44 protein-coding genes are annotated in these 47,144 nt (G+C 64.8%); 18 read left to right on the top strand and 26 right to left on the bottom strand.

Annotation, left to right across the window (positions count from 1 at the left end):
• The 8 genes from HG262_RS23935 to HG262_RS23900 form a co-directional block, all read right to left on the bottom strand.
• The coding region (locus HG262_RS23935) for an FmdB family zinc ribbon protein (protein WP_169273393.1) at positions 1–277 on the bottom strand (277 nt) is incomplete at its 3' end.
• Between the two features lie 207 nt (positions 278–484).
• Positions 485–1,768, bottom strand: coding sequence for a putative Na+/H+ antiporter (locus tag HG262_RS23930; protein WP_169273392.1), 1,284 nt, complete (start codon positions 1,766–1,768; stop codon positions 485–487).
• Between the two features lie 182 nt (positions 1,769–1,950).
• Complete coding sequence (locus HG262_RS23925) at positions 1,951–2,847, bottom strand: hypothetical protein (protein WP_169273391.1); 897 nt, start codon at positions 2,845–2,847, stop codon at positions 1,951–1,953.
• A complete protein-coding gene (locus tag HG262_RS23920) occupies positions 2,844–4,778 on the bottom strand; it encodes an iron-containing redox enzyme family protein (protein WP_169273390.1) in 1,935 nt (644 codons plus the stop codon). Before HG262_RS23920 ends, HG262_RS23925 begins: the two co-directional genes overlap by 4 nt.
• A gap of 34 nt (positions 4,779–4,812) precedes the next feature.
• Complete coding sequence (locus HG262_RS23915) at positions 4,813–5,721, bottom strand: fatty acid desaturase (RefSeq protein ID WP_169273389.1); 909 nt, start codon at positions 5,719–5,721, stop codon at positions 4,813–4,815.
• The gene (locus tag HG262_RS23910; RefSeq protein WP_169273388.1) at positions 5,705–6,481 is read right to left on the bottom strand and encodes a sterol desaturase family protein; all 777 of its coding nucleotides are present in this window, start codon (positions 6,479–6,481) and stop codon (positions 5,705–5,707) included. Before HG262_RS23910 ends, HG262_RS23915 begins: the two co-directional genes overlap by 17 nt.
• 134 nt (positions 6,482–6,615) lie before the next feature.
• A complete protein-coding gene (gene dapA / locus HG262_RS23905; RefSeq protein ID WP_169273387.1) occupies positions 6,616–7,509 on the bottom strand; it encodes a 4-hydroxy-tetrahydrodipicolinate synthase in 894 nt (297 codons plus the stop codon).
• 344 nt (positions 7,510–7,853) lie between these two features.
• Complete coding sequence (locus tag HG262_RS23900) at positions 7,854–8,339, bottom strand: GAF domain-containing protein (RefSeq protein WP_169273386.1); 486 nt, start codon at positions 8,337–8,339, stop codon at positions 7,854–7,856.
• A gap of 158 nt (positions 8,340–8,497) precedes the next feature.
• Here HG262_RS23900 and HG262_RS23895 point away from each other — a divergent pair, with 158 nt between their 5' ends.
• The 5 genes from HG262_RS23895 (at position 8,498) to HG262_RS23875 (ending at position 13,357) form a co-directional block, all read left to right on the top strand.
• Entirely contained in the window at positions 8,498–9,694 is a 1,197-nt protein-coding gene (locus HG262_RS23895) for a PLP-dependent aminotransferase family protein (RefSeq protein ID WP_169273385.1), read from the top strand.
• A 200-nt stretch (positions 9,695–9,894) separates the two neighbouring features.
• A complete protein-coding gene (gene ubiA, locus HG262_RS23890) occupies positions 9,895–10,821 on the top strand; it encodes a 4-hydroxybenzoate octaprenyltransferase (RefSeq protein WP_169273384.1) in 927 nt (308 codons plus the stop codon).
• A gap of 98 nt (positions 10,822–10,919) precedes the next feature.
• Positions 10,920–11,321: a DUF1090 domain-containing protein gene (locus HG262_RS23885; protein ID WP_169273383.1), complete on the top strand. Its 402-nt coding sequence runs from the start codon at positions 10,920–10,922 to the stop codon at positions 11,319–11,321.
• A 321-nt stretch (positions 11,322–11,642) separates the two neighbouring features.
• A complete protein-coding gene (locus HG262_RS23880; protein WP_169273382.1) occupies positions 11,643–12,035 on the top strand; it encodes a DUF4148 domain-containing protein in 393 nt (130 codons plus the stop codon).
• Positions 12,036–12,238: 203 nt separating this feature from the next.
• Positions 12,239–13,357 (top strand): saccharopine dehydrogenase C-terminal domain-containing protein, encoded by a 1,119-nt coding sequence (locus HG262_RS23875; RefSeq protein WP_169273381.1) that lies wholly within the window; start codon positions 12,239–12,241, stop codon positions 13,355–13,357.
• A gap of 31 nt (positions 13,358–13,388) precedes the next feature.
• On the opposite strand, the gene glcC is transcribed toward HG262_RS23875, so the two are convergent.
• Positions 13,389–14,153, bottom strand: a complete 765-nt coding sequence (gene glcC, locus HG262_RS23870; protein WP_169273380.1) for a transcriptional regulator GlcC — start codon at positions 14,151–14,153, stop codon at positions 13,389–13,391.
• A gap of 240 nt (positions 14,154–14,393) precedes the next feature.
• Here glcC and HG262_RS23865 point away from each other — a divergent pair, with 240 nt between their 5' ends.
• The 3 genes from HG262_RS23865 to HG262_RS23855 all read left to right on the top strand — a co-directional run bounded on the left by HG262_RS23865 (position 14,394) and on the right by HG262_RS23855 (position 18,431).
• The gene (locus HG262_RS23865; protein WP_169273379.1) at positions 14,394–16,565 is read left to right on the top strand and encodes a malate synthase G; all 2,172 of its coding nucleotides are present in this window, start codon (positions 14,394–14,396) and stop codon (positions 16,563–16,565) included.
• A gap of 142 nt (positions 16,566–16,707) precedes the next feature.
• A complete protein-coding gene (locus HG262_RS23860; RefSeq protein ID WP_169273378.1) occupies positions 16,708–17,325 on the top strand; it encodes a TetR/AcrR family transcriptional regulator in 618 nt (205 codons plus the stop codon).
• A gap of 248 nt (positions 17,326–17,573) precedes the next feature.
• The gene (locus tag HG262_RS23855) at positions 17,574–18,431 is read left to right on the top strand and encodes a cysteine hydrolase (protein ID WP_169273377.1); all 858 of its coding nucleotides are present in this window, start codon (positions 17,574–17,576) and stop codon (positions 18,429–18,431) included.
• An 87-nt stretch (positions 18,432–18,518) separates the two neighbouring features.
• Here HG262_RS23855 and HG262_RS23850 read toward each other — a convergent pair whose 3' ends face one another.
• From HG262_RS23850 to HG262_RS23835, 4 genes are all read right to left on the bottom strand, one after another.
• Complete coding sequence (locus tag HG262_RS23850; protein ID WP_169273376.1) at positions 18,519–19,115, bottom strand: TetR/AcrR family transcriptional regulator; 597 nt, start codon at positions 19,113–19,115, stop codon at positions 18,519–18,521.
• A gap of 129 nt (positions 19,116–19,244) precedes the next feature.
• Complete coding sequence (locus HG262_RS23845; RefSeq protein WP_169273375.1) at positions 19,245–19,553, bottom strand: DUF4148 domain-containing protein; 309 nt, start codon at positions 19,551–19,553, stop codon at positions 19,245–19,247.
• A gap of 97 nt (positions 19,554–19,650) precedes the next feature.
• Positions 19,651–19,959 (bottom strand): DUF4148 domain-containing protein, encoded by a 309-nt coding sequence (locus tag HG262_RS23840; RefSeq protein WP_105555759.1) that lies wholly within the window; start codon positions 19,957–19,959, stop codon positions 19,651–19,653.
• 311 nt (positions 19,960–20,270) lie between these two features.
• Positions 20,271–21,137: a LysR substrate-binding domain-containing protein gene (locus HG262_RS23835; protein WP_169273374.1), complete on the bottom strand. Its 867-nt coding sequence runs from the start codon at positions 21,135–21,137 to the stop codon at positions 20,271–20,273.
• 123 nt (positions 21,138–21,260) lie between these two features.
• Here HG262_RS23835 and trpB point away from each other — a divergent pair, with 123 nt between their 5' ends.
• Both trpB and trpA read left to right on the top strand, forming a co-directional pair.
• Positions 21,261–22,469, top strand: a complete 1,209-nt coding sequence (trpB, locus tag HG262_RS23830; RefSeq protein ID WP_169273373.1) for a tryptophan synthase subunit beta — start codon at positions 21,261–21,263, stop codon at positions 22,467–22,469.
• On the top strand, positions 22,466–23,257 hold the full coding sequence (gene trpA / locus HG262_RS23825) for a tryptophan synthase subunit alpha (RefSeq protein ID WP_169273372.1): 792 nt from the start codon (positions 22,466–22,468) through the stop codon (positions 23,255–23,257). Before trpB ends, trpA begins: the two co-directional genes overlap by 4 nt.
• Before the next feature lie 19 nt (positions 23,258–23,276).
• Here the strand turns inward: trpA and HG262_RS31225 are convergent, their stop codons facing one another.
• The 7 genes from HG262_RS31225 to HG262_RS23790 form a co-directional block, all read right to left on the bottom strand.
• Positions 23,277–24,329 (bottom strand): glycosyltransferase, encoded by a 1,053-nt coding sequence (locus tag HG262_RS31225; RefSeq protein WP_169273371.1) that lies wholly within the window; start codon positions 24,327–24,329, stop codon positions 23,277–23,279.
• A gap of 44 nt (positions 24,330–24,373) precedes the next feature.
• Positions 24,374–25,585 (bottom strand): glycosyltransferase family 2 protein, encoded by a 1,212-nt coding sequence (locus tag HG262_RS23815; protein ID WP_169273370.1) that lies wholly within the window; start codon positions 25,583–25,585, stop codon positions 24,374–24,376.
• A gap of 12 nt (positions 25,586–25,597) precedes the next feature.
• Positions 25,598–26,791 carry an O-antigen ligase family protein gene (locus tag HG262_RS31220; RefSeq protein ID WP_169273369.1) on the bottom strand — a complete coding sequence of 398 codons (1,194 nt, stop codon included), beginning with the start codon at positions 26,789–26,791 and terminating at the stop codon, positions 25,598–25,600.
• Positions 26,788–28,200, bottom strand: coding sequence for a flippase (locus HG262_RS23805; protein WP_169273368.1), 1,413 nt, complete (start codon positions 28,198–28,200; stop codon positions 26,788–26,790). The genes HG262_RS31220 and HG262_RS23805 overlap by 4 nt, the downstream gene beginning before the upstream one ends.
• A gap of 229 nt (positions 28,201–28,429) precedes the next feature.
• On the bottom strand, positions 28,430–29,341 hold the full coding sequence (locus HG262_RS23800; RefSeq protein WP_169273367.1) for a Wzz/FepE/Etk N-terminal domain-containing protein: 912 nt from the start codon (positions 29,339–29,341) through the stop codon (positions 28,430–28,432).
• A 516-nt stretch (positions 29,342–29,857) separates the two neighbouring features.
• Complete coding sequence (ssb, locus tag HG262_RS23795) at positions 29,858–30,379, bottom strand: single-stranded DNA-binding protein (protein ID WP_169273366.1); 522 nt, start codon at positions 30,377–30,379, stop codon at positions 29,858–29,860.
• 300 nt (positions 30,380–30,679) lie between these two features.
• The gene (locus tag HG262_RS23790) at positions 30,680–31,864 is read right to left on the bottom strand and encodes an MFS transporter (RefSeq protein ID WP_169273365.1); all 1,185 of its coding nucleotides are present in this window, start codon (positions 31,862–31,864) and stop codon (positions 30,680–30,682) included.
• 192 nt (positions 31,865–32,056) lie between these two features.
• Here HG262_RS23790 and uvrA point away from each other — a divergent pair, with 192 nt between their 5' ends.
• Both uvrA and HG262_RS23780 read left to right on the top strand, forming a co-directional pair.
• Positions 32,057–34,912, top strand: coding sequence for an excinuclease ABC subunit UvrA (gene uvrA, locus HG262_RS23785; protein ID WP_169273364.1), 2,856 nt, complete (start codon positions 32,057–32,059; stop codon positions 34,910–34,912).
• A 46-nt stretch (positions 34,913–34,958) separates the two neighbouring features.
• The gene (locus HG262_RS23780) at positions 34,959–35,621 is read left to right on the top strand and encodes a glutathione S-transferase family protein (protein ID WP_169273363.1); all 663 of its coding nucleotides are present in this window, start codon (positions 34,959–34,961) and stop codon (positions 35,619–35,621) included.
• A gap of 17 nt (positions 35,622–35,638) precedes the next feature.
• Here the strand turns inward: HG262_RS23780 and HG262_RS23775 are convergent, their stop codons facing one another.
• Entirely contained in the window at positions 35,639–36,541 is a 903-nt protein-coding gene (locus HG262_RS23775) for a LysR family transcriptional regulator (RefSeq protein ID WP_169273362.1), read from the bottom strand.
• Positions 36,542–36,654: 113 nt separating this feature from the next.
• Between HG262_RS23775 and HG262_RS23770 the strand changes: the two genes are divergently transcribed.
• The gene (locus HG262_RS23770) at positions 36,655–37,659 is read left to right on the top strand and encodes a tripartite tricarboxylate transporter substrate binding protein (protein WP_169273395.1); all 1,005 of its coding nucleotides are present in this window, start codon (positions 36,655–36,657) and stop codon (positions 37,657–37,659) included.
• 32 nt (positions 37,660–37,691) lie between these two features.
• Positions 37,692–38,885, top strand: a complete 1,194-nt coding sequence (locus HG262_RS23765; RefSeq protein WP_169273394.1) for a M20 aminoacylase family protein — start codon at positions 37,692–37,694, stop codon at positions 38,883–38,885.
• Positions 38,886–38,906: 21 nt separating this feature from the next.
• On the opposite strand, the gene HG262_RS23760 is transcribed toward HG262_RS23765, so the two are convergent.
• The 3 genes from HG262_RS23760 to HG262_RS23750 are packed head-to-tail and all read right to left on the bottom strand — an operon-like array spanning position 38,907 to position 41,773.
• On the bottom strand, positions 38,907–40,034 hold the full coding sequence (locus HG262_RS23760) for a deoxyguanosinetriphosphate triphosphohydrolase (protein ID WP_169273361.1): 1,128 nt from the start codon (positions 40,032–40,034) through the stop codon (positions 38,907–38,909).
• A 24-nt stretch (positions 40,035–40,058) separates the two neighbouring features.
• Positions 40,059–41,135 (bottom strand): 3-dehydroquinate synthase, encoded by a 1,077-nt coding sequence (gene aroB / locus HG262_RS23755; RefSeq protein ID WP_169273360.1) that lies wholly within the window; start codon positions 41,133–41,135, stop codon positions 40,059–40,061.
• Positions 41,132–41,773, bottom strand: coding sequence for a shikimate kinase (locus tag HG262_RS23750; RefSeq protein ID WP_169273359.1), 642 nt, complete (start codon positions 41,771–41,773; stop codon positions 41,132–41,134). Before HG262_RS23750 ends, aroB begins: the two co-directional genes overlap by 4 nt.
• A gap of 114 nt (positions 41,774–41,887) precedes the next feature.
• On the opposite strand from HG262_RS23750, the gene HG262_RS23745 reads away from it, so the two are divergent.
• Entirely contained in the window at positions 41,888–44,332 is a 2,445-nt protein-coding gene (locus HG262_RS23745) for a PBP1A family penicillin-binding protein (RefSeq protein ID WP_169273358.1), read from the top strand.
• A 132-nt stretch (positions 44,333–44,464) separates the two neighbouring features.
• Here HG262_RS23745 and cyaY read toward each other — a convergent pair whose 3' ends face one another.
• Positions 44,465–44,794: an iron donor protein CyaY gene (gene cyaY, locus HG262_RS23740; protein WP_006227433.1), complete on the bottom strand. Its 330-nt coding sequence runs from the start codon at positions 44,792–44,794 to the stop codon at positions 44,465–44,467.
• Between cyaY and HG262_RS31215 the strand changes: the two genes are divergently transcribed.
• Together HG262_RS31215 and lysA are read left to right on the top strand one after the other, a co-directional pair.
• Positions 44,745–45,008, top strand: a complete 264-nt coding sequence (locus HG262_RS31215; RefSeq protein ID WP_348984421.1) for a lipoprotein — start codon at positions 44,745–44,747, stop codon at positions 45,006–45,008. The genes cyaY and HG262_RS31215 overlap by 50 nt on opposite strands.
• The gene (gene lysA, locus HG262_RS23730; RefSeq protein ID WP_169273356.1) at positions 45,005–46,297 is read left to right on the top strand and encodes a diaminopimelate decarboxylase; all 1,293 of its coding nucleotides are present in this window, start codon (positions 45,005–45,007) and stop codon (positions 46,295–46,297) included. Before HG262_RS31215 ends, lysA begins: the two co-directional genes overlap by 4 nt.
• A gap of 60 nt (positions 46,298–46,357) precedes the next feature.
• Here the strand turns inward: lysA and HG262_RS23725 are convergent, their stop codons facing one another.
• Positions 46,358–46,561 (bottom strand): hypothetical protein, encoded by a 204-nt coding sequence (locus HG262_RS23725; protein WP_169273355.1) that lies wholly within the window; start codon positions 46,559–46,561, stop codon positions 46,358–46,360.
• Between the two features lie 349 nt (positions 46,562–46,910).
• Here HG262_RS23725 and HG262_RS23720 point away from each other — a divergent pair.
• Positions 46,911–47,144 (top strand): hypothetical protein (locus HG262_RS23720; RefSeq protein WP_169273354.1); only part of this gene is annotated, 234 nt, incomplete at its 3' end.

Here is a 47,144-nt window from a genome sequence, read left to right as displayed (position 1 = left end):
TCTTCCGATCTGCCGGCGCGGCGGGCGCGGCAGCGGACGACGCGCCGCTTTCCGACGACGCCGGCGTGCTGGACGGCGCGGCGCCGCCAGAACCGTTGCCGCGGAAATCGGTGACGTACCAGCCGGAGCCCTTGAGCTGGAATCCAGCCGCGGTCACCTGCTTGGAAAACGTGCTTTGGCCGCATTCGGGGCAAACCGAAAGCGGCGCATCGGAAATCTTCTGCAAAACGTCTTTGGCATGGCCGCAGGCGCTGCACTTATAGGCGTAGATGGGCATCAGGGGCTCCCAGGCGCGGGCCCGGCAAATCAAAAGCCGTCAGCCGCCGGACGCAGGGGTCCGGGGCGGCGGGTGGGCAAGGCCGGAAAAAAATACGGGAAAGTCTTGAATTTTAGCGGTTTTTCATGAACCGTCGGTGTCCGGCCCGCCGGGCGGGCGGGAAGCGTCGTCCCCGGGGCCAGGCCCCGGGACCGGCAGCCCCTTTCCCTAGACGGGAAGCAGGAACATGACGGCCGCCACGAGAGTCGGCCCCAGGGCCGACAGAAACAGCCGGCCGGACGAAATGCTGCCGTCCGGGAAGTGGTTTTTCAGGATGGCGAAACCGGCCGGATTAGGCGCATTGGCGATCACCGTCAGCCCGCCCCCCGTCACGGCGCCCGCCACCAGCATGTAACGCCAGGCCTCGTTGGTGCCTTCCACCAGCGACCCCAGATACGTCAGCGCGGCGTTGTCGGTAATGGCCGTCAGCGCGGTGGCGCCCCAGAACAGCACGAATGGCTCCAGGCCGCCCAGCAGGTCCTGTAACCACCATTTCTGCAGGCCGCCCAGCACCACCAGCCCGGCCAGGAAGAAGCCGACCATCAGGCCTTCCTTGATCAGCAGGCGGTTCTGGTGGCGTTTGTAGGCTTCGGAAAAGCCGATGAACATCATCAGCAGGCCCAGGAAGATCGCCGGGTGGTGCGCGGCCAGCACCACGGCCACCAGAAAGGCCAGGTGCACCAGGATGACGATGGCGGGCACCGGGGGACGCGAATCCGCCCCTTCCGGCGCATCCACGCCGCCGCCCGTGCCCACCGTCCGCTCCATCAGCGCCTTGCGGCAGATGAAGGTCAGGAGACCGGCATTCAGGCAGACCGCCACGGCGGCGCGCCAACCGAAATGCTGCACCATGAAGGTCGAATCCCAGCCGAACGTGGACGCCACCATCAGCACTGGCGGCGCGGCGTAGGACGTCAGCACGCCGCCGATCGACACGTTCACGAACAGGACGCCCAGCGTCAGGTACTTGAAGCCCGCGCGCCCGCTTGTACGGAAGTAGGCGTCGCGCAGCAGGATGGCGGCCAGCGTCATGGCGGCCGGCTCGGTAATGAACGAGCCGCCCAGGGGCACCAGCGCCATCACGACGAAAAACGTGGCCAGTTCACGCGGCAGCGGCAACACGCGCGCCACGACGCGCACCATCAGCCCCACTAATTCCAGGATCGGCCGGCTGGCCGCCACCACCATGATCACGAAGACGAACAGCGGCTCCGTGAAATTACGCGTGTCCATGTAGTTGATGGCGGAAGCTGGCCCGGACAGCGCCGCCATCGCCGCGATCAGCGCAAAGGCCCATACGCCGAAGACGGCTTCGACTTCCGAAAACAGGTGCCAGAAACCCGCATGCGGTCCGCCGCGATGCGCCAACCGGGCGAAAACGGGAACCGAAAAGGTATGAAGGACCGCCACGGCGAACAAGACGGTGGCGATGACTTCAATGGGCTGCGGCATAAGAGGGACTTCCGGAATAGAGACTCACGCAACGGAGAATCACGCGATGCGAACGCGGTCCGGCGCGGCTCGCCGAACAAGGGTCGCAATATAACGCAGACGTTTTTCCGTGTAACGCAGGGTCTACACCAAGCCGCCCGGGCGCGGCGCCGGGGCAGGCGGCCCGTCGCCGCGCCGCGCGCCTACGCGATCGGCGCCGGCGGTTCCGCCCCTTGCTGCGCGGCCTTCATCTCCATCAGCAGGCTGTGCAGCATCTCGGTCGACAGGCCATGCAGCACCAGACGGTAGCCCGCGCGCAAGGTCGACATGGGCACCAGCGGATGGCTGTTGTTGACCAGGATCAGGTGCTGCGGCGCGCCCAGCAGCTTGGCCGCGTAGATGCCGATAGTCTCGTCCAGCTGCAGGGAGTTGGCCGCGCGCCAGAAATCGTTGTCGGTCAGCATCAGTTGGTAGAGCGGCGTGAACAGTTCGATGGCGCTTTGCAGGTCCAGGAAGTTCAGCTTGCCCTGCGGCATGTCTTCGAGCTTGAGCGGCGGATCCTTGATCATCGAGAAATCGACGGTCTCGGGCGCATGCATTTCCACGCCCGCCTCGCGCAATGCCTGATTCAACCGGATGACGAAGTTGAACAGGTTCAGGTCGTGCTTGACGAAGAGTTCGTCCTTCAGGTCGTCGATCTCAAGCGGTTCGAGCGGGTGCGTCGTGATCGGCACCGGCGAATTCGCGGCGATGAAGGCCAGCGCCTGCGCGCCCAGGTGGAAGTGGCGCAGGATCAGCCAGTTGGCCTCGGGCGACACGAAGCGCTTGAGCCCCCACGCCAGGATGCGGTGCAGCAGCTTCGAATGCGACCAGCGGCGCGGCAGGAACGTCTTCACCACCTGGATCAGGATAATGAAGGCGCGCGCCAGCGGCCGCAGGAACGGCAGCAGGTACTGGCGCGACGCGCAGCTGGAATCCGCCAGCCAGGCTTTCTTCACCTTGTCCGGCAAGGGCGTGCTGCGGTCCAGGTACAGGGCCAGCCAGGGGCTGGGGTCAGCCGGATCGTGCGCGCGGGTCAGGAATTCGGGTTCCTTGCTCATGCGGCGTCGCCCTCCATCACGTGATGGAACTGCATCAGGTACAGCGCGGCCGTGCGGCGCGCGGTGTCCACGATGCGTTGTTCGGCGCGGCCGTCCTCATCGCAGTCCAGCGCCAGCTCCACCGCCGACAGCCAGCGCGCCAGGTGGTGCTCGTCGTTGTGGCCGTGGTATTCCAGGAAGCGGAAGGCGTCGGGCGGCAGCGTCAGGCTGGCCTTCAGCAGCGGCAACAGCGCGGGCACGATCCGCTGGCCCGTGCCTTCGATGATGTAGATCGCGCCCAAGAGGCCGATGGGGTCGCGCGTGGCGGCCAGGCTGTGCAGATAGGCGTTCAGCGCCTCGCCGCCCGGGTTGCGGCGCAGCGCATCGATGCTGTCCACCGGGCCGCCCGCGTTGCGGTAATCCTGGAACAGGATCTGGAAATCGTTCTGTTCTTCGCCGGCATGCATGTCGATCAGCGCGGCCAGCGGCGCGTACTGCTCGGACAGCGAGGCCGCGCCTTCGCGCATCCACTTGCTGCCTTCGCGCACTTGCGGAATCCAGTTCTCCATCCAGTTCAGGTAGTCGGCCGTCTGGAACTGGCGGTTGCGCAGACGGCGCACGACCGGCGTGCGCCAGACGCGCGAACGGTAATCGTGCCAGATGGCCGCCAGCTCGGTCAGCAACTGGCCCAGCCCTTGCGGGGCCATGTCCGGATCATGCGGCGGCGCAATCGCGTCGGCGTCGCCGCTTTGCGCGTCATCGCGCGCAGCCGCAGGCGCCCCCGCTGCCTTGGCGCCCGCAACGGCCAGCGGCGCATGCACGGCTTCGGCCTCCAGCAGCATGTAGGCGGCCATGAAGCGGCCGGACTCGGGGATGTAGCAGAAGATCTGCTCGCCCGGCTTCACTTCGCGCGTCTCCAGGAATTCCGCCAGCATGATGAGGATGGACGCCGCGCCGGTGTTGCCGCGCCACGCCAGGTTGCTGAACCAGCGTTCGCGCGGGATCACCAGGCCCGCCTTCTCCATCAGGTCCTCGACCACCGGGATGAATTTTTCGGACGAGTAGTGGCACAGGAAATGGTCCACCTGGTCGGGGTCCAGCCAACCGTCACGCACCAGTTTCGCGTATTCGTGGATGCCGATATCGAACAGGTGCGGCAGCAGGCGGATGTCCTGGCGCAAGGAGAGCGCGCCGTCGGCCTCGGCCTCGTTCCAGGACGGGTAGTCCAGGTGGCCCTTCTGCCGGTCAGCCGACAGCCCCAGCTGCATGCACACGGGATAGTCGCCCGAGAACGAACGCTGGTGCACCCACTTCAGCTTGAGCCTCACCCCGCTGGATGCGCCGGGCAGTGCGCGGCCCGTATTGCCCAGCAGCAGCGCACCCGCGCCGTCCGACAGCATCCAGCGCAGGAAGTGGGCGTCGAAGTCCGCGTCGTAGCCGCGCGCCGCAAAGCGCGAACGCTTGAACAGCCGCGACGGCAGTTCGCTGGCCACGGCCAGGGCGCTGGCGTGCCCGCCCATCTCGACGCCCTGCGCGGCCGCCTGGATCGCCGACACGCCGGCGGCGCAGATGCCGTGCACCGACAGCGTCTCCATCGGTTGCGCGGCCAGTTCGCCCTGGATCATGTTCGCGAAACCCGGCATCAGCGCGTCGCCGCCCGACGAGCCGCTGGTCAAGAGCGACACGGCGGACAGGTCGCTGTCGTTGCGCCGCAGGCAATCGCGGATGGCGTTGGCGGCCAGTTGCGCGTTGGTGAATACGGTGGCGCCTTCAGGGTCGATGGCGTAGTAGCGGTGCTTGATGCCGTTCTCGGCCAGGATGCGGCTCTTGATGCGGCTGGACATGCGGTTCAGCGGCGCGATGTAGCTGTCCATGGCGTCGTTGGACACGGGCTCGCCCGGCATGAAGTAGCCGGCGCTCTCCAGATAGACACGATTGAACGCGATAGGCATGTGGCGGGTCTCTAGTGGGAGTGGGGATGCGGCGCTAGCGGATGTGCTCGGGCGCCATGCAGGAACGGCTGCGGAACCGCGGCAAGAAGGTGCCCAGCACGAAGACGCGGAACATGTAGGGCGCAAGCCCCCCTTCGTTCAGCGCCGGATCGACGTGTTGGCGGTAGTGCTCGCGGTGCAGCCGGGTCAGGTCGGACCAGTGCGCGCGCGGATGCTCGTGATGCGCGGTATGCAGGCCGATGTTGAACAGCAGCGGGTTGACCAGCCCTTCGAAATTGCGCGCGTAGTTCAGCCCGGCGACGGCGCGCGGCCCGCCGTCGGCATGCGCGTGCTGCAGGTAGTTCGTGGCCAGCAGCCAGTGCAGCCCATGCAGCTGCGGCACGATCACGAACACCAGCGCCTTGACGGGGTTCACGGCCAACAGGCCGCCCCACAAGCCCAGCCACACGCCGTACTGCGCCATGCAGTAGCGCCATGCGCCCGGCCAATGGCGGCGCAGGCGCGCAAGCCACGCGAAGAACAGGGGATACAGCACCCAGCCGGCCTGTAGCGGGTGGATCAGATAGCCCCACAGGTGGTTCGTGTCGCCGCCAAAACGGTAGGTGCGGGCCACGTCGCGGGCGCCGTGCTTGAAGCGGTGGTGGTTGGCCACATGCGCGGGGTAGAACACGAAAGTGGGATGCCCCTGCAGCAGCGTGATCCAGAAATCGGTGGCGCGGTTGGCCCAGCGCCCGCGCCACATTCTGATGTGCGTGTGGTTGTGATGGATGACGCCGATGCCCAGCGTCAAAAACAGCATCAACCCGTACAGCGGCCACCAGAATCCGTAGACCCATTGCCAAGCCGCCAGCGCGGGCAGCGCGGCCAGATAAGCCAGGCTTTGCCAGTCGCGCCCGTTGCGCAGCGACGGCAGCCGGGACGTTGGACTACGCCCGTCCGCCAAGCGATTCTCGACGCTGGAACGCGTCCAGCTGCGGAGCCGCCGCCTCGGCTTTGAGCCGGGTGCGGAACAGGCGGTCCATGAACGTGAACTGGAAACCGTAGTTGCCGTTGTAGCAGGCATGGTGCAGGTGATGCCGGCGGCTGGCGGCGAACCAGTGTGCATACGACACCTTGGGAAAGAAGTCGTAATTGGCATGCCCGATGCAATTGAAGAACAGGCTGAACAGCGGCACCGAGGCCAGCGCCCAGAAACTGAAATCGTGCAGCAGCATCGGCAGCAGGATTACGTTGCCCAGCATCAGGGCTTCGATCGGGTGGAAGCTATAAGTGGAGAACGGCGTCGTCACCACCGAGCGATGGTGGGGCAGATGGAAGCGGCGCAGCGGCTTGGTGTGAAGCAGCCGGTGGTTGACCCAGAAGTGCACATCGTTCCAGGCCACCAGTACCAGGATCTCGACCACGACCTTCTGCCAGCTCGGATCCGGGTCCAGATGCGCCCACCCCAGTTGCAACAGGCCCCACGGAAAAATCATGCCCGTGCCGAACAGCAGGATGGACAGCCCCGACTGGGCGAATTCGCGCCGCAATTGGCCCGGGGCCAACGGCCGCGGGTCCAGCGGCCGCCCCATGCCCAGCGCCGGCAACACGTGCTGGGTCAACAGCCAGGTCGCCCCGCCGAAGACCAGATAGATGCCGCCAAAAAACAGCAGCCCCGCCAGCATCACCTGCCAGGCGGACAAGGCTTCAAAAGCTTGGGCCATAAACGTTTGGTTTCACCCTGAGAATGGCCGCATCATAAGCAATCCGTCAGCTTCCCGGTAAGCCATTTATTACAAAATGAATCCGGGCACCACAAAGCTCGTGGACGGCGCCTCAGGAACGGCCTAACTTCCGGCTACTGGCAGGGATACTGGCGGTTCAAGCCCGCAACGGCCGCATCCATGCGCGCGGCCAACGCCGCGCTTGCTGCGGGCATCGGCAGACGCAATTCCTCGCTCAACAGCCCCTGGCGCCCCAGTTGCGCCTTCAGCGGCCCCGGATTGGGTTCCTCGAACGCCAGCTGGATCACAGGCACCAGCGCCTGGAACAACCGGCGGGCAAGGTCCAGCTGCTGCGCGCGCACGGCTTGGTACATGGCCACGAACAGGTCGGGCCGGATATGCGCCGCCGCGGCAATCATGCCCGTGCCGCCCAGGCATAGGGTCGACAGCGATTGCAGGTCTTCGCCCGCCAGCACATTCATCTGACCGTCGGCGATCAGCGCCAGTGTCTTCGCAAGCGACCCGCCACAATCCTTGATGGCGGCGATGTTCGGGTGCGCGGCCAGCGACAGCAGGGTCTCCGTGTCCAGCGTCGTCCCGGTCCGATAGGGAATGTCGTAGAGCACCAGGGGGAAGCGCGACGCATCGGCCAGACAGCGGAAGTACGCCGCGGCGCCTGCCTGCCCGGCCCGCACGTAGTACGGCGCGGGCGCCAGGATGCCGGCCAGCGGCCGGGTGCCGAAGGCGGACAGGCGCTGCATGACGTGGCCCTGGTGGTTGCCGGCCAGGCCCATGACGACAGGCAGGCGGCCGGCCTCATTCAGCACGGCATCCAGCACGGCCAGCTGTTCGGCGTCATCCAGCGACGCGGCTTCGCCCGTGCTGCCGCACACGACCAGCCCGTCCACGCCGGCTGCGGCGTAGTGGCGCACCAGGCGGCGCAAGGCGCCCCCGTCCACGGCGCCGCCGGAAAACGGCGTCACCAACGGTACCCAGACGCCCTGGAAAAGTGAAGATTGCGATGACATGGGAACACTCCTTCGATGTAAGCGGACCGTGGTGGTTGCCGTACAGAAGTGCTCGGGATATCAGGGGGTGCGCGCGGAGGCGCCAATGCGCCGCCAGGAGGCCGCTGTTCCGTCGCCCATCTGACGGAACAGCATGCTCCGGTCAGATGAGCGGCTGTTTTTTGGATTTCAGGCCGGCAGCAGCCAGCACCACGCCCAGGGCGCGGATGCAGGAAGCGGATTGGAAGGCCTGATGAATCATGAATGATTGGAACGCGCGATAAGCGACGGATGCAGAAATCTACCGGGCGCCCGCCGCCGTGTCAACGCCGGCGCACGCAACGCTCGATTGCGCGCCGCGCCGGTCAGCCCAGGCTGGCCAGGAACACCGCGCACAATGCTTCCATGCCGCGGCGGTCGTCTTCGTCGAAACGGTCAGGCACCGGGCTGTCCACGTCCCACACGCCGATCAGCGCGTCCTGATGCACCAGCGGCACGACGATTTCGGAACGCGAGGCGGCGTCGCAGGCGATATGGCCGGCAAACGCGTGCACGTCCGGCACCAGTTGCGTCTGGCGCTGGCTGGCAGCCGCGCCGCACACCCCGCGGTCAAGCGGGATGCGCACGCAGGCCGGCTTGCCCTGGAAGGGCCCCAGCACGAGTTCCGTGCCGTCAAAGAAATAGAAGCCCGCCCAGTTCAGATCGGGCAGGGCCTGGTAAGCCAGCGCGCTCAGGTTGGCGGCATTGGCGATGCGGTCGGGCTCGCCTTCCAGCAGGGCGCGGGCCTGGGCGACCAGTTCTGCGTACAGGGCGGCTTTGGAGTCTGCGACGATCGGGGCGGCTTCAAACATGGCGTCAAATGTAACTGTACAGGCGGTTATCGATGCAGGTGATTTTAGGGGTTCCGCGCGTTAAAGGGGCCGGGCTGCTACCGTATGGGACAATAGTTTTTTGCAGCAGTGCCCCTCACAAGCCTCCCCCTTTACCCTTCTTGATCAAGAAGCAATCCATGGACAAGCCTTTCGAACCTGCGTTTTCCTTCTCGGAACGCGCTCAGCAACTTACCAGCTCCGCCATCCGCGAAATCCTCAAGGTTACCGAGCGCCCCGAAGTCATTTCGTTCGCTGGCGGCCTGCCGGCGCCCGGCGGCTTCCCGGTAGAAGTGGTACGTGCTGCATTCGACAAGGTATTGGCCACCAACGGCCGCGCGGCCCTGCAATACGGCCCGACCGAAGGCTACGCGCCGCTGCGCCAATGGGTTGCCGACGATCTGAACCGCGCCGGCGCCAATGTCGCCGCCGACCAGATCCTGATCGTGTCGGGTTCGCAGCAAGCGCTGGACCTGCTGGGCAAGGTGCTGATCGACAAGGACAGCAAGGTCCTGGTCGAAGATCCCAGCTACCTGGGCGCGCTGCAATCGTTCAGCCTGTACCAGCCCACGTTCGTGCCGGTGCCCACCGACGACGGCGGCCTGATCCCGGAAGCCATCACGCCTGAACTGGCCGACGGCGCGCGCTTCCTGTATGCGCTGCCCAACTTCCAGAACCCCACGGGCCGCACGTTGAACCTGGAACGCCGCATCGCGCTGGTCAAGCGCGCCGCCGAGCTGAACCTGACCATCATCGAAGACGACCCTTACGGCGAACTGCGCTATGCAGGCGAGCCGCAACCGGGCCTGATCTCGCTGGCCGCCGAATACGGCGCCAACGTCGTCCGCCTGGGCACGTTCTCGAAGGTGCTGGCCCCCGGCCTGCGCCTGGGCTACATCGCTGGCGCGCGTACGCTGATCAACAAGCTGGTGCAGGCCAAGCAAGCCACCGACCTGCACACGCCCACGCTGACGCAGATGGCCGTGTACGAAATCGTCAAGGACGGCTTCCTGGACGAGCACCTGCCCAACGTGCGCGAAATCTACCGCGCCCAGGGCAGCTGCATGCTGGAGGCCATCAAGCGCGAATTCCCGTCCACCGTCACCTGGACCAAGCCGGAAGGCGGCATGTTCATCTGGCTGACGCTGCCCGAACACATCGACAGCACCAAGTTGCTGGAGAAGGCCATCGCGCAGAACGTGGCCTTCGTGCCGGGCGCGCCGTTCTATAGCGGCGCGGGCCGCGCCAACACGCTGCGCCTGAGCTTCGCCACCGTGCCGGAAGACAAGATCCGCACCGGCATCGCCATCCTGGGCAAGCTGCTAAAAGGGGAGTAGAAGCCCCCCGAAGCGCCTGCGGCGCCTCCCCCCAGGGGGCGCCGCGACGGACCGGCGGAGCCGGATCCGTGCGGCCCCGCTCGGGCGGCAATGGCGGCTTATGAAGGGAGTGTCTCGTAGCGATGCCAGACTCGGCCGGGCTTAATGCCCGGCCGTTGTTTTATGCTGTCGGCTTTCCCCACCATTTTCCGACCGTGACAGTGAGCGCTCCGCAACAATCTCCCGTCGACTTAAGCGACATCGTCTTCACCGACTGGGTCGAACGCTGGCTGCCCAAATCGTGGCGGCCCTACGCCCGCCTGTGCCGCCTGGACCGCCCCATCGGCACGTGGCTGACCCTGCTGCCGGCCATCGCCGCGCTGGTCCAGAGCGCGGGCGGCCTGCCCGACCTGCGGCGGCTGATCGTCTTCTCGCTGGGCGCCCTGCTGATGCGCGGAATCGGCTGCACGGTCAACGACATGTGCGACCGCAACTTCGACAAGCACGTCGAACGCACACGCTTTCGCCCGTTGACCAGCGGCCAGCTGACGATGAAGAACGCCGTGTGGTTCCTGCTGGGCCAGTTGCTGGTCTGCGGTTCGCTGCTGTTCTTTCTGAACGAGATGAGCCGCTGGCTGGCCGTGGCCGTGCTGCCCTTCGTCTTCATCTACCCGCTGTGCAAGCGCGTCACATACTGGCCGCAGGTGGTGCTGGGCATCTGCTTCAACTGGGGCATGCTCATGGCCTGGTCCGATACGCAGAACCACGTGCCGCTGGCCGCCGTCGCCATGTGGCTGGGCGCGGTGCTCTGGCAGGTGGGCTACGACAGCATCTATGCCTATGTCGACGTGCGCGACGACCGCAGCCTGGGCCTGCATTCCACCGCCATGCGCTTTGGCGACCAGGGCAAGCTGTGGATCGGCGGCTTCTACGTCGCCACCGTTCTGCTGTGGGCCTGGGGCGGCCACGCCATGGGCTTGTCGTGGGCGTATCAGGTCGGCATGGCCGCCGTTGCGGTGCATCTGGCGTGGCAGTTGAAAGTGTTCGACATCCAGCGCCCCGACCGCAATTTCATGCTGTTCCGCGCCAACCTCTGGCTGGGCGCGCTGCTGGTGGCGGCCGCGTTGGCCGGCACGCTGATCCGCTGACTCCGCATGCCGGTGGCGCGGGGCTATTGACCCCGCGCATTGCCGGCGACGCCGGATCGCGCGATCATGGTGTCCCACCACGCTTACGGAGACCCCGCATGCCTGCGTTCATCAAATCCCTGGCAGCCGCCGCCGCATGCGCCCTGTTCGGCGTACTGCCCGCGCACGCCGCCACCGACTGCTCGGCCCAGCGCGGTTGCGCGGCCAAGTTCTGCGAGATTGAAAACGACATCGCCGCCGCCCAGGCGCAGAACAACACCCGCCGCGAGGCCGGCCTGCGCAAGGCCCTGGCCGAAGCCAAGGCGCATTGCACCGACAGCCGCCTGCAATCGCAGCGCGAGGCGGACGTGCGGGACAAGCAATCCAAGGTATCCGAACGCGAGCAGGAACTGAAGGAAGCGCGCGCCAAGGGCAAGCAGGACAAGATCGACAAGGCGCAACGCAAGCTGGAAGAAGCCCAATCCGAATACAACGCCGCGCTGGTTGAACTGAACCGCTAACGCCGGCACCGCAAGTCCTTTTCCCTGCCAGCCCCGGGCCCGTCCCGGGGCTGCGTCTTTTTGCGCCCCTCAACGCCGTCCCGCCTCCCCGCCCGGACCACCATCTATTGCGTCATCAAATGGAAATATCGCCACCTATGGTGTCATTTGGAAGAATCGAAATCGATTAGTGCGGATTTTGGAAAGATGTTTTCAGGTAATAAGGGTTTATCCCAGGGTTGTTTGAGCACAGAATGCATCTCATCGGGACACAGCAAGCGAACCCCCAGCAATGAGGCCAGAGGTTCGGATCCCAAGCTCACAAGACACCGGAGGTCTGCTATGAAAACCCTTGCTACCGCATTGATGCTGTCCATGTCCGTCCTGGCTGCCGGCGCTCAAGCCGCTGAAGCCGACCAAGGCCCGACGCGCGCCCAGGTTCAAGCCGAACTGCAACAAGCCAAGGTTTCGGGCCAATACACGTTCGGTGAAGAAGGCTACCCCGCCGCCATCGCCCAGAAGTCCAGCCTGACCTCGCAACAAGTGCAAGCTGAACTGGCCCAGGCCAAGACCGCCGGCGAAGTCACCTTCGGCAATCTGGACTACCCGCCCGTCGCCACCGCTGAAACCGCCACGTCGCTGACCCGTGCCCAAGTGCAATCGCAACTGGCTCAAGCCAAGGCAGAAGGCCTGGTCACCTTCGGCAACATGGACTACCCCCCCATGGGCAGCTGATCACCCGGCCTGAAAAGGCCCTGTGATCGCCCCTAAAAGCCCTTCGGCCACAAGCCGAGGGGCTTTATTTTTGACGTTTCAACGTCAAATTAAGTCATAACGACGTTAATTTAAGCCGTTACGACACTTTCGAATCTACAAATCGACAGCACTCCCGCATAGGATGAGGCCAACCCATCCCCCCTCTTTGCAGGAGTCGCACCATGTCCACCCTCAACCGTCCCATCGTTCTGCTGGGCGCCGGAAAAATCGGTTTCGCTATCGCGCTGATGCTGGAGCGCAGCGGCGACTATTCCGTGCGGGTTGCCGATCAGGATCCCGCCCGCCTGGCCGTCCTGGCCGAACTGGGTTGCGAGACGCGCCAGATCAGCGATGACGCCTCGGTGGCGCGCGCTATCGAAGGCGCCTATGCGGTCGTCAACGCCCTGCCGTTCCATCGGGCGACCGCGGTAGCCGGCTTGTGCGCGCGGGCCGGCGTGCACTACTTCGACCTGACCGAAGACGTCGCCAGCACCCATGCCATCCAGGCGCTGGCTGAAAACGCGCGCAGCGTGTTGATGCCGCAGTGCGGGCTGGCCCCCGGCTTCATCGGCATCGTCGGCAACGCACTGGCGCGACGCTTCGACACGCTGCTGGATTTGCGCATGCGCGTCGGCGCCCTGCCGCGTTATCCGTCCAACAGCCTGCGCTACAACCTCACGTGGAGCACGGAAGGGCTGATCAACGAATACTGCAACCCTTGCGAGGCCATCGTCGACGGGCAACTGACCAGCGTGCCGGCGCTGGAAGGCTATGAGACGTTCGCGCTGGACGGCGTCGAATACGAGGCTTTCAATACCTCCGGCGGCCTGGGCACGCTGCCCGCCACGCTGCTGGGGCGCGCACGCAACGTGGACTACAAATCGGTGCGCTATCCCGGCCACTGCAACATCATGAAGCTGCTGCTCAATGATCTGCGTCTGCGCGACCGCCGCGATCTGCTCAAGGACATTTTCGAGTCGGCCATTCCCACCACCGAACAGGACGTGATCGTGATCCAGGCCTCGGCGTCGGGCCACCGCCACGGCCGCCTGGAAGAAGAGTCCTATCCGATCCGCGTGTTCGGCACGGACGTGGACGGCCACCGCCTGAGCGCCATCCAGCTGTCGACGGCCGCGGGCATCTGCGCCGCGCTGGACCTGGTGGCGCAAGGCGCGCTGCCGCAGCAGGGTTTCGTGGGCCAGGAAGCCATCGACCTGGACGCCCTGCTGAACAATCGCTTCGGCCGCATCTACGCGGGCAAGCCGCTGGCCTTGGCCGGCTGCGCCACCGCCGACCGTTAAGCGCCGGCGGGTTTGCCGCCGCGGCGCGGCGCTACGTCCAGCCCTCCAGACGCAGCGTCGCGCGCACCAGGCGCTGCTCTTCCTGTTCGATCTCGGCCAGGCTTTGGCGCACGCTGTCCACATGATCGGCCGCGGCCTTGCGCGCCAATTCGGGCTGCCGGCCCGTCACCGCATTGAACAGGCGCGTGTGCTGGCGGTCGATCTGGCGTTTTTCGGGTTCGCGGTGGTAAAGGTTGTTCACGCACGCGAACACCGACCCCAGCAACAGGTCCGTCAATGATTGCAGCGTATGCACCAGCACGGGATTGTGCGAGGCCTCGCAGATGGCCAGGTGAAACGCGTGATCCAGATGCGCGTGCGTGGCCGTGTCGGTGGCCGTGCCTTGCGCGCCGACCATCTCTTCGTAGCGGCGGCGGATCAGGATGAAATCGGCCTCGGTGCCGCGGATGGCCGCCAGCCGGGCCGATTCCGCCTCCAGCAGGGAACGCACTTCCAGCAGGTCGTACAGGGTGCGCGGCTGCGAGTTGAACAGGTGCATCAGCGGCCCGGCGTCCACCTTCGAAATATGCGCGACGAACGACCCCTTGCCCTGCGCGGTATGGATGATCTCCCGCGCCCGCAGCAGCTTGAGCCCTTCGCGCAGCGCCGTGCGCGACACGCCCAGTTTTTCGGTCAGGCGCCGCTCGGACGGCAGCGCCTGTCCCGCCTTGAGGACACCGTCCAGGATCAGGCGCTCGATCCGTTCGGCCACCTCGTCCGCCACCTGGCGGGGTTTCTCTTCTGTTTCCGCGTACATGCAGTCTCCGGGACCAGTGGTATGACCAAGCCTTCTTCCCGGTTCGAGTCGCTTGGCCGCATCACTGTAAGTTGCTGATATAAAACCATAAAAATAACGGCTTTGTCTGGCAGCGAGAAAATAAACTGGTATGACCAGCTGGTTTTGATATGGACATTGCCGCAGGTGCGAACGATGATGTCAGGACAGATTCGCCCGGCGCCCGGCGCCGGCCAGCCCTTCTTACCGCTAGAGATCCGCATGACTCAACGCATCCAGCACCACGGCCTGCAAGTGGCGGCCAATCTCAACCAATTCATCGAACAGGAAGCCCTGCCCGGCACCGGCCTGGATGCCGACGGCTTCTGGCAAGGCTTTGCGGCCCTGGTACACGACCTGGCCCCCAAGAACCGCGCACTGCTGGCCGAACGCGACCGCCTGCAAGCCGAACTCGACGCCTGGCACCGCGCCCATCCCGGCCCCATCGCCGACCCCGCCGCCTACCGCAAATTCCTGGAAGGCATCGGCTACCTGCTGCCGCAACCGGCCAGCGTGCAAGCCACGACCGACAACGTCGATACCGAGATCTCGCTGCAGGCCGGCCCGCAACTGGTCGTGCCGATGTCGAATTCGCGCTACGCGCTGAACGCCGCCAACGCCCGTTGGGGCAGCCTGTACGACGCGCTCTACGGCACCGACGCCATTCCCGCCACGCCCGGCGATACCGGCAAGGGCTACAACCCTGAACGCGGTGCGGCCGTCATCGCCCGCGCTCGCGCTTTCCTGGATGCCGCCGCCCCGCTGGAGCAAGGTTCGCACGCCGACGCCCGCGGCTACACGGTCGAGGGCGGCCAGTTGCGCGTGGCGCTGGCCAACGGCGCCACCGGCCTGAAGTCCGGCGCGCAATTCGCCGGCTACCAGGGCGACGCATCCGCCCCCGTCGCCCTCCTGCTGAAGAACAACGGGCTGCATTTCGAAATCCAGATCGACCGCGCCAATGCCATCGGCAGCACGGACGCCGCCGGCGTCAAGGACGTGCTGGTCGAAGCGGCGCTGACCACCATCATGGACTGCGAGGACTCGGTCGCCGCCGTCGATGCGGACGACAAGGTCCACATCTACCGCAATTGGCTGGGCCTGATGAAGGGCGACCTGACCGAAGCCGTCACCAAGGGCGGCAAGACCTTCACCCGCAAGCTCAACGCCGACCGCGTCTACACGCGCCCCGACGGGTCGTCGCTGACCTTGCACGGCCGTTCACTGATGTTCGTGCGCAACGTGGGCCACCTGATGACCAACCCGGCCATCCTGGACCGCGACGGCCTTGAAATTCCCGAAGGCATCCTGGACGCCGTGGTCACCAGCCTGGCCGCGCTGCAAGACCGCAAGCACAAACTGAATTCGCGCACCGGCTCCGTCTACATCGTGAAGCCCAAGATGCACGGCCCTGTTGAAGCCGCGTTCGCCAACGAACTCTTCGACCGCGTCGAAGACCTGATCAAGGTGCCGCGCAACACCTTGAAGATGGGCATCATGGACGAGGAACGCCGCACCAGCATCAACCTGAAAGCGTGCATCGGCGCAGCCGCGTCGCGCGTGGCCTTCATCAACACGGGGTTCCTGGACCGCACTGGCGACGAAATGCACTCCAGCATGGAAGCCGGACCGATGCTGCGCAAGGGCGACATGAAGTCCACCGCCTGGATCACCGCCTACGAACGCAACAACGTGCTGGTCGGCCTGGATACGGGCCTGCGCGGCCGTGCCCAGATCGGCAAGGGCATGTGGGCCATGCCGGACCTGATGGCCGCGATGCTGGAACAGAAGATCGCGCATCCCAAGGCCGGCGCCAACACCGCCTGGGTGCCCTCGCCTACCGCCGCCACGCTGCACGCGCTGCACTATCACCAGGTCGACGTGCAGGCGGTTCAGAAGGAACTGGAACGCACCAAGCTCGCCGACGTCCGCGACGATCTGCTGAGCGGCCTGCTGACCGTGCCGGTCGGCGATCCCTCCAAGTGGTCCGCCGCCGACATCCAGCAGGAACTGGACAACAACGTCCAGGGGATCCTGGGCTACGTGGTGCGCTGGGTCGATCAGGGCGTGGGCTGCTCGAAGGTGCCGGACATCCACAACGTGGGCCTGATGGAAGACCGCGCCACGCTGCGCATTTCCAGCCAGCACATCGCCAACTGGCTGCGTCACGGCGTGACCAACCAGGACCAGGTCATGGAGACGTTCAAGCGCATGGCGAAGGTGGTCGACGGCCAGAACGCCGGCGACGCGGCCTATCAGCCCATGGCCGGCCACTTCGATACGTCGCTGGCGTTCCAGGCGGCGTGCGCGCTGGTGTTCGAAGGCTTGACGCAGCCCAACGGCTACACCGAACCGTTGCTGCACAAGTACCGCCTGCAGTTCAAGAACGCCGTCTGACCGCGCCGCCCGCTCGCGCGATCGAACCCGGACCGCCCCTGTGGCGGTCCTTTTTTTGTCCGGCCGCCGCGGCTTCGGGCGCCGACGCCGCCCGGCGAGATAAAACCCCTTTTTTTCGCACAGTCGTGCTAAATTTGCCGGCATGACTGCCAAAACCGAAAAAAGCGAACTGACTTTCGCGGCCATTGTGGACGCGGCCGTGGACATGGCCGCTGCCCAAGGCATTGAAAGCCTGTCGCTCGGCCAGGTCGCACGGCATCTGGGCATCAGCAAAAGCGGGGTGTTCTCGCGCGTGGGGTCGCTGGAAGCCTTACAGCAAGCGGTGCTGGACGAATACGACCGCCGCTTCGTGGCCGCCGTCTTCACGCCGGCCATGGCCTATCCCCGCGGCTTGCCCCGCATGAATGCGCTGGTCTCGCTGTGGGTCGAGCGCGCCAGCAACGTCGAAATGCTGACCGGCTGCATCTATGTGGCCGGCGCCTTCGAATACGACGACGTGGAGTCGCCGCTGCGCACGGTGCTGGAAAGCAATTTGCGGCGGTGGCGCGCGGCCATGGTACGCACGGTCACGCAGGCACTGGAAGCGGGCCATTTGCGGCCGGACACCGACCCCGAACAGCTCGTGTTCGAAATCTACAGCTTGATGATCGGCCTGATGCACGACGCCCGCTTCCTGCGCGATCCGAAAGCGCCCACGCGTGTGCGCGCCGCCTACGACCGGCTGATCTCAACCTATCGCAGCTTCACCTACCTGGAATAACCCGCCCCCTCGCCGGCTCGTGCCGGCGTTTTCATTCCCTAATTTCGCACGACCGTGCGAATAACAAGCAAGGAACCTGCCATGTGGATTCTGATCGCAGTCATCGCCGCCGGCTTGGTGGCGCACCTATGGCGGCAATGGCGCGCGCTGCTTCGGCAGCTTCCCGATTGCGCCGAACATCTGGTGCTGTTCTAGTGGATACCGCGCGTCCCGGTCTATATTCCGGGATATCCCTAGCGAATCCCGTCATGCCGCGTTCAATCCATCTCTTGATCATTGACCCGCAGAACGATTTCTGCGATTTGCCCGAGGCCTACTTGCCCACGGATCCGCTCACCGGGGACATCACGCGGCCCGCGCTGCCGGTGGCGGGCGCACATGCAGACATGCAACGGCTGGCGCGCTTTATCGACGCCACCGCATCGGTGCTGACGTCCATCACGGTGACGCTGGACTCGCACCATCGGCTGGACATCGCCCATCCCACGTTCTGGCGCACCGGTGACGACCAGCCTGTCGCGCCGTTCACACCGATCACCGCCGCGCAGCTGCACGCGGGCGATTTCCAGCCCCGGCATGCCGACGACCTGCCCCGCACCCGGTCGTATCTGGAAGAACTGGAAGCGCGTGGCCGCTACACCCTGATGGTGTGGCCCGTGCATTGCGAAATCGGCACCTGGGGCCACAATGTGCACGCTGATGTGCGCGCGGCCTACAGCCGATGGGAAGACGCTGGCCAGTTCATCGTGCGCAAGGTGCCCAAGGGCGCCAACCCCTGGACCGAGCACTACAGCGCCTTGATGGCCGAAGTGCCGGATCCCGACGACCCGCGCAGCCAGCTCAACCGGAATCTGGTCGATTCGTTGGACCGCGCCGAACTTATCCTCATCGCCGGAGAAGCCGGCAGCCATTGCGTGAAAGCCACGATGGAGCATCTGGCGGAACACCTGCCCGGCGGCAACCTGTCGCGCGTGGTGCTGTTGACCGATTGCATGAGCCCCGTCGCCGGATTCGCCGATGCGCAATCCGTCTTCCTGCAGCGCATGCGCGACCTGGGCGTACAGGAACGCACCAGCGTGGACATGGCGCGCGCGTTGCAAGCCTGATCGCGCGTCGTGATCGCGGGCCATGAATGGCAACGGCCGCCTGCTTGCGCATGGCGGCCGTGTCTTGGGCCCAGGGAGCCGCTTTCGCTATGCGGTCGGCTTCGCGGCCTTGTCGCACTCCACGTACAACGCGCTGATGGCCTCGCACAAGGCGGGTGGCTGCTGGAACAGGCGCGCCACCAGCAGGCAGCCCTGCACCGTGGCGAACACCGCCCGGCCGGCCGCGTCGGCAGTCCCTGAGAATTTCAGCGTGCCCTGCGCGGCGCCTTCGGCCAGCACACGAGCCAGCCACGCTTCATGGGCGCGGAAAAACCCCTGCAATGCGCCGCGCACGCGTTCGGACAGACTCATGACGTCGGCGGCCAACATGCCGCCCAGGCAGAGTTCGCCGGCGCCGCAAGCGCGCGATTCCATCATGGAAAGATATTGCTCCAGCTGCGCTTGCGCGGGTTGCGCGGTGTCGATGGCCCGCACGGTGGCCAATGCGCGTGCACTGTAGGCCTCGACCGCCTCATAGAGCAGGTCGTCCTTGCCGGGAAAGTAATAGTGGATGCTGGACGTCTTCACGCCCACATGCTCCGCCAGGTCGCGGTAGCTGAAACCATTGCATCCGCGCGTGCGGATCAGCTTCTCGGCGTGCGCCAGCAGCAGGTCCCGTGTGGTGTTGGGGTTCGGAGTGTCCATGGCTGAATATTACCTACTAATAGGTCGGTTCGTCATCGGGGGCCGCCCTAAGTGCGGTCCAAAACGCCCGTGCGGACCCCGGCCGGGAAACATCCCGCCCCCCGGGGTCCGCATGTGCCGGCATCCTGCTTAGCCTTGCACGGGCGGGTAATCCAGTTCACCGCTTTCGGTCAGGCCTTGGGCGCGGGCGGCGGCCAGTTCCTGCTTCACTTGCGCACGGGTCTTGTCGTTGCCGACGGTGGCGAACGCGGTGGCGGCGTAACCTTCTTCACCGGACACCAGTTCACCGTTGGCGCGGGCGGCGGCCAGCTCTTGCTGCACTTGGGCGCGGGTCACCGTGCTTTCGGTGTTCAGGGCGGGCGGATAGTCCAGCTCGCCGGCTTGGGCGGCGCCGATGAAGGAAGCGGACAGGATCAGGGCGGATACGAGGGTCTTCATGATGGATCTCCAGTAAGGATCAGTGCTGCATCAAAGGTGGGCATTAAAGCTATCTATGACTAGATAGATGCGACTTCAAAAATGAGACGTCAAAAACTCAGCCTTGAACGGGCGGGTAGTCCAGTTCGCCGCTTTCGGTCAGGCCTTGGGCGCGGGCGGCGGCCAGTTCCTGCTTCACTTGGGCACGGGTCTTGTCGTTGCCGACGGCGGCGAATGCGGTGGCGGCGTAGCCTTCTTCGCCGGACACCAACTCACCATTGGCGCGGGCAGCGGCCAGTTCTTGCTGCACTTGGGCACGGGTCACCGTGCTTTCCGTGTTCAAGGCGGGCGGGTAGTCCAGTTCACCAGCTTGGGCGGCGCCAATGAACGAGGCGGACAGGATCAGGGCGGATACGAGGGTCTTCATGGTTGATCTCCAGATAACGGGTTCGATACAAATTTCAGATTAAACTATCTACTTATAGGTAGATAACGAGGGAAATAAAAAAGCGGTCCTACTGTATTTCTGGTTCCGACTTCAGCGGCTTGCTTGGGTTTGCTGCGTCGATGGATGAATCTTACCTACTACTAGATAGACAGCGCAAGCGGGTATTGTGAAACAATATATTTCATGGTGCCGCCCCGCCACACCCGCTGCCCGGCCTGGGAGCTGGCCCATCCCCTCGCCATCATTGGCCGGCCCGGTTCCTCGGGGCCACGTGTCGGAGAGGTTCCGGGTCATGGAGGGCCTGCGGCCTGCGATACCGCCTCGGTCTTCAACCAGTGCTTCAGGCCTTCCACCGCAGCAGTGGCGTCCGCGCGGCAGTACAGGCTAAACCATCCCCCCGTTTCCTTGAACCCGAGAGGAGCGACAAGCCTTCCCGCGCGGAGATCGGCCTGCACCAGCATTTCCGGCGCGATGCCAATGCCCAGGCCCACGGCCGCTGCGTCCAGCATGTGGCCCAGTTGGTCGAACTGATGCTTCGGCGGCGAACACGCGGCCGGCAACCCACAAGCCGAAGCCCACTGCTCCCACGCGCGAGGCCGGGAAGACGTCTGCAACAGCGCCAAGGCAAGAATGTCGGCCGGCGTGGCGATCCCTTGCGCCAGCTCGCGCGTGCAGACCGGACCGATCGCCTCGGGGAACAACGGCAACGCCCCGATCGTCGCGGAGGCGTGGTCCTCGGCAACGATCAGCACATCGACGACCCTGCGCTCCAACAACGCAATATCGGTTGCCGTTTGGAGCCTGACCTGGATGCGCGGATGCGCGCGCTCGAAGCGCTCGAGCCTGGGAATGATCCAATTGGACAACAAACTGGCCGGGGCGCCGACGACCACGTCGGCCGATGCGGTTCTGCCGCGCAGTTCGACGCACCGTTGTTCGAGCATGTCGAAGGCCGGCCGGACCGCGCGCAGCAGGTCTTGGCCCGCGGCGGTCAGCCGCACGCCCCCCGAATGCCGTTCGAACAGCTTGCCGCCCAGCCAGGTTTCCAGTTGCCGTATCTGTTGGCTGACCGCGCTGTGCGACACGCGCAGTTCTTCAGCAGCCAAAGAAAGATTCAAGTGCCGGGCGGCACCGTCAAAGGCACGCAACGCATTCATCGGGGGCAGTTTTCGCATACGGATGATATTAGAAAATCTAATAATTCCAGGCAAGAAATCTATGATTTATCGGAGAAATTTCTCTCAGTACCATAGCTGTAACGTGTTCAACGGGTTAACGCCATGTCTCTTGCTCCCCACCCCGCCTCCCCCGACACTCTTGGGCAATTCGGCCAGTATGGCGGCCGGTACATGCCCGAGACCTTGATCCCGGCGCTTGATGATCTGGAGCGGACCTATCGCGACGTTCTGCACGACGACGCGTTCTGGCGCGAGTACCGGTCGATGCTGGCGGATTACGTCGGGCGGCCCAGCCCCCTCCTCTATGCCCGCGCGATCACCGAATCGCTTGGCGGCGCCCGCATCTTCCTGAAGCGGGAGGACCTGAACCACACCGGCGCTCACAAGATCAACAATTGCCTGGGCCAGATCTTGCTGGCCAAGCGAATGGGCAAGACGCGGATCATCGCGGAGACCGGCGCCGGCCAGCACGGGGTAGCCACCGCCACGGTCTGTGCGTTGTTCGGCCTGAAATGCGTGATCTTCATGGGCGCGGTCGATGTCGAACGCCAAGCCACCAACGTGGCGCGCATGAAGATGCTGGGCGCGCAAGTGCGGGCCGTACCGGACGGCGGCGCAACACTGAAGGACGCGATGAATGCGGCCATCCGCGATTGGATCGCCCACCCGGACGACACGTACTACCTGCTGGGCACCGGCGCCGGGCCGCATCCGTATCCCTGGATCGTCCGGGAATTCCAAAAGGTGATCGGCGAAGAGACCCGCGCGCAGATCCTGGAAAAAACAGGCCGCTTGCCCGATGCGATGATCGCCTGCGTAGGCGGTGGCTCCAACGCGATCGGCCTCTTCTATCCGTTTCTGGATGATGCACAGGTGCAGTTGCACGGCGTCGAAGCCGCCGGACATGGCGTCAGCACCGCGCATCACGCAGCCAGCATCGGCGCGGGCCGGATGGGTGTGCTGCACGGCTGTCGCAGCTACTTCCTGCAGGATCCCGACGGCCAGATCACCAACGCACATTCGATTTCGGCCGGCTTGGACTACCCCGGCGTCGGGCCGGAACACGCCCTGCTGCACGACACAGGCCGAGTGAACTATGTCTCGGTCACCGATGACGAAGCGGTCGACGCCTATCGGTGGCTGACGCAGAAGCAAGGGATCATCCCCGCGCTGGAAAGCGCGCATGCGCTGGCCTATGCCCGACAGCTTGCCCCGCGCCTGGGTGCGGACAAGACCATCGTGGTCTGCCTGAGCGGCCGGGGCGACAAAGACATGAACACCGTCCTGCAATTTTCCGGAGCATCGACATGAGCCGCCTGGAACATAAACTCGCCGCGCTACGGGCGGCTGACAGATCGGGATTGGCCGCGTATTTCACCGCGGGCGACCCCTCTTATGACGACTGCCTGCGCCTCTTGCATCGCCTGCCCGCGGCCGGCGCGGACGTGATCGAACTGGGCATGCCGTTCAGCGACCCGGTGGCGGACGGCCCCGTTCTTCAATTAGCCAATGACCGGGCCATCCGCGCCGGTCAGACGATGCGGCGGACCTTCGATCTGGTCCACGCATTCCGGCACCAGGATCAACAAACCCCGATCGTGCTGATGGGGTATTTGAACCCCTTGCTGCAGGCCGGCGTGGCGGCCTTCATGGCCGATGCGGGCCAGGCGGGCGTGGATGGGCTGATCATCGTGGACCTGTCGCCAGACCATGCCAGCGAGATCGACCTGCAGGCGCAAGCGCATGGCATCCACATCATCCGGATGACGGCTCCCACGACGCCCGCCGCCCGGCTGGACACAGTGCTGCGCAGCGCAAGCGGTTTCGTCTACCACGTCATGCTGGCGGGGACCACGGGCGGCGCCTTGCCGTCCGATGACGTGATCGCCGAGTCCCTGCAACGGGTAAGAGCCAGGACGCAGTTGCCTATCGCGGCAGGCTTCGGCGTACGATCCGCCGAGCAGGCCGGCGCCGTCAGCCGCCATGCCGACCTGGTCGCCGTCGGCACGCGGCTGGTGGACGTGCTGGCGACGGGCGGCGTCGAGGCGGCGTTGGACGAGGTGCGAAAGCTATCCGAGGGGATCCGGGCGGCCGTCTGAACGGCCGGTGCGTGGCGCCTTATTGGTCCGTCCGGGGCAACAGCTGCTTCCAGAATTCATGCGGGGCCAGCGGGACCAGCGGGCTTTCGGCAGCGCCGAGGAACCGTTTGACGGCGCGGGCGATGGATACGGGCGACCCGGCGTCGAATGTCTGGGCCGGAACACAGACGTCGCGCACGTAATCGAGTTCTGGCGCCAGGATCGGCAGCCCCATGTGCATCGCTTCGATCAGCGGCAAGCCAAACGATTCAGCCGACGACGGGAATACGATCGCCTTCGACTTGCCATAAAGCGCCAGCACGTCTTGGTGCGGCATTTGGCCCAGGTCTGTTATCCGCAGCCCCGCCTCGGCGGCGGACTGCTCGATTTCCCGCCGAAGTTCACCGTCACGGGCACTCAGCGTCAACGCCAATGACGGGCGCAGGCCATCTTGCGCAAGCAGCCGCCAGGCCTCGACCAATATCCGATGATTCTTGTGCGGTACGCCGTCCGCCACGTACACGAAATCCCATTCCGCGGAGTGCCGGGCGGCGTCGGACGCGGTGGGCAGCGCATCCAGAAAGGGCAGCACGCGAACCACGGGCTCTCCGTTGGGCGATGCGCCGTACCAGCGGATAAGGTCGCGCGCCATCGACGGCGTCTGGACGATGTACTCCGCCACGCGCCGCCGGCAGAATGTGCCGATGCGGCGTTCAATTTCCTGCCGGATGGCGCTGGGACGCAAAGACCGCCGCGAACCGGAGCCATCGCTCAAGTAAAGCCGATTCTGCAGAAACACCACGATACGCCCGCGGCTGGGCCACAGGGGAGGCAAGCCATGGAAGCAGAAAACGGTATCGCCCTTTTTTGCCTCGTTGCGCAGTTGCCAGCCGGCATTCATGCGGGATCGGATAGACGGCTCGACCCAATGGACCTTGGCGCCGGCGGGGATAGGCACCAGCGCCTGCGCGCGGGCATCCAGATAGGCGACCAGGTGTTGTCCGGCGGGCCAGTCGGCCAACAAGGCGCGCAGTAGAACGACGCCGCCTCCCGTATGCACATTGGGCGCGTAAAGAATCATGCTGGCGGTCACTGCTCAACTCTCCAAATACGGCATTTCGCCTGTCGCTGCGGCGATCACTTCGGCTTGCTTTCCAGCGCCTTGTCCCAGCTCCAATGCCGGCTTTCCATATGCGCCTTGAGTACCGCCGGCGCCAGGTCCACCCTGTCGATGCCGCCCTTGTATTCCCGCCCCCCGGCAACCGTCGGCTTCATCGCGCGGCGCAGCAGTTTGATCAAGCGCTGCCTGCGGAATTTTCCTTTCTCGGCAGAGACCTGCTTCAAGAAGTCCGCTTCCGGCACGCCAACGATCTTCGCGGCCCGGGGGATCGCTTGCGCGATCTCATTCGCGTACTCCTTGTGCAGCGCTTCGCACACGGCGATCAGCCGGGCGAAATTGAAGCGTTGCACATTCGCGGGCGCGATCTTGGCGATGGTTTCCAGCGCGGCGTGCGCCCATACCGTTTCGACCGAGAAGAACCGCGGCACGCCCTCGCTCCAGCCCGCGGATTCGAACGCCTTGGTCTGCGACTCCTGGCCCAGCTTCCCCTTGTGCTGGTTCATCGCGCTGCGGCCGGTATTACTGCCGCCGGATGCGCCGGGAATTGTCAGGGGATAATCGATTTCAACAAAGCGGTCCGTGCAAAGCGCAAGCCCGATCGCGCCGGACACGTCCGGGCTGGACCCATGGAAATAGGCTCCAGACAATTGCTTTGCTTTCTCCAGGACGCTCCGGCGTACGACGCCGTGGTAGATCTTCGGCAATCCGTCGGTCCCCTGGGCGGCATTCGCCAATGCCTGCGTCACGCTGTCCGACGATTGGCGGACGTGCGCCGGCCCGATCCGGCTTGGCAGGTACAACCGCCCGGCATGCCCGGCGCCAAAGTGCCGCGACCTGAAATCGGGCCAGACGTAGTTCGACATCACCGTGGGCGCGATCACATCGATCCGCTGCGCCTTGGCCCATTCCGCCGCCAGAAGCAGATCCTCGGTGATCGTATCGTCATCGCCGATAAGGCACACGAACTCGCCCGTCGCCGCAGCGATCGCGTAATTGTGGTTGCCTGTCATGTCCAGACGTTCAGTGGGGCGCAAATACTTGAACCGCGGATCCTCGCCAAGCGCTGGTCCTGCCTGCTGGACGAGCGCCTCAAGAGCCCCGTCCGTACTGGTATCGCTGACCACAAGCTCCAGCTTTTGGCTTTTTATCGCCAGGATGGATTGAATCGCATGAATCGCGTACTGCGAGCGGTTATGCGTGGGGATTGCGATAGAGAGCAGAGTTTCCATGATTTGGATAGATTATTTCGCGATTTTCGGTGTGTTGGCCAAGGCTGGCGAAGACGCCTGCCTCAAGGCCAGAATCAGCATATAAGCAAGCAGTACTTCAAACGCTGCCGAACCGACCAGCGGCTCGAACAGTCCGAATACCTGCAGCACGACGAACGCCACCCGCAAGTACCGGAACCAGGGGGCGGTCAGTTCCGCACGGCGTAGACGCACATAGATCTCCCGGATGTACAGCACATACAGGCCTGTGCCAAGCAACCCGTAGTTCAGCAGCATCTGAATAATGGAATTATGCGCACCCCATACATTCTCGATGCCCGGATTGAGTTCCACGAACGTCCTGAAGGTGTTCGGGCCGATGCCGAACAACGGGTGCTGGATCCACAAGTCGAACCCGAAAGACCACAGCAATAGACGATTGATGATCGAAAGCACTTCGCCTTGATACGGCCCGGCAAGCGCGGCAATGGACTGCTGGTGGTCGACCGAGACAAGGAGCGTCGCGGCAAGAAACAAGACCAGGGGCCCGACCCAGACAAGCCACAGCATTTTCCACTTCGCCATTTGCAGCGCGACGAGAAACAGCAGGAACATCAGCGCGCCGCCCCGCGACATTGTGCAAAACACCGCAAGCGCGAACAGCAAGGCCAGCGCACGCTGTTTCGCCAGCGCCAACGCAAAGAGGAAAATCAAAAAAGCCGCCAGATAATTCGAGCGCCCCAAAGGCGTCTCGATAAGCAGCTTTTGTTCGTAATAGCCGCCAGGGCTCATCACGGCAACGACAAACAGGGCTATCGCCATGACAGCCAGCACGACGCCTCCTGCCAGCATCATCCCGACGGCCCGCTCCACGGCGATATAGCGATAGAACTGGGCGTAGACCATCAAGATGCAAATCGCGTACAGCAGCGGCAAGGTCCCCGCCATGCCCCGCAAAAGGGCCCCCTCTGGCGTCAATACCAGCCCCACCATCCCGAAGAACAGCGTGCCGATCAGCAACAGGACCGACGACGGTATCACGATGCGGACAAGCGCCATGCACAGCAGCAGCAGCGGAAACACGATGAGCATCCCCATCGGGACCGTCATTGTGCTTTCTCCGACCGGCACCTGCAGATCACCCACGAACAACAGGAAGAACGGCAACAGGATAAGGAATATCCCTGCCTGGACGTCATATCGGGATGAGAGCGCGTCTTGCCTCACGCACGCACCTCCGGCCGGCCGCGAAAGCCTGTCAGGTATGCGATCAACAACACCAGGGCGACAACGCCGGCCACCCATGCGGCACGCGCCAACATGCCGGGAATCGCTACCCCGGCGAATCCCGCCACCGCGAATAGCGAAATCAACAGCACGTTCCTGCTCGACCCCGAGAACATCGATCGGTTCAACGCGACCTTTGCCCCCCAGAACATGAGGACGGCATCGATGGCCACGCGCAGGAACCAGGCGATGGCCGCCCCCGTCAAACCATAATGGCGGGACAGGACAACCAGCGATATCAGGAACAACGGGGCTTCGATGACATGGATGATCGCCGTCAAATGCGATCGCCCCGCCCCCTGGATGACGGTGAAGGGAATCTGGGCGATGCAGGTGATGAACATGCCCGCCGAGAATATCTGCAGCAAGACATAGCTCTGCGAGGCGAAGGCCTCGCCGACCCACAGCACAAGAAGTTCTTTGGAGAATAGGGCGATGGCCGCGGTGACGGGCAGTAACGCCAGGAATATCCAGACCACCGCTTTTCTTATCAACGCGATCGCGGCCTCGTCCCGCCGCGCGATCTGCGCGGCCAGGGTCGGAAACAACACGGCGGTCAGCGCATTCGGCAGAATCGACAGCTTGGTGATCAGTTCCTGAGGCGTGACGTAATAGGCGACCGCGGCCGAGGACAGCACCGCACCGACGATGAACCGGTCGGCGTAGCTCATCAGCGGACTGACGACGTTGCTGACAGTCATCCAGCCCCCAGAGCTGCACAACGGTCCGATCAGCGTCCTGTCGAAGTGCAGCCTGCCCGCGTCGTCGGGCAACACACGCTTGGCGTACCAAGCGTGCAGCGCACAGGTCACGACGCGTCCGCCAGCCAGCACGATGGTTATCACATCCAATCGGGGCGTGCCGTACATCACCACCGCCAGGGGCCCGAGAAAGGTCAACAACCCCATCGGCAACCGGATGATATTGACGATCGCGAACGCGTGCCGCGCCTCGAGTATTCCGCGGAAACCGGATGTCAATACGACGGTGGGCATGGCAAGGGCCATGATCCATATGGCGTTGATCGCTTCCTGACGGTCGGGGATGGACTGGATGAATCCGAGCCCCCACGGGCCAAGCGCCGCCATCAGGACGCCCGCCACCACGCCAAAGACCGTGATCACGGTCATCGCGGTCGTGACCAGCGCACCGACCCGGTGGCGTTCCTTGCCCGCAAGCATCACTGCCAGCTGCTGGGTCAGCGCTCGGCCCAACCCCAGATCGAACAGGCTCAGGTAACTGACGACGGCCCAGATCAATGTCAGCAGCCCGAACCTGGCGTCGCCCAGCTCTTTGATCAGCACGGGAATGCTGAATACCGCCACGACGAGCGGCAGCCCGAGGCCCATCAAGTTATAGAGGGAATGTCTGACTAGTTTCACGAGCCAACCAAGGCAAAGTTCATTACGCGCAACGCCAAAACCGTTGTCGGCCCTTTTTCCCCGTTCCGTCGATGCAACGGGGATTATCGGCGGCTCGACCTGGATTCAGGCACTGCCACAAGCCGCATATTGCCGTGCCCCGAGTCCGCCATCAGGCGGAATGCCTTTCTTCGAGAATGGCCGGGGCATGCAAACGTCAGCGCAATCGATCCAATCGGGTTGTCTTGCGGAAAATAGAAAATATGAATCCACAGAAAAAACCAAAGGCCAAACCGGCAAGCAAGAAGAACTTGAGTTTCGGCGAAGCCGGCCGGTCATCGATTTCCAACTGGGAAATAACCGTGGGATACAAATTCGTGGGGAATGCCCGGCGGTCCAGGTCCCGCTGGACTTTTCGCAACGATTCAATCAACGCCGCACTGTTCTGAACCTGCGCGGTCAAGACAGACGCAGAAAGCAATTGCGCATCTTGCGGCTGCTGCTGCACATTGCCGAATGCCTTCGTCAGACGGTCATACGTCGCCTCAGCCGCGGCGAGTTCATTTTTATTCTTTTCCTGAGCTGATTTCAATTCAGCTTTCAGCGCATCCGGAACATGGTTATGTGCAGCATAAAGTTGTTGCGCCAGTGCATCGGCATATTTTTTCAACTGCTCACGTGAATAACCGAGAAACTCCACTTTCAGGAAATCGGTACCCGCGATGTCGCTCGGCCGCAATGAACTGCGGAACAGCCTGACTTCCGGCGGTTCAGCCTCGCCGGCGCCCGTCTGCGTATAACCCGTCGATCTAATCACGGCATCGACGAATTCCTTGCTGCGGATTCGATAGGCTGTCTGGCTGACGCCTTCGATAAGTGTGCTGTCGCGTTCCGCGCTTGCCGACACTTTACCCACTTGGATTAGCAGGCGGGCTTGCCATTTTGGCGTGGCATAAAAATAGGCGCCTACTGCACAGGCGCCTCCCAATAACGCCGCGATAACCAATATCTTCCAGTTACGGAACATATTTCCAATGAAGTCCATCGGGAATATGTCTTCAGACTTCGCCGTCGAGGCCGCGGCACCATCGCCCGTCGTGACATTCCGGGAGTAATTCTCATCCTGCATAAATATCCTTTGCTTGGCGACGCCCCTGCCCCTTCGGCCACAGACCTGGTGCTGTCACTTTTCCGCAACACTCATTTGATCGAGGAAAAGCGTAGCAGCGGGATAACCAGCCGGCAAGTAACGTTTAGATTATTTGATTGAACAGAAAGCGTGGAAAGACAAGTCTCCGACCCGCAATGGCAACGATATGAATTTGCTGCAACATAAAAATACGTGAACGTTTCAGCATTCGTGCGTACTTCCCGATGCGCGCTGGGGGGTTACACACAACTAGATATTTTTTGTAATCGGAATGGTACTACCGGGCCTGCCGGCGTGTCTTCATATCGATGCGTTCGATCTGGAATCCGCGATCCGCTGCGGTCAATCCCGAGCGCCCGGGCACAACCCAGGATGCCGCCCGGCGTGCTGAGGACGCGGGCCGGGCATCTGCGATTTGCTTGGGGGAGGGAGAGAAAGAGAAGAGCGGCCGCTTTACCAACGCAAACTCGACGGCCGCTTCTTTAGAGCGCGTGATTAGAACGGAATGTCGTCGTCCATATCTGCCAGATTGGCGCCGCTGCTGGCAGGAGCCGCTGCGGGGGCCGGGCGCTGTTGGGGCGCCGGGCGTTGCGCCGGGGCACGCTGCTGCTGCGGACGCGACGGTGCGTCGTCGTAGCCGCCACCACCGCCGAAGCTTGCGCCACCGCCGCCGCCGTCTTCACGGCCGCCCAGCATTTGCATCTGGTCGGCGACGACTTCGGTGCTGTAGCGATCAGCGCCGGTGTCCTTGTCTTGCCACTTACGCGTCTTCAGGCGGCCTTCGATGTAGACCGAACGGCCCTTCTTCAGGTATTCGCCGGCAATTTCAGCCAGGCGGTTGTACATGACGACGCGGTGCCATTCGGTTTCTTCGCGCTTTTCGCCGCTGGCCTTGTCTTTCCAGGACGAAGTGGTGGCGATCGACATGTTGCAGATTGCCGCCCCGTCGGGGCTGTAGCGGACTTCCGGGTCGCGCCCCAGATTGCCCACAAGAATGACTTTGTTAACCGATGCCATGCCGTTGTCCCTCTGTTGTTGACAGCCTGCGCCTGTGCGTTGCCGCGAGCGCGCCGGCAACAACATAAAAAGCGATGTTGAAGACCGGCTTCATGAAACACGCCGGTCACCGCAACGATGACCGGCGACGCCGGGTGAAGCCCTAATTTGGTACGTATTATCGACGAAAAGCGCCCGCCGCGCCAAACGCCATTGGTGACAAATCCGTCCCGTACGGAAAACGAATTCGGGGCCGTTGACCGCCGTAGGCGACACAATCAGCGACTTTCCGGCACCGTCGGGGACGCATCCCCGTCAGGCTCAGGCCAGGGGCCTTAGCGCCCACGTCACGGCCAGCCAAACCGCGGACAGGACGGCGGCGCCGATGAAAACGGCGCTGGCGCCTGAATACGACGCCAGCCAACCGCCCAATGCGCCGCCTGCGAACAGGCCTGCGGCCTGGGCCGTGTTGTAGAAGCCCAGCGCCAGGCCCTTGTAGGCCTGCGGGGCCACGCGCGACACCAGCGACGGCTGCAGCGCTTCCAGTACGTTGAAGGCCACGAAGAATCCCGTCAGTGCGATGGCCAGCGTGTAAAAGCCGTGGCTGGCCGCTGGCAGCAAGGCGCACACCGCCACCAGCCCCGCCACGGCGGCGCGCAAGGCGCCCCGGTGCGCACGGCGCTTTTCCGCAATGAACACCACCGGCACCATCAGTACGAACGACACCAGAATGACAGGCAAATAGACTTTCCAGAGCTCGCGCGCGTCCAGGCCGCCGACCTTGGCCAGCAGGGCCGGCACGACAACAAACAGTGACACCTGAATCAAATGCAGCACGAACACGCCGAAATTCAGGCGCAACAGGTCCCGATGGGTCAGGACTGCACGGGCATTGGCCGCCTGCATGGTGCGGGCCTGCGTGCGCGGCACCACCGGCACGGCAAAGCGCGCCACGGCCAGGCAGATGACGCCCAGACAGGCGATGGTCCAGAACAGGCCCGACAGGCCCCACCAGCCCACCAGCACGGGCGCCAGGACGAGCGACACGGCGAACGACAGGCCGATCGATCCGCCCACCATGGCCATGGCGCGCGTGCGCACCTCGTCGCGGGTGGCGTCGGCCAGCCAGGCCGTGACGGCGGCGGAAATGGCGCCCGCCCCCTGGATGGCGCGACCGATGGTGATCCAATAAACGTCCGTCGCCTGGGCGCAGACGATGCTGCCCGCCACGAACAGCAGCAGGCCGAACAGCACGACCGGGCGGCGGCCCCAGCGGTCGGACGCCAGCCCGAAGGGGATCTGCATGAAAGCCTGGGTCAGCCCGTACATGCCCAGCGCCAGACCGACGCGGGCCGGGTCGTTGCCGCCCGGCAACCCGGCGGCCGCCACGGCGAACACCGGCAGCAACAGGAACAACCCCAGCATCCGCGCGGCGAACAGGCCGGCCAGCGCAATACTGGCGCGGCGCTCGGATGGGGTCAATTTCAGTCTGGTATCTGCCGGCATGCGGAAATTTCAACAATGACAAGGGCGGGCGCGCGTGAATGTCACACGCTCACGGTCTGATCTAGCGGTGCCGCGCCGGACCCGGTTCAGTCCAACTTGACGGACTACCCTGAACGCGGGGGGATTCGGCGCGCTATAGTACCAAGTTGGCCTTTGAAACCGCTTAAAAGAGCCTATGGACGCCCGACCGACGTGACAATACGCATCCGGGGTGCACGCACCCACAATCTCAAGAACGTCTCGCTGGACCTGCCGCGCCACAAACTGGTGGTCGTCACCGGCCTGTCCGGCTCGGGCAAGTCGTCGCTGGCGTTCGATACGCTGTATGCGGAGGGCCAACGACGTTACGTGGAAAGCCTGTCCGCGTACGCCCGCCAATTTCTCCAGCTGATGGACAAGCCGGACGTGGACCTGATCGAAGGCCTGTCGCCGGCCATCTCGATCGAGCAGAAGGCCGCGGGGCACAACCCGCGCTCCACGGTCGGCACCATCACCGAGATCCACGATTACCTGCGCCTCTTGTACGCACGCGTGGGCACGCCCTACTGCCCGGACCACGGCCTGCCGCTGCAAGCGCAAAGCGTCAGCCAGATGGTGGACGCGGTGCTGGGCTGGACGCCGGAGACGCGCCTGGCCGTGCTGGCGCCCATCGCCCGCGGCAAGAAAGGCAGCTTCGAGGACGAATGCGCCAGCCTGCAAGCGCAAGGCTACGTGCGGCTGCGCATCGACGGGCAACTGGTGGAAATCGACGGCATGGCGCCGTTGAAAAAGACCGAGAAGCACGACATCGACGTCGTCATCGACCGTCTGCGCATCAAACCCGAAAGCAAGCAGCGCCTGGCTGAGAGCTTTGAAACCGCCCTGCAGCTGGCCGACGGCCGCGCGCTGGCGCTGGACATGGACAGCGAACGCGAACAGGTCTTCTCCAGCCGCTACGCCTGCCCGGTGTGCAGCCACAGCCTGCCGGAACTGGAACCGCGGCTGTTCAGCTTCAACAATCCGATGGGCGCCTGCCCCAGTTGCGACGGCATCGGCCAAGTGGGCTTCTTCGACCCGAAACGCGTCGTCGCCTTCCCGGAACTGAGCCTGGCCGCCGGCGCGATCCGCGGCTGGGACCGCCGCAACGCGTTCACGCATTCGCTCCTGACCAGCCTGGCGGCGCATTACGAATTCGACATCGAAGCCCCCTTCGAAGAGCTGCCCGAAGCGCTGCGCGACAAGGTGCTGTACGGCTCCGGCGAAGAAGAGATCTCGTTCCTTTACCTGAACGAGAAGGGCCGCAGCACGGTCAAGCGCCACACGTTCGAAGGCGTCATCCCGAACCTGGAGCGCCGCTGGCGCGAAACGGATTCGGCCACGGTGCGCGAAGAATTGGGCAAGTACCGCAATATCAAGACCTGCCCGGACTGCGCCGGCTCGCGCCTGCGTCCCGAAGCCCGCAATGTGCTGATCGGCCACGATCCGCGCGGCGGCGAACGCCATGGCCAGGCCATCTACGAAGTCGAGGCCATGCCGCTGTCCGCCTGCCTGGCCTGGTTCCGCGACCTGAACCTGACCGGCGCCAAACAAGAGATCGCGCAGCGCATCGTGCGTGAAATCGAAGCGCGGCTCAGTTTCCTGAACAACGTCGGCCTGAACTACCTGTCGCTGGACCGCAGCGCCGACACAATCTCGGGCGGTGAAGCGCAGCGCATCCGACTGGCCAGCCAGATCGGTTCGGGGCTGACCGGCGTGATGTACGTACTGGACGAGCCCTCCATCGGCCTGCACCAGCGCGACAACGACCGCCTGATCGGCACCTTGCAGCACCTGCGCGACCTGGGCAACAGCGTCATCGTCGTCGAGCACGACGAGGACATGATCCGCATGGCCGACTGGGTCGTGGACATGGGGCCCGGCGCGGGCGAGCACGGCGGCGAAGTCGTGTCGCAAGGCGACCCCGAAACCGTTCAGCGCGACCCGAATTCGCTGACGGGCCAATACCTGAGCGGCGCGCGCGAAATCGCGATCCCGCCGCGCCGTCCCGTCAACGACGAATTGCCGTGGCTGACCCTGACCGGCGCCAGCGGCAACAACCTGAAAGACGTGGAACTGCGCATTCCGGCCGGGCGGCTGGTGTGCGTGACGGGCGTGTCGGGGTCCGGCAAGTCCACCCTCGTCAACGACACGCTGGCGGTCGCGGTGTCGCGCCAGCTGCACCATGCGCAAAGCGAGCCCGCCCCCTACGTATCCATGCAGGGGCTGGAGAACTTCGACAAGATCATCAGCGTGGACCAAAGCCCCATCGGCCGCACGCCGCGCAGCAATCCGGCCACCTACACGGGCCTGTTCACGCCCATCCGCGAGCTGTTCGCCGGCGTACCGGAAGCACGCACGCGCGGCTACGACCCCGGCCGTTTCAGCTTCAACGTCAAGGGCGGCCGATGCGAGGCCTGCCAGGGCGACGGCGTGGTCAAAGTCGAAATGCATTTCCTGCCCGACATGTACGTGCCTTGCGACGTCTGCCACGGCAAGCGCTACAACCGCGAAACGCTTGAGATCCGGTACCGCGGCCGCAACATCAGCGAAGTGCTGGACCTGACGGTCGAGCAGGCGCTGGAGTATTTCGAGTCCGTGCCCGCGATTTCCCGCAAGCTGCACACGTTGATCGACGTCGGTCTGTCCTATATTCGCCTGGGCCAAAGCGCGACCACGCTGTCGGGCGGCGAAGCGCAACGCGTGAAGCTGTCCCTGGAGCTGTCACGCCGCAGCACCGGGCGCACGCTATACATCCTGGACGAACCCACCACCGGCTTGCATTTCCGGGATATCGAGCTACTGTTGCAGGTGTTGAACCAGCTGGTCGACAGCGGCAATACCGTACTCATCATCGAACACAACCTGGACGTCATCAAGACGGCCGACTGGTTGATCGACATGGGTCCGGAAGGCGGCGACGGCGGCGGCTACGTCGTGGCGCAAGGCACCCCCGAGGTCGTCGCGGCCGCGCAGGCCAGCCACACCGGGCAGTACCTGGGCAAGCTGCTGCGCCGCAATGCCGAAAGATGAACGTTGAAGCGGATAACCCGGCCCCCCCTGCAGAAGGAAATGCGGCATGTACACCCTGATCATCGCCAACAAGAACTACTCCTCGTGGTCCTTGCGTCCGTGGATCGCCCTGCGCGCCACGGGCGTTGCCTTTACCGAGCAAAAGCTCGGACTCCTCACGGAAGCGTTCACGCGCCAGGTGGGGGCGGTGTCGCCCGCGGGTCTGGTGCCCGTGCTGCTGGACAGGGATTTCGCCGTTTGGGATTCCCTGGCCATCTGTGAATACGTGGCTGAACAACACCCCGAAGCGCAGCTTTGGCCGAAAGACGCGAAGGCACGAGCCCGCGCGCGTTCGCTGGCCGCGCAGATGCACAGCGGCTTTTCCGCGATGCGCCAGGCCATGCCGATGAACATCGAAGCCCACCTGCCCGGCATCGACCTGCCTGAAGCGGCGAAGCAGGACATCGCGCGCCTGCAATCCATCTGGCGCGACACGCGGGCCGAATTCGGCCAGGGCGGCCCGTTTCTGTTCGGGGCTTTCTCAATCGCGGACGCCTTCTTCGCGCCGGTCGTCTCGCGCTTCACCACCTATGGCGTCACGGCCGCAGGCCCGGTGCGCGACTACATGGACGCAGTGCTGGCGCTGCCGGCCATGCAGGAATGGATGCGAGACGCGCGCGCCGAGGCCACCTTCGTTCCCGAAGACGAGCCCTACCGCAAGCACCGCTGACGGGGCGGCCGATCCGCTCAGTCGTGCAGCCGCTGCGCCATGAATGCGCGCAGCAGCGCCGTCGCGGGCGCTTCGGTCCGGCCCGTCAAGGTCACCAACGCGAATAGCGCATGGCTGCGCAGCGGCGGATCGGTGGGCAATTCCATGAGCTCGCCGGCTGCAATGCTGGCGCGCGCAGCGCCCACGATCCCCAGAAACACCGCGTCGGATACGCGGACGGCTTCAAGCAGACTGCCGATCTCGTCGCAACGCAGGCGCACCGACGTGCGCGGATCCGGCTCGATGCCGAACTGCTCGATCAGGATGCGCTCGGTGTCGGCCGCCAGAAAGGTGGACGCCAAGGGATAGGCCGCGATGTCGGCGAAACGCGGCGCCTGCGCCTGCCCGGCCAAGGGGTGTCCACGACGACAAATGAAGCCGGCTCGCATCTGCGAGACCGGCTCCACGCGCAGATCTGCCGCGGGCACGATGCCCCGCGTATCGACCACCAGCGCGTCCAGGCGCCGCTCGCGCAGCAGCCCCAGATGCGCCTCGAGCGGCCCCCGCATGAGTTCCAGGTGCAGTTGCGGGTGCCGTTGCGCCACATGCGTCAGCAGCGGCGTCATCAGCATCGCGCCAGGCCCCGAGCCCAGGCCGATGCTGAGGGTGCCCTGATCCCCGTGGGTCACCAATTCCGCGCTGCGGCGCAATTCAGCCGATTCGAACAGGATGCGCCGCGCGCGGCCGGCCACGGTCAGGCCCAAGGGCGTCAGCTCGGTGCGCTTTCCCATGCGGTCCAGCAGCAACGCGCCCAAGTCTTCCTCCAGCAGGCGCACACTGCGGCTCAGCGCCGATTGCGTCAGATGCAGGCGTTCGGCCGCGCGGCTGAAAGAACCTGCTTCGGCCACGGCCAACAGATGTTCGAACTGCTTGAGATTCATGTCCTGGTATGAGTTTTTTTTCTAGCTTCCAGAATAACAATTCGTTAGACAACTAGCGAGACCAGTCCCTAGCATGCGGATCACAACCACATCACAAGGGGAAACTCGTGAGCATGCTTTCCGATCATTGGCGCCCGGCTGCACGGGCCCTGGCACTGGGCGCGGCGCTGCTGCTGGCCCAAGGGGCCCAGGCGGCGGACTATCCCAGCCGGCCCGTCATGATGATGGTGCCGTACCCGGCCGGCGGCACTTCCGATGCCATTGCCCGCCTGGTGGCGCCCCCGGTATCGAAGACGCTGGGCCAGCCCGTGCTGGTCGAGAACCTGGGCGGCGTCAGCGGCGCGCTGGGCGCGCAGAAGGTCCTGGCGGCCAAATCGGACGGCTACTACCTGTTCCAGGGCTCGCCCAACGAACTGATCCTGTCGCCGATCGCCAACCCCGCGGTCAAGCTCAAGAGTGAGGACTTCCGGCTGGTGCAGATGATCGGCATGGCGCCGATGGTGATCGTGGCGCGCAGCGACCTGCCTGCCAACAGCGCCGACGAGCTGGCCGCGCTGGCGCGCTCGCGCTCGGCGTCCCAGCCGCTGACGTTCGGCAGCGTGGGCGTCGGCTCTCTCTACCACGTGCTGGGCGAACATCTGGCCCGCACCCTCGACGCCACCATGATCCACGTGCCCTACAAAGGCGGCGCGCCGCTGATGCAGGACATCGGCGGCGGCCAGGTCGATCTGGCCATCCTGCCGCTGTCGCAGCAGCAGATGGCCTTGGCCGAACAGGGGCGCATCAAGCTGATTGCCACGCTGGACCCGCAGCGCAGCCAACTCCCCGCTTTGACCGCCGTGCCGTCGGTCAATGAAGGCCAGCAGTTGAAGGGCTTCAACTTCACCACGTGGACCGGCTATTTCGTCAAGCGCGACACCCCTGAAGACGTCGTCCTGCGCCTGCACGCGGCGCTGAACGACGCCATGCAGGACCCCGCCGTGAAACGCGGCCTGGAATTCCAGAACATCTTGGTGTCGGCGCCGATGAGCGCGGACGAAGCGGAAGCGATGTACCGCACCGAAACTGTCCGCTTCCGCGAGATCTCGCGCCGCCTGGAATTGGCCGGCAAACCATGACCGCAGCACTTGAAAACAAGGAACGACCCGCCATGCATCCGATCTTGCAAACCCTGACCGCCCAAGCCGACGAATTCATCGCGATCCGGCGGGACATCCACCGCCATCCCGAACTCGGCTTCCAGGAATTCCGCACCAGCGACCTGGTGGCGCAATGCCTGACGCAATGGGGCTATGACGTGGAACGCGGGTTGGGCGGCACCGGCGTCGTAGGGCAATTGCGCCGCGGCGACGGCGGCAAGCGCCTGGGGCTGCGGGCCGATATGGACGCGTTGCCCATCCAGGAGGCTACCGGCCTGCCGCACGCCAGCGGCAACGAGGGTGTCATGCATGCGTGCGGCCACGACGGCCACACGGCGATGCTCTTGGCCGCGGCGCACCACCTGGCCCGGCATGGCGACTTCGACGGCACGCTCAACCTGATCTTCCAGCCCGCCGAAGAAGGGCTGGGCGGCGCCAAGCGCATGATGGAAGACGGGCTATTCGCGAAGTACCCTTGCGACGCCATCTTCGCCATGCACAACATGCCCGGCCACCCGCAAGGCCACCTGCTGCTGCGCGACGGCCCCACCATGGCGTCCTCCGACAACGTCACCATCGTGCTGGAAGGCGTGGGCGGACACGGCGCGGTGCCGCATCGCGCCGCCGACCCCGTCGTCGCGGGCGCCGCGATCGTAATGGGGCTGCAGAGCATCGTCGCCCGCAACATCGACCCCCTGCACATGGCGGTGATCACCGTCGGCGCGTTCAACGCGGGTCGCGCCAACAACGTCATCCCGCAGACCGCGACCCTCAAGCTCAGCGTGCGCGCGCTGGACCGCAGCGTGCGCGACACGCTGCAGGCGCGCATCACCGAGCTTGTCCACAACCAGGCGGCCAGCTACCAGGTGCAGGCGACGATCGACTACGCCCGCGGCTATCCGGTGCTGGTGAACACCCAGGCGGAAACCGATTTTGCGCGGCAGGTGGCGGTGGAACTCGTCGGCGCCGACAACGTGGATCCGCAGACCCGGCCCCTGACCGGCAGCGAAGACTTCGCTTTCATGCTGGAGGACGTGCCCGGCTCTTACCTGCTGGTCGGCAACGGCGACGGCTCGGTAGAGGGATTCAACAGCGGGCATGGCGCCTGCATGGTCCACAACCCCGGCTACGACTTCAACGACCACAGCCTGCCCGTGGGCGCGGCGTACTGGGTGTTGCTGACCCAGCGCTATCTGACGCGCTGACACGCGCGATGGCGGACCGACCTACGCCATCTGGAACAGGCGTTTGTGTTCGCGGATGGCGTAGCGGTCGGTCATGCCGGCGATGTAATCGGCAATGGCGCGGGCCTGCTCATTGAAGGCCGGGCGGCGGTAATCCGGCGGCAGCAGACGCGGGTCTTCCAGGAAGGCCACGAACAATTCGCGCACGATGCGGCGCGCCTTGGTCGTCATGCGCAGCACCCGGTAGTGCCGGTACAGGTTGTCGAACAGGAACTTCTTCAGCGCATCGGCCTCGCGGCGGATATCGTCTGAAAAGCCCGCCAGCGGCGGCGAGCGGCGTACATCGTCGGCGCTGGCGGGCGCCGCGTCGCGGATGCGCGCCAACGACGTCTGCGTCAGGTCCACGATCAGCGTATTGATCATGCGCCGGATGGTTTCCGCCACCGCGCGGCGCGAAGCCAGGCCCGGATAGCGGTCCAGCACATAGGCGTGGTGACGTTCGAAAATCGAGACGTCTTGCAGCTGTTCCAGCGTGATCAGCCCGGACCGCAGGCCGTCGTCGATGTCGTGGTTGTTGTAGGCCACCTCGTCCGCCAGATTGGCCAGTTGCGCTTCCAGCGACGGCTGCGTGCGGTTCAGGAAGCGTTCACCCACATCGCCCAACTGGCGTGCATGCGTGACCGAGCAGTGCTTCAGGATGCCTTCGCGGGTTTCAAAGCAGAGGTTCAAGCCATTGAAGTCCGCGTAGCGTTCTTCAAGCTCGTCGACCACGCGCAGGCTTTGCAGATTGTGCTCGAAGCCGCCGGCCTCGGGCGCCAGTTCGCGCATGCAGGCGTTCAGCTCGTCCTGGCCGGCGTGGCCGAACGGCGTGTGGCCCAGGTCGTGCGCCAAAGAGATGGCTTCGGTCAGGTCTTCGGACAGCCCCAGGCTGCGGGCCAGCGTGCGGGCGATCTGCGCCACTTCCAGACTGTGCGTCAGCCGGGTCCGGAACAGGTCGCCTTCGTGGTTCACGAAGACCTGCGTCTTGTATTCGAGGCGCCGGAAGGCGCCTGAGTGCACGATGCGGTCGCGGTCGCGCTGGAATTCCGTCCGATTTTCAGGCGGCGGCTCGGCATAAGTCCGGCCGCGCGATTGAGACGGGTCGGATGCGTAGGAAGCCAGTTCTTTCATCTGCAACACCGTCTCCGGTCGCGGTTATTGAGTGGTGCGGGCCAGGACGGCGCGCACCGCGTCGTCCGGGGCTGCCTGCATGAAGGCTTCGCCGAGGCGGGGCATGAGCACGTAGCGGATCGAGCCGCCTTCGGTCTTCTTGTCGACCTGCATCAGGTCCAGCCAGCGGTCCGCGCCCAGATCGGGCGCCACCACCGGGCAGCCGATGGCCGCCACCAGCGCGCGCACGCGTTCGACGTCGGCGCGGTCAAAGCCGGCCACGTCCGCCGACAACTCAGCCGCCTGCACCATGCCGCAGCCCACGGCCTCGCCATGCAGCCAAGCGCCATAGCCCAGGCCGGATTCGATCGCGTGGCCAAAGGTATGGCCCAAGTTCAGGATGGCGCGCAGGCCGGATTCGCGTTCATCCTTGCCCACCACCTGCGCCTTCAGTTCGCAAGAGCGGCGGATGGCGTAGGCGATAGCCTGCGGGTCCAGGTCGCGCAGCGCCTGCACGTTGTCTTCGCACCAGGCCCAGAAGGCCGGGTCCAGAATCAGGCCGTACTTGATCACTTCGGCCAGGCCGGCGGACACTTCGCGCGCCGGCAGGGTGTTCAGCACATCCGTGTCGATTTCCACCGCCACCGGCTGGTAGAAGGCGCCGATCATGTTCTTGCCCAGCGGATGATTGACGGCGGTCTTGCCGCCCACCGACGAATCCACCTGGGCCAGCAGGGTCGTGGGCACCTGCAGGAAGCGCACGCCGCGCATGTATACGGCCGCCGCAAACCCCGTCATGTCGCCGATCACGCCGCCGCCCAGCGCCACCAGCACGCAACGGCGGTCCAGGCGATGGGTCAGCAGGGCGTCGAATATCAGGTTCAGCGACTGCCAGTCCTTGTAGGCCTCGCCGTCGGGCAGCTCAATGCGCAGCACCCGCTTGCCGGTGCGGGCCAGCGCCGCTTCGGCGCGCTCGCCGTACAGCGCCGCCACCGTGGGGTTGGTGACGACCGCGATGGCGGTGGCGTCGGCGGGGATGCACTGGTCCAGAGCATCGATGCGCCCGGGGCCGATATGGATCGGATAGCTTCCGCCCGGGGTGTCGACATCAACAACGTTCATATGCGCTTCTCAAAGGCTTGTAATTGCGGCAGCAGCGCCTTGACCAAGGTATGGATGGGCGTCGAGCCGGTTTCCACCACCAGATCGGCGACTTCCTTGTAGAGGGGTTCCCGCAGGGTCATCAGGTCTCGCAGGGTGCCGCGGGGGTCGGCGGTGGCCAGCAAGGGGCGGTTGCGGTCGCGGCAGGTCCTGCGGAACAATTCGTCCACGCTGGCCCTCAAATAGACGACGATGCCGCGTTCATGCAGGCGCTGACGGTTTTCCGCCGCCAGGATCGCGCCGCCACCGGTGGCAAGAATAATGTTGCGCCGTTGGGTACACTCTTCCAAGGCGGCGGACTCCCGGCGGCGGAAGCCGGTTTCGCCCTCGATTTCGAAGATTACCGGCACCCGCACGCCGCAACGCGCCTCGAGCTCATGATCCAGATCCATAAACTCGCGCCCCAACGCACGCGCCAGGCTCCGGCCGATGGTCGTCTTGCCCGCCCCCATCATCCCGACCAGGAAGACGGGAAGGTCGTGCGGCAACGACACGGTCTTGCCTGTGCACTCCAAAGCGCAAGGCACATTTTCAAGCCCCTCATCGGAGGGCGCTGGGTCCGGATCAGCCTCCGGACATGAGTTGGCGGAAAAGTTCATGACGGCATTATCACATCTGCCGCCAGTTGCCCGCGCACCACATTGAACTATCTTGTTACAGAAACCGATCCCCCGCGCTAAGCCGGGCCCGGAGAGTCCCGTAAAATCGCCGCGATGAGCAAGCCCCAGAATTCCTCCAAGAAAGACAAGCCCGCCAAGAGCGGCTCCCCGATACTGCGATTCTTCGTGAAGGCCGGCATCTTCTGTGCCGGCCTGTTCCTGTGCGGCGTACTGCTGGCCGGAATGGCGTTGGCGCTGGCCTGGCCGAACCTGCCGGACCTGAACGCCATGACGGACTATCGCCCGCGGGTGCCGCTGCGCGTCTATACGGCGGACCGCGTCCTGATCGGCGAATTCGGCGAAGAACGCCGCAACGTGCTGCGCTTCAACGAAATCCCGGATGTCATGAAGTCCGCTGTGCTGGCGGCCGAAGACGACCGCTTCTACCAGCACGGCGGGATCGACTGGATGGGCGTGGCGCGGGCCGGCCTGACCAACCTGATCAACATGTCGAAGACGCAGGGCGCCAGCACGATCACGATGCAGGTGGCGCGCAACTTCTACCTGTCGTCTGAAAAGACCTATTCCCGCAAGTTCTACGAACTGCTGCTGACGTTCAAGATCGAATCCGAGCTCACCAAGGACCAGATCCTTGAGCTCTACATGAACCAGATCTACCTGGGCCACCGCGCCTACGGCTTCGCCGCCGCGTCGCGCGCCTACTTCGGCAAGCCGTTGTCGGAAGTGACCCCGGCCGAAGCCGCCATGCTGGCCGGCATCCCCAAGGCCCCGTCGCGCTTTAACCCGATCTCGAACCGCCCCCGCGCCGAGTTGCGCCAGCGCTACGTGCTGGGCCGCATGCAATCGCTGGGCTACCTGACCGAGCCCGAGTACAAGCAAGCGATGGCGCAGCAGATCGTCATGAAATCGGCGGAAGGCACGCCGGCTGGCGGCTATTCCATCCACGGCGAGTACGTGGCCGAACTGGCGCGCCAACTGCTGTACAACGTGTATCAGGACAACGTCTATTCGCGCGGCATCAACATCTACACCACCGTGCAGTCCAAGGACCAGGAAGCGGCTTACCGCGCCGTGCGCGAAGGCGTGCTGGAATACACGCGCCGCGCGCCCTACCCCGGCCCTGAAGAGCAACTGGACCTGCCCCCGGGCACCGAGAACAATCCGGCTGCGCTGGACGAATTCCTGGACGGCGTGTTCGACAAGTTCAGCGACAGCGGCGACCTGCTGACGGCGCTGGTGCTGTCGGCCAGCCCGACCGAGGTGAAGCTGGCGCGCAGTTCGCGTGAAATCATCACCGTCACCGACAAGAAGGTGCTGGGCGTGGTGGCCCGCGCGCTCAACGACAAGGCCAAGCCCGAACAGCGCATCAAGCGCGGTTCCGTCGTCTACATCCGCAAGTTCGGCGACAACTGGGAAATCATCAACCTGCCTTCGGTGCAGGCGGCCTTCGTGGCGCTGGCCCCGCAAGACGGCGCCATCCGCGCCATGGTGGGCGGCTTTGACTTCTACCGCGGCAACTTCAACCGCGTGACGCAGGCCTGGCGCCAGCCGGGCTCGAACATCAAGCCGTTCATCTACGCGGCCTCGCTGGAGCGCGGCCTGACACCGGCCACGCAGATTTCCGACCAGCCGTTCGAGCTGACCGCCGCGCAGACCGGCTCCAAGGCCTGGAACCCCAAGAACTACGGCAACCAGTACGAGCCCATGCTGACCTTGCGCCAGGGCCTGTACAAGTCGAAGAACATGGTGTCGATCCGCATCCTGCAAGCCATCGGCCCCCAGTACGCGCAGGACTACCTGACCCGCTTCGGCTTCGACAAGGCCCGCCAGCCGGCCGTGCTGCCGCTGGCGCTGGGCGCAGGCTCGGTCACCCCCCTGCAGCTGGCCGGCGCGTTCTCGGTATTCGCCAACGGCGGCTACCGCGTCACGCCCTACCTGATCGACCGCGTCACCGACAGCAACGGCAAGGTCATCATGCAATCCAAGCCGGTCGTGGCCGGCGACGCGGCCGCGCGCGCCATCGACCCGCGCACCGCCTGGATCATGGACGACATCCTGCGCGGCGTGGCCACCTACGGCACCGCGGCGCGCGCCCGGGCCCTGCTCAAGCGCAACGACATCGCCGGCAAGACGGGCACCACCAACGAATCCGTTGACGCCTGGTTCTCGGGCTACACGCCGAACCTGGTGGCGACCTCGTGGCTGGGCTTCGACCAGCCCAAATCGCTGGGCTCGCGCGAGACCGGCGGCGGCGTCGCCATGCCGATCTGGGTCGACTACATGCAGGACGTGCTCAAGGGCGTGCCGGAAGAAAAGCCGCGCGCCCGTCCCGACGGCATCATCGTCGAGAACGGCGAGTTCTACTTCTCGGAGTTCCCGCCCGGACAAGCGGTCGCCCGCCTGGGGCTGGCCGAAGCCGACACGCTGGGTGAATTCCTGCACGGCCTGGGCAGCGGCAACGAAGAGACGAAGATCAAGGTTGCACCGGGCGTGGGGTCGCAGAACGCCGCCCCCTGGTCGCAAAAGATCCCGTTCTAAAAGATAAATGCCCCCACGCCGCACCCGCTAAGCGGGTTTGCGGCCCAGCAAGGGGGCATTTTCATCGTGGGGCGGCCCGGCGATGAAAAAAGCCGGCCTTGATAGGCCGGCTTTTTGTTTGGGCGGTCGGGTTTACAGCTTCAGCGTCACGGGGACGCCCGCCGCGGCGGAGCAGATCTGGGACAAGGCGTCGGGCAATTGCGGGCCGCCTCGGGTATCGTTCCAGTGTTGGCCGTCGTAACGGTAGTGGAAGCCGCCGCTGCGCGCGGCCACCCACAGCTCCTGCATGGCGGCCTGGCTGTTCACCACGACGTGGGTATTGTCCTCGAACACCATCGTCAGCACATTACCGCTGCGGCTGGTTTCGACGTCGACGTCGAGCGAAGCCGCCCAGTCATCGGCCTGGCTTTCGATGCTGTCCAGCACCTGGTCGATCAACGCAAGAAATTCGGTTTCGGTCATAATCGAGCCTGCAAGAATTACGGAGTTCCCAGTGTTCCAATTGGCATTCAGCCGCATGGCTCTTCGCATTGTAGCCACGCTCTTGGCCTCCGGCATGGTTGCGGCCTGCGGGTACAAGGGTCCTTTGTATATGCCGACGCCTGACGGCAAGCCGCCGTCGCGCTCGCCGACGCAGCCCACCCAGCAGATTCCACCGGCGCCGACCCTCCCATGACGCCCGCCTACCCCGTGCAGCCAGACCTGGCCGGCCATCCCTACTTCCGGTACCGCAATAACGTACTGTACGCCGAGGATGTGCCCCTGGACCATCTGGCGCATGGGCTAGGCACACCGCTGTACGTCTATTCGCGCGCCGCGCTGAAGGCCGCCTGGGAAATCTACCGCAGCGCGGTCGGGCAACACCCGGTGCTGGTCTGCTACGGCATGAAGGCCAATTCCAACCTGGCGGTGCTGAAGGAATTCGTGCGCCTGGGCGCGGGCTTCGACATCGTGTCTGGTGGCGAACTCAAGCGCGCGCTGGCGGCGGGCGCCGACCCGTCGAAAATCGTGTTTTCGGGCGTGGGCAAGCAAGCCTGGGAAATGCGCGACGCGCTCTCGGCCCAGGTAAAGTGCTTCAACGTGGAATCCGTGGCGGAACTGCATCGGCTGTCGGAAGTCGCCGAAAACATGGGCCTGCGAGCGCCCGTGTCGCTACGAGTCAACCCCGACGTCGACGCGCAGACGCACCCCTATATCTCCACCGGCCTGAAAGAGAACAAGTTCGGCATCGCCATCGACGCGGCGCTGGACGCCTACCGCACGGCGCAATCCTTGCCGGGCCTGGACATCGTCGGCGTCGATTGCCACATCGGCTCGCAACTGACCGACATCAGTCCTTATTTCGACGCACTGGAAAAACTGCTGGACCTGATCGACACGCTCGACCGGGAAGGCATCCGGATCGCGCATCTGGACCTGGGCGGCGGCCTGGGCATCCGCTATGCGGACGAGACGCCGCCTTCACCGAAGGCCCTGCTTGACCGCGTCTTCGAACGGCTGAACGCGCGCGGCCACGGGCATCTGCATCTGGTGCTGGAACCCGGCCGTTCGCTGGTCGGCAACGCCGGCGTGCTGCTGACCACGGTCCAATACCTGAAGCATGCCGAAGCGCGCAACTTCGCCATCGTCGATGCGGCGATGAACGACCTGCTGCGCCCGGCGCTGTACGACGCGTTCCACGGCGTGCGGGCCCTGCGGCCACGCGCAGGCGCGCCGACCGACTACGACATCGTCGGCCCGGTCTGCGAAAGCGCCGACTGGCTGGCCCGGCAGCGGCCGTTGACGATCCAGCAGGGCGACGTGCTGGCGGTGGAATCGGCGGGCGCCTATGCCATGGCGATGGCCAGCAACTACAACGCGCGCGTCCGTCCGGCAGAAGTGATGGTCGACGGCGACAGGTACTACGTGGTGCGCCAGCGGGAAACCCTGGACGATCTGCTCAAGGGCGAGTCCACCCTGCCCTGATCCGGCACCGGCACCCGACGTCGGACAAGGCCCGGCGGCCAGGCGCGGTTTTCCATCCGCTTACTTGAACTCGTGCGAAATAACGGCGGGCCGGTCCGGCGCGACGGTCAACGTCATGCTGTGGTCGCCCGCCGACGCATTGCGCACCGTCACCTGGTAGCGGCCCGGCGCCAGGGAAATCTCCCGCAGCGGCGGGCTCACCCCGCGTGAACGGCCATTGATCAGCACCTCTCCCCATGGACGCACCGCTACGCGGACCGCCACGGGCGCCGCTTTGGGCGGCGTCGGCGGCACCGCAGCCGGCGGCGCGGGCGTATCGGCGGATCCCGCTCCGGTGGCCGAGGCCGGTGCCGGCGGCGCTTCCGCACTCGCGGGCGGCGCGGCGGCGGCAGGCGCGGCTTGAGGGGCCACGGGCGACGTGGCTTGAGGCCCGGTTTGAGAACCGCCAGGAGGCGCCGCTGAAGGCTCGGCTGGAGGCGTCGAAGGCCCGGCTGGAGGCGTCTCTGGCGCCCGCGCGGGAGCGGGCGACGACGTCTGTGGCGTACCGGCCAATTGAACGGGCGGCGTCTTCATTCGCACCCAGGCATAACCTCCCCCTGCCAGCAACAGAGCGATGAGCACCGCCGTCAATGGCAGCATGCGCCGGCGACGAGCCGGGACCTCTGGCGGCACCTCTATCGACTGCTCGGCCGTTGCGCGCGCCGGCCCATCGTCGCCTGCGGGCAGCCCGTCCGTCGGCAACGTCGCGGAGGGGACGAAAGCGGACATGGCCTCGGGCGTGGGCGTGGGCGTGGGCGTGGGCGTGTTCTGCACTGGCCGCAACGCGCCCATCGCCGCGGCGAACGCC

It is taken from the genome of Achromobacter sp. Bel (assembly GCF_012928505.1).
Lineage (GTDB): Bacteria > Pseudomonadota > Gammaproteobacteria > Burkholderiales > Burkholderiaceae_B > Achromobacter.
The sequence above is the reverse complement of the archived record's forward strand: the minus strand, read 5'-3'. Positions and strand labels throughout refer to the sequence as shown.

What these genes read in the sequence shown, in the direction of transcription:
- HG262_RS23930 (WP_169273392.1), bottom strand. Translation starts at nt 1,768, where the DNA reads ATGCCGCAGCCCATTGAAGTCATCGCCACCGTCTTGTTCGCCGTGGCG.
- HG262_RS23925 (WP_169273391.1), bottom strand. Translation starts at nt 2,847, where the DNA reads ATGAGCAAGGAACCCGAATTCCTGACCCGCGCGCACGATCCGGCTGAC.
- HG262_RS23920 (WP_169273390.1), bottom strand. Translation starts at nt 4,778, where the DNA reads ATGCCTATCGCGTTCAATCGTGTCTATCTGGAGAGCGCCGGCTACTTC.
- HG262_RS23910 (WP_169273388.1), bottom strand. Translation starts at nt 6,481, where the DNA reads ATGGCCCAAGCTTTTGAAGCCTTGTCCGCCTGGCAGGTGATGCTGGCG.
- dapA (WP_169273387.1), bottom strand. Translation starts at nt 7,509, where the DNA reads ATGTCATCGCAATCTTCACTTTTCCAGGGCGTCTGGGTACCGTTGGTG.
- HG262_RS23900 (WP_169273386.1), bottom strand. Translation starts at nt 8,339, where the DNA reads ATGTTTGAAGCCGCCCCGATCGTCGCAGACTCCAAAGCCGCCCTGTAC.
- HG262_RS23895 (WP_169273385.1), top strand. Translation starts at nt 8,498, where the DNA reads ATGGACAAGCCTTTCGAACCTGCGTTTTCCTTCTCGGAACGCGCTCAG.
- HG262_RS23885 (WP_169273383.1), top strand. Translation starts at nt 10,920, where the DNA reads ATGCCTGCGTTCATCAAATCCCTGGCAGCCGCCGCCGCATGCGCCCTG.
- HG262_RS23880 (WP_169273382.1), top strand. Translation starts at nt 11,643, where the DNA reads ATGAAAACCCTTGCTACCGCATTGATGCTGTCCATGTCCGTCCTGGCT.
- HG262_RS23875 (WP_169273381.1), top strand. Translation starts at nt 12,239, where the DNA reads ATGTCCACCCTCAACCGTCCCATCGTTCTGCTGGGCGCCGGAAAAATC.
- glcC (WP_169273380.1), bottom strand. Translation starts at nt 14,153, where the DNA reads ATGTACGCGGAAACAGAAGAGAAACCCCGCCAGGTGGCGGACGAGGTG.
- HG262_RS23865 (WP_169273379.1), top strand. Translation starts at nt 14,394, where the DNA reads ATGACTCAACGCATCCAGCACCACGGCCTGCAAGTGGCGGCCAATCTC.
- HG262_RS23860 (WP_169273378.1), top strand. Translation starts at nt 16,708, where the DNA reads ATGACTGCCAAAACCGAAAAAAGCGAACTGACTTTCGCGGCCATTGTG.
- HG262_RS23855 (WP_169273377.1), top strand. Translation starts at nt 17,574, where the DNA reads ATGCCGCGTTCAATCCATCTCTTGATCATTGACCCGCAGAACGATTTC.
- HG262_RS23850 (WP_169273376.1), bottom strand. Translation starts at nt 19,115, where the DNA reads ATGGACACTCCGAACCCCAACACCACACGGGACCTGCTGCTGGCGCAC.
- HG262_RS23845 (WP_169273375.1), bottom strand. Translation starts at nt 19,553, where the DNA reads ATGAAGACCCTCGTATCCGCCCTGATCCTGTCCGCTTCCTTCATCGGC.
- HG262_RS23840 (WP_105555759.1), bottom strand. Translation starts at nt 19,959, where the DNA reads ATGAAGACCCTCGTATCCGCCCTGATCCTGTCCGCCTCGTTCATTGGC.
- HG262_RS23835 (WP_169273374.1), bottom strand. Translation starts at nt 21,137, where the DNA reads ATGAATGCGTTGCGTGCCTTTGACGGTGCCGCCCGGCACTTGAATCTT.
- trpB (WP_169273373.1), top strand. Translation starts at nt 21,261, where the DNA reads ATGTCTCTTGCTCCCCACCCCGCCTCCCCCGACACTCTTGGGCAATTC.
- trpA (WP_169273372.1), top strand. Translation starts at nt 22,466, where the DNA reads ATGAGCCGCCTGGAACATAAACTCGCCGCGCTACGGGCGGCTGACAGA.
- HG262_RS23815 (WP_169273370.1), bottom strand. Translation starts at nt 25,585, where the DNA reads ATGGAAACTCTGCTCTCTATCGCAATCCCCACGCATAACCGCTCGCAG.
- HG262_RS23805 (WP_169273368.1), bottom strand. Translation starts at nt 28,200, where the DNA reads ATGGGCCTCGGGCTGCCGCTCGTCGTGGCGGTATTCAGCATTCCCGTG.
- HG262_RS23800 (WP_169273367.1), bottom strand. Translation starts at nt 29,341, where the DNA reads ATGCAGGATGAGAATTACTCCCGGAATGTCACGACGGGCGATGGTGCC.
- ssb (WP_169273366.1), bottom strand. Translation starts at nt 30,379, where the DNA reads ATGGCATCGGTTAACAAAGTCATTCTTGTGGGCAATCTGGGGCGCGAC.
- HG262_RS23790 (WP_169273365.1), bottom strand. Translation starts at nt 31,864, where the DNA reads ATGCCGGCAGATACCAGACTGAAATTGACCCCATCCGAGCGCCGCGCC.
- HG262_RS23780 (WP_169273363.1), top strand. Translation starts at nt 34,959, where the DNA reads ATGTACACCCTGATCATCGCCAACAAGAACTACTCCTCGTGGTCCTTG.
- HG262_RS23775 (WP_169273362.1), bottom strand. Translation starts at nt 36,541, where the DNA reads ATGAATCTCAAGCAGTTCGAACATCTGTTGGCCGTGGCCGAAGCAGGT.
- HG262_RS23770 (WP_169273395.1), top strand. Translation starts at nt 36,655, where the DNA reads ATGCTTTCCGATCATTGGCGCCCGGCTGCACGGGCCCTGGCACTGGGC.
- HG262_RS23765 (WP_169273394.1), top strand. Translation starts at nt 37,692, where the DNA reads ATGCATCCGATCTTGCAAACCCTGACCGCCCAAGCCGACGAATTCATC.
- HG262_RS23760 (WP_169273361.1), bottom strand. Translation starts at nt 40,034, where the DNA reads ATGAAAGAACTGGCTTCCTACGCATCCGACCCGTCTCAATCGCGCGGC.
- aroB (WP_169273360.1), bottom strand. Translation starts at nt 41,135, where the DNA reads ATGAACGTTGTTGATGTCGACACCCCGGGCGGAAGCTATCCGATCCAT.
- HG262_RS23750 (WP_169273359.1), bottom strand. Translation starts at nt 41,773, where the DNA reads ATGAACTTTTCCGCCAACTCATGTCCGGAGGCTGATCCGGACCCAGCG.
- HG262_RS23745 (WP_169273358.1), top strand. Translation starts at nt 41,888, where the DNA reads ATGAGCAAGCCCCAGAATTCCTCCAAGAAAGACAAGCCCGCCAAGAGC.
- HG262_RS31215 (WP_348984421.1), top strand. Translation starts at nt 44,745, where the DNA reads ATGCTGTCCAGCACCTGGTCGATCAACGCAAGAAATTCGGTTTCGGTC.
- cyaY (WP_006227433.1), bottom strand. Translation starts at nt 44,794, where the DNA reads ATGACCGAAACCGAATTTCTTGCGTTGATCGACCAGGTGCTGGACAGC.
- lysA (WP_169273356.1), top strand. Translation starts at nt 45,005, where the DNA reads ATGACGCCCGCCTACCCCGTGCAGCCAGACCTGGCCGGCCATCCCTAC.